The organism is Pseudomonas sp. TR47 (genome assembly GCF_044143025.1).
In the GTDB taxonomy this organism is placed as follows: Bacteria; Pseudomonadota; Gammaproteobacteria; order Pseudomonadales; family Pseudomonadaceae; genus Aquipseudomonas; species Aquipseudomonas putida_E.
The window spans coordinates 112,302-166,001 of record NZ_JBHFCS010000012.1; the positions used below are offsets into that span (position 1 = coordinate 112,302).

54 protein-coding genes (1 of these 54 cut by a window edge) are annotated in these 53,700 nt (G+C 61.3%); 23 read left to right on the forward strand and 31 right to left on the reverse strand.

The features are described 5' to 3' along the window. The 7 genes from rsmG to rpmH all read right to left on the reverse strand — a co-directional run. A protein-coding gene (rsmG, locus tag ACEWE8_RS14705) for a 16S rRNA (guanine(527)-N(7))-methyltransferase RsmG (RefSeq protein WP_046786785.1) crosses the window boundary here: on the reverse strand, positions 1-115 show its 5' end (the start). 536 nt of this gene lie to the left of the window's left edge; 115 of the gene's 651 nt are visible here — the first part of the coding sequence; the start codon lies at positions 113-115; its stop codon lies off the left edge, out of view. Continuing rightward, a complete protein-coding gene (mnmG, locus tag ACEWE8_RS14710; protein ID WP_012316954.1) occupies positions 112-2,004 on the reverse strand; it encodes a tRNA uridine-5-carboxymethylaminomethyl(34) synthesis enzyme MnmG in 1,893 nt (630 codons plus the stop codon). Before mnmG ends, rsmG begins: the two co-directional genes overlap by 4 nt. 515 nt (positions 2,005-2,519) lie before the next feature. After that, positions 2,520-3,890 (reverse strand): tRNA uridine-5-carboxymethylaminomethyl(34) synthesis GTPase MnmE, encoded by a 1,371-nt coding sequence (mnmE, locus tag ACEWE8_RS14715; RefSeq protein WP_046786786.1) that lies wholly within the window; start codon positions 3,888-3,890, stop codon positions 2,520-2,522. A gap of 86 nt (positions 3,891-3,976) precedes the next feature. Beyond that, positions 3,977-5,659 carry a membrane protein insertase YidC gene (gene yidC, locus ACEWE8_RS14720; RefSeq protein ID WP_012316956.1) on the reverse strand — a complete coding sequence of 561 codons (1,683 nt, stop codon included), beginning with the start codon at positions 5,657-5,659 and terminating at the stop codon, positions 3,977-3,979. 2 nt (positions 5,660-5,661) lie between these two features. Continuing rightward, positions 5,662-5,907 carry a membrane protein insertion efficiency factor YidD gene (gene yidD / locus ACEWE8_RS14725; RefSeq protein ID WP_080516506.1) on the reverse strand — a complete coding sequence of 82 codons (246 nt, stop codon included), beginning with the start codon at positions 5,905-5,907 and terminating at the stop codon, positions 5,662-5,664. After that, complete coding sequence (gene rnpA / locus ACEWE8_RS14730; RefSeq protein ID WP_080516507.1) at positions 5,900-6,304, reverse strand: ribonuclease P protein component; 405 nt, start codon at positions 6,302-6,304, stop codon at positions 5,900-5,902. The genes yidD and rnpA overlap by 8 nt, the downstream gene beginning before the upstream one ends. Positions 6,305-6,317: 13 nt before the next feature. Then, positions 6,318-6,452, reverse strand: a complete 135-nt coding sequence (gene rpmH, locus ACEWE8_RS14735; protein WP_003253163.1) for a 50S ribosomal protein L34 — start codon at positions 6,450-6,452, stop codon at positions 6,318-6,320. A gap of 583 nt (positions 6,453-7,035) precedes the next feature. On the opposite strand from rpmH, the gene dnaA reads away from it, so the two are divergent. From dnaA to gyrB, 4 genes are read left to right on the forward strand one after another with little or no spacing between them, the layout of a single operon-like run. After that, the gene (gene dnaA, locus ACEWE8_RS14740) at positions 7,036-8,571 is read left to right on the forward strand and encodes a chromosomal replication initiator protein DnaA (protein ID WP_046786788.1); all 1,536 of its coding nucleotides are present in this window, start codon (positions 7,036-7,038) and stop codon (positions 8,569-8,571) included. A gap of 40 nt (positions 8,572-8,611) precedes the next feature. After that, a complete protein-coding gene (dnaN, locus tag ACEWE8_RS14745; RefSeq protein WP_012312006.1) occupies positions 8,612-9,715 on the forward strand; it encodes a DNA polymerase III subunit beta in 1,104 nt (367 codons plus the stop codon). A gap of 15 nt (positions 9,716-9,730) precedes the next feature. Then, positions 9,731-10,834: a DNA replication/repair protein RecF gene (recF, locus tag ACEWE8_RS14750; RefSeq protein ID WP_046786789.1), complete on the forward strand. Its 1,104-nt coding sequence runs from the start codon at positions 9,731-9,733 to the stop codon at positions 10,832-10,834. A 4-nt stretch (positions 10,835-10,838) separates the two neighbouring features. Further along, entirely contained in the window at positions 10,839-13,259 is a 2,421-nt protein-coding gene (gyrB, locus tag ACEWE8_RS14755; protein WP_046786790.1) for a DNA topoisomerase (ATP-hydrolyzing) subunit B, read from the forward strand. A 53-nt stretch (positions 13,260-13,312) separates the two neighbouring features. On the opposite strand, the gene ACEWE8_RS14760 is transcribed toward gyrB, so the two are convergent. From ACEWE8_RS14760 to ACEWE8_RS14770, 3 genes are all read right to left on the reverse strand, one after another. Continuing rightward, positions 13,313-14,590: a DUF2254 domain-containing protein gene (locus ACEWE8_RS14760; protein WP_046786791.1), complete on the reverse strand. Its 1,278-nt coding sequence runs from the start codon at positions 14,588-14,590 to the stop codon at positions 13,313-13,315. Positions 14,591-14,705: 115 nt separating this feature from the next. After that, a complete protein-coding gene (locus ACEWE8_RS14765; RefSeq protein WP_046786792.1) occupies positions 14,706-15,131 on the reverse strand; it encodes an RcnB family protein in 426 nt (141 codons plus the stop codon). 134 nt (positions 15,132-15,265) lie between these two features. Continuing rightward, positions 15,266-16,570 carry a sigma-54-dependent Fis family transcriptional regulator gene (locus ACEWE8_RS14770; protein WP_115273210.1) on the reverse strand — a complete coding sequence of 435 codons (1,305 nt, stop codon included), beginning with the start codon at positions 16,568-16,570 and terminating at the stop codon, positions 15,266-15,268. Positions 16,571-16,793: 223 nt separating this feature from the next. Here ACEWE8_RS14770 and ACEWE8_RS14775 point away from each other — a divergent pair, with 223 nt between their 5' ends. The 3 genes from ACEWE8_RS14775 to ACEWE8_RS14785 are packed head-to-tail and all read left to right on the forward strand — an operon-like array spanning position 16,794 to position 19,804. Next, positions 16,794-17,678, forward strand: coding sequence for an MBL fold metallo-hydrolase (locus tag ACEWE8_RS14775; RefSeq protein WP_046786793.1), 885 nt, complete (start codon positions 16,794-16,796; stop codon positions 17,676-17,678). Between the two features lie 39 nt (positions 17,679-17,717). Beyond that, entirely contained in the window at positions 17,718-18,989 is a 1,272-nt protein-coding gene (locus tag ACEWE8_RS14780) for an FAD/NAD(P)-binding oxidoreductase (protein WP_046786794.1), read from the forward strand. Then, on the forward strand, positions 18,986-19,804 hold the full coding sequence (locus ACEWE8_RS14785; RefSeq protein WP_046786795.1) for a sulfite exporter TauE/SafE family protein: 819 nt from the start codon (positions 18,986-18,988) through the stop codon (positions 19,802-19,804). Before ACEWE8_RS14780 ends, ACEWE8_RS14785 begins: the two co-directional genes overlap by 4 nt. Here the strand turns inward: ACEWE8_RS14785 and ACEWE8_RS14790 are convergent. Continuing rightward, complete coding sequence (locus ACEWE8_RS14790) at positions 19,793-20,680, reverse strand: LysR family transcriptional regulator (protein WP_046786796.1); 888 nt, start codon at positions 20,678-20,680, stop codon at positions 19,793-19,795. The genes ACEWE8_RS14785 and ACEWE8_RS14790 overlap by 12 nt on opposite strands. Positions 20,681-20,806: 126 nt before the next feature. Here ACEWE8_RS14790 and ACEWE8_RS14795 point away from each other — a divergent pair, with 126 nt between their 5' ends. Together ACEWE8_RS14795 and ACEWE8_RS14800 are read left to right on the forward strand one after the other, a co-directional pair. After that, entirely contained in the window at positions 20,807-22,453 is a 1,647-nt protein-coding gene (locus ACEWE8_RS14795) for a GMC family oxidoreductase (RefSeq protein WP_046786797.1), read from the forward strand. 97 nt (positions 22,454-22,550) lie between these two features. Continuing rightward, positions 22,551-24,170 carry an MFS transporter gene (locus ACEWE8_RS14800; protein WP_046786798.1) on the forward strand — a complete coding sequence of 540 codons (1,620 nt, stop codon included), beginning with the start codon at positions 22,551-22,553 and terminating at the stop codon, positions 24,168-24,170. 178 nt (positions 24,171-24,348) lie between these two features. Here the strand turns inward: ACEWE8_RS14800 and ACEWE8_RS14805 are convergent, their stop codons facing one another. From ACEWE8_RS14805 to glyQ, 4 genes are read right to left on the reverse strand one after another with little or no spacing between them, the layout of a single operon-like run. Then, positions 24,349-25,119, reverse strand: coding sequence for a 1-acyl-sn-glycerol-3-phosphate acyltransferase (locus ACEWE8_RS14805; protein WP_046786799.1), 771 nt, complete (start codon positions 25,117-25,119; stop codon positions 24,349-24,351). Between the two features lie 60 nt (positions 25,120-25,179). After that, positions 25,180-25,707 carry a D-glycero-beta-D-manno-heptose 1,7-bisphosphate 7-phosphatase gene (gene gmhB / locus ACEWE8_RS14810; protein WP_046786800.1) on the reverse strand — a complete coding sequence of 176 codons (528 nt, stop codon included), beginning with the start codon at positions 25,705-25,707 and terminating at the stop codon, positions 25,180-25,182. Between the two features lie 3 nt (positions 25,708-25,710). Beyond that, on the reverse strand, positions 25,711-27,762 hold the full coding sequence (gene glyS / locus ACEWE8_RS14815) for a glycine--tRNA ligase subunit beta (RefSeq protein WP_046786801.1): 2,052 nt from the start codon (positions 27,760-27,762) through the stop codon (positions 25,711-25,713). Next, positions 27,759-28,706 carry a glycine--tRNA ligase subunit alpha gene (glyQ, locus tag ACEWE8_RS14820; RefSeq protein ID WP_012312032.1) on the reverse strand — a complete coding sequence of 316 codons (948 nt, stop codon included), beginning with the start codon at positions 28,704-28,706 and terminating at the stop codon, positions 27,759-27,761. The genes glyS and glyQ overlap by 4 nt, the downstream gene beginning before the upstream one ends. Before the next feature lie 83 nt (positions 28,707-28,789). Here glyQ and ACEWE8_RS14825 point away from each other — a divergent pair, with 83 nt between their 5' ends. Beyond that, positions 28,790-29,341, forward strand: a complete 552-nt coding sequence (locus tag ACEWE8_RS14825) for a DNA-3-methyladenine glycosylase I (RefSeq protein ID WP_012312033.1) — start codon at positions 28,790-28,792, stop codon at positions 29,339-29,341. 41 nt (positions 29,342-29,382) lie between these two features. Continuing rightward, a complete protein-coding gene (locus tag ACEWE8_RS14830) occupies positions 29,383-30,270 on the forward strand; it encodes a lysophospholipid acyltransferase (RefSeq protein ID WP_012312034.1) in 888 nt (295 codons plus the stop codon). A gap of 113 nt (positions 30,271-30,383) precedes the next feature. Here ACEWE8_RS14830 and ACEWE8_RS14835 read toward each other — a convergent pair whose 3' ends face one another. The 5 genes from ACEWE8_RS14835 to def are packed head-to-tail and all read right to left on the reverse strand — an operon-like array spanning position 30,384 to position 34,906. Beyond that, positions 30,384-30,692, reverse strand: a complete 309-nt coding sequence (locus tag ACEWE8_RS14835) for a tetratricopeptide repeat protein (protein WP_046786802.1) — start codon at positions 30,690-30,692, stop codon at positions 30,384-30,386. An 11-nt stretch (positions 30,693-30,703) separates the two neighbouring features. After that, positions 30,704-32,077 carry a Trk system potassium transporter TrkA gene (gene trkA, locus ACEWE8_RS14840; RefSeq protein WP_012312036.1) on the reverse strand — a complete coding sequence of 458 codons (1,374 nt, stop codon included), beginning with the start codon at positions 32,075-32,077 and terminating at the stop codon, positions 30,704-30,706. A 23-nt stretch (positions 32,078-32,100) separates the two neighbouring features. After that, complete coding sequence (gene rsmB / locus ACEWE8_RS14845; RefSeq protein WP_046786803.1) at positions 32,101-33,411, reverse strand: 16S rRNA (cytosine(967)-C(5))-methyltransferase RsmB; 1,311 nt, start codon at positions 33,409-33,411, stop codon at positions 32,101-32,103. Further along, a complete protein-coding gene (gene fmt, locus ACEWE8_RS14850; protein WP_039603240.1) occupies positions 33,408-34,340 on the reverse strand; it encodes a methionyl-tRNA formyltransferase in 933 nt (310 codons plus the stop codon). The genes rsmB and fmt overlap by 4 nt, the downstream gene beginning before the upstream one ends. A gap of 59 nt (positions 34,341-34,399) precedes the next feature. Next, entirely contained in the window at positions 34,400-34,906 is a 507-nt protein-coding gene (def, locus tag ACEWE8_RS14855) for a peptide deformylase (RefSeq protein WP_012312039.1), read from the reverse strand. A gap of 206 nt (positions 34,907-35,112) precedes the next feature. Here def and dprA point away from each other — a divergent pair, with 206 nt between their 5' ends. From dprA to ACEWE8_RS14870, 3 genes are all read left to right on the forward strand, one after another. Continuing rightward, positions 35,113-36,210, forward strand: coding sequence for a DNA-processing protein DprA (gene dprA, locus ACEWE8_RS14860; RefSeq protein WP_012312040.1), 1,098 nt, complete (start codon positions 35,113-35,115; stop codon positions 36,208-36,210). A gap of 38 nt (positions 36,211-36,248) precedes the next feature. Then, the gene (locus ACEWE8_RS14865; RefSeq protein WP_012312041.1) at positions 36,249-36,806 is read left to right on the forward strand and encodes an L-threonylcarbamoyladenylate synthase; all 558 of its coding nucleotides are present in this window, start codon (positions 36,249-36,251) and stop codon (positions 36,804-36,806) included. 346 nt (positions 36,807-37,152) lie between these two features. Beyond that, positions 37,153-37,455, forward strand: a complete 303-nt coding sequence (locus ACEWE8_RS14870) for a hypothetical protein (RefSeq protein ID WP_046786804.1) — start codon at positions 37,153-37,155, stop codon at positions 37,453-37,455. 107 nt (positions 37,456-37,562) lie between these two features. Here the strand turns inward: ACEWE8_RS14870 and ACEWE8_RS14875 are convergent, their stop codons facing one another. Further along, positions 37,563-38,540 carry an NADPH:quinone reductase gene (locus ACEWE8_RS14875; RefSeq protein ID WP_046786805.1) on the reverse strand — a complete coding sequence of 326 codons (978 nt, stop codon included), beginning with the start codon at positions 38,538-38,540 and terminating at the stop codon, positions 37,563-37,565. A 134-nt stretch (positions 38,541-38,674) separates the two neighbouring features. On the opposite strand from ACEWE8_RS14875, the gene hemF reads away from it, so the two are divergent. Further along, positions 38,675-39,586 (forward strand): oxygen-dependent coproporphyrinogen oxidase, encoded by a 912-nt coding sequence (gene hemF / locus ACEWE8_RS14880; RefSeq protein WP_046786806.1) that lies wholly within the window; start codon positions 38,675-38,677, stop codon positions 39,584-39,586. 25 nt (positions 39,587-39,611) lie between these two features. Further along, a complete protein-coding gene (gene aroE, locus ACEWE8_RS14885; RefSeq protein WP_046786807.1) occupies positions 39,612-40,436 on the forward strand; it encodes a shikimate dehydrogenase in 825 nt (274 codons plus the stop codon). 91 nt (positions 40,437-40,527) lie between these two features. Here the strand turns inward: aroE and ACEWE8_RS14890 are convergent, their stop codons facing one another. From ACEWE8_RS14890 to betC, 3 genes are all read right to left on the reverse strand, one after another. Then, positions 40,528-42,093 (reverse strand): SulP family inorganic anion transporter, encoded by a 1,566-nt coding sequence (locus tag ACEWE8_RS14890; RefSeq protein ID WP_046786808.1) that lies wholly within the window; start codon positions 42,091-42,093, stop codon positions 40,528-40,530. A 153-nt stretch (positions 42,094-42,246) separates the two neighbouring features. Next, entirely contained in the window at positions 42,247-43,170 is a 924-nt protein-coding gene (gene choX / locus ACEWE8_RS14895) for a choline ABC transporter substrate-binding protein (protein ID WP_046786809.1), read from the reverse strand. Between the two features lie 14 nt (positions 43,171-43,184). Further along, positions 43,185-44,702, reverse strand: coding sequence for a choline-sulfatase (betC, locus tag ACEWE8_RS14900; RefSeq protein WP_046786810.1), 1,518 nt, complete (start codon positions 44,700-44,702; stop codon positions 43,185-43,187). 109 nt (positions 44,703-44,811) lie between these two features. Here betC and ACEWE8_RS14905 point away from each other — a divergent pair, with 109 nt between their 5' ends. Beyond that, entirely contained in the window at positions 44,812-45,711 is a 900-nt protein-coding gene (locus ACEWE8_RS14905) for a choline sulfate utilization transcriptional regulator (protein WP_046786811.1), read from the forward strand. 92 nt (positions 45,712-45,803) lie between these two features. On the opposite strand, the gene ACEWE8_RS14910 is transcribed toward ACEWE8_RS14905, so the two are convergent. Next, on the reverse strand, positions 45,804-46,352 hold the full coding sequence (locus tag ACEWE8_RS14910) for an NAD(P)H-binding protein (RefSeq protein WP_046786812.1): 549 nt from the start codon (positions 46,350-46,352) through the stop codon (positions 45,804-45,806). Between the two features lie 53 nt (positions 46,353-46,405). On the opposite strand from ACEWE8_RS14910, the gene ACEWE8_RS14915 reads away from it, so the two are divergent. Continuing rightward, positions 46,406-46,738 carry a DOPA 4,5-dioxygenase family protein gene (locus ACEWE8_RS14915; RefSeq protein WP_012312051.1) on the forward strand — a complete coding sequence of 111 codons (333 nt, stop codon included), beginning with the start codon at positions 46,406-46,408 and terminating at the stop codon, positions 46,736-46,738. A gap of 48 nt (positions 46,739-46,786) precedes the next feature. Here ACEWE8_RS14915 and trpA read toward each other — a convergent pair whose 3' ends face one another. After that, positions 46,787-47,596, reverse strand: coding sequence for a tryptophan synthase subunit alpha (gene trpA, locus ACEWE8_RS14920; RefSeq protein WP_046786813.1), 810 nt, complete (start codon positions 47,594-47,596; stop codon positions 46,787-46,789). After that, positions 47,593-48,810: a tryptophan synthase subunit beta gene (gene trpB, locus ACEWE8_RS14925; protein ID WP_039603723.1), complete on the reverse strand. Its 1,218-nt coding sequence runs from the start codon at positions 48,808-48,810 to the stop codon at positions 47,593-47,595. Before trpB ends, trpA begins: the two co-directional genes overlap by 4 nt. A gap of 110 nt (positions 48,811-48,920) precedes the next feature. On the opposite strand from trpB, the gene ACEWE8_RS14930 reads away from it, so the two are divergent. Next, the gene (locus ACEWE8_RS14930) at positions 48,921-49,817 is read left to right on the forward strand and encodes a LysR family transcriptional regulator (RefSeq protein WP_046786814.1); all 897 of its coding nucleotides are present in this window, start codon (positions 48,921-48,923) and stop codon (positions 49,815-49,817) included. On the opposite strand, the gene ACEWE8_RS14935 is transcribed toward ACEWE8_RS14930, so the two are convergent. Next, on the reverse strand, positions 49,814-50,137 hold the full coding sequence (locus ACEWE8_RS14935) for a YqjD family protein (RefSeq protein WP_012312055.1): 324 nt from the start codon (positions 50,135-50,137) through the stop codon (positions 49,814-49,816). The genes ACEWE8_RS14930 and ACEWE8_RS14935 overlap by 4 nt on opposite strands. Before the next feature lie 150 nt (positions 50,138-50,287). Between ACEWE8_RS14935 and ACEWE8_RS14940 the strand changes: the two genes are divergently transcribed. Both ACEWE8_RS14940 and ACEWE8_RS14945 read left to right on the forward strand, forming a co-directional pair. Continuing rightward, positions 50,288-50,503: a dodecin gene (locus tag ACEWE8_RS14940; protein ID WP_012312056.1), complete on the forward strand. Its 216-nt coding sequence runs from the start codon at positions 50,288-50,290 to the stop codon at positions 50,501-50,503. A 102-nt stretch (positions 50,504-50,605) separates the two neighbouring features. Beyond that, the gene (locus tag ACEWE8_RS14945) at positions 50,606-50,827 is read left to right on the forward strand and encodes a DUF1161 domain-containing protein (protein WP_046786815.1); all 222 of its coding nucleotides are present in this window, start codon (positions 50,606-50,608) and stop codon (positions 50,825-50,827) included. Between the two features lie 94 nt (positions 50,828-50,921). Here ACEWE8_RS14945 and ACEWE8_RS14950 read toward each other — a convergent pair whose 3' ends face one another. Next, positions 50,922-51,926, reverse strand: a complete 1,005-nt coding sequence (locus ACEWE8_RS14950) for an LLM class flavin-dependent oxidoreductase (RefSeq protein WP_046786816.1) — start codon at positions 51,924-51,926, stop codon at positions 50,922-50,924. Positions 51,927-52,080: 154 nt separating this feature from the next. Between ACEWE8_RS14950 and ACEWE8_RS14955 the strand changes: the two genes are divergently transcribed. Further along, a complete protein-coding gene (locus tag ACEWE8_RS14955; RefSeq protein ID WP_012312059.1) occupies positions 52,081-52,506 on the forward strand; it encodes an OsmC family protein in 426 nt (141 codons plus the stop codon). Positions 52,507-52,579: 73 nt separating this feature from the next. Beyond that, positions 52,580-52,810 carry a DUF1161 domain-containing protein gene (locus ACEWE8_RS14960; protein WP_046786817.1) on the forward strand — a complete coding sequence of 77 codons (231 nt, stop codon included), beginning with the start codon at positions 52,580-52,582 and terminating at the stop codon, positions 52,808-52,810. A gap of 40 nt (positions 52,811-52,850) precedes the next feature. Here ACEWE8_RS14960 and ACEWE8_RS14965 read toward each other — a convergent pair whose 3' ends face one another. Then, positions 52,851-53,264: a lipoprotein gene (locus tag ACEWE8_RS14965; RefSeq protein WP_046786818.1), complete on the reverse strand. Its 414-nt coding sequence runs from the start codon at positions 53,262-53,264 to the stop codon at positions 52,851-52,853. Positions 53,265-53,319: 55 nt separating this feature from the next. Beyond that, a partial coding sequence (locus tag ACEWE8_RS14970; protein ID WP_395589319.1) for a hypothetical protein occupies positions 53,320-53,700 on the reverse strand: 381 nt, incomplete at its 5' end.

Here is a 53,700-nt window from a genome sequence, read left to right on the forward strand (position 1 = left end):
ACAGGGCCAGGTAGCCAAGCAGCCGTTCGTGCTGCTCGGCGCTCAGCTCGACACCGAGCTGGCGTGCACCTGTGGACAACTCTTCAGCGTGTTGCGGGGTGACCAGGGAACTCAAGCGCTTTGCTCCAATTCGCGGCCAGCGCCGCGTTTTTTCAGATGTATCAACAACAGGGAAATTGCCGCTGGTGTCACGCCAGGGATCCGCGAAGCCTGGCCCAGCGTCTGCGGGCGAGTCTGGCCGAGCTTGCCCTGGATTTCCTTGGACAGGCCGGAAATCGAGGTGTAGTCGATATCCACAGGCAGGCAGGTGTCTTCACTGGCACGCAGGCGAGCGATCTCGTCCTGCTGGCGATCGATGTAGCCAGCGTACTTGGTCTTGATTTCGACCTGTTCGGCAACCTGTGGATCGATCTGTTCGCCGCCGGTCGCTTCGATCAGCCCGGCGTAGTCCACTTCCGGTCGCGCCAGCAGGTTGAGCAGGCTGTATTCGTGGCTCAGCGGGGTACCGAACTTATCCACAACGGCCTGGCCCTGCGGTGTATTCGGGCGTACCCAGGTCGATTTCAAGCGCTGTTCCTCACGCTCGATGCCGTCACGCTTGGCGCAGAACGCGGCCCAGCGCTGGTCGTCGATCAGACCAAGCTCACGACCTTTCTCGGTCAGGCGCAAGTCGGCGTTGTCTTCGCGCAGGATCAACCGGTATTCGGCCCGCGAAGTGAACATGCGGTACGGCTCCTGGGTACCCAGGGTAATCAGGTCGTCGACCAACACTCCGATGTACGCCTCGTCACGGCGCGGGCACCAGCTTTCGCGGCCCTGCGCGCGCAGTGCGGCGTTGGTACCGGCCAGCAGGCCTTGGGCGCCGGCTTCTTCGTAACCGGTAGTGCCGTTGATCTGGCCAGCGAAGAACAAGCCACCGATAACCTTGGTCTCGAGGCTGTACTTGAGGTCACGCGGATCGAAGTAGTCGTATTCGATGGCATAGCCCGGGCGCACGATGTGCGCATTTTCCATACCGCGAATCGAGCGCACCAGCTCCAGCTGCACGTCAAACGGCAGCGAAGTGGAAATGCCGTTGGGGTACAGCTCATGGGTGGTCAGGCCTTCCGGCTCGATGAACACCTGATGGCTTTCCTTGTCGGCAAAGCGATGGATCTTGTCCTCGATCGACGGGCAGTAACGCGGGCCGACACCTTCGATGACGCCCGAGTACATCGGCGAACGGTCGAGGTTCGAAGCGATGATTTCGTGGGTACGCGCATTGGTGTGGGTAATCCAGCAGCTGACCTGACGCGGGTGCATCGCGGCGTTGCCCATGAACGACATGACCGGGATTGGTGTGTCGCCCGGCTGCTCGGTCATCACCGAAAAGTCCACCGAACGACCGTCGATACGCGGAGGTGTACCGGTTTTCAGACGACCGACGCGCAGCGGTAATTCACGCATGCGGTGGGCCAGGGCAATCGACGGTGGATCGCCAGCGCGGCCGCCGGAATGGTTCTGCAGGCCGATGTGGATAAGGCCACCCAGGAAAGTGCCGGTCGTGAGCACCACCGAATCGGCGAAGAACCGCAGCCCCATTTGCGTAACCACGCCTTTGACCTGGTCTTGCTCGACGATCAGGTCGTCACAGGACTGCTGGAATATCCACAGATTTGGCTGGTTTTCCAGGATTTCGCGAACCACGGCCTTGTAGATGGCGCGGTCGGCCTGTGCACGGGTGGCGCGAACAGCCGGGCCCTTGCGGTTGTTCAACACGCGAAACTGGATGCCGCTCTTGTCAGTGGCCAGTGCCATGGCACCGCCGAGCGCATCGATCTCTTTGACCAGATGGCTTTTACCGATGCCACCGATGGCCGGGTTGCAGCTCATGTGACCGAGGGTTTCCACGTTATGGGTCAGCAGCAGGGTTTTCACACCCATGCGTGCAGACGCAAGCGCAGCCTCGGTACCGGCATGGCCGCCGCCGATGACGATCACTTCAAAACGGGAAGGGAAATCCACCACGCACCTCGTGCCTGTTTTTGCGAATAGAGAAGGTAAGCGGACAAGTATAGGGACTTCACCCCCTCTAAAGAAACCTTTTGCGCAAATTTTGACCAGGCTGTGGATGAGTGGCTGATAACAGAAACTAGAGAGAAGAAATTTAAAAAAGCTTTGTTTTTATGTTTATTCTTATGCACGCACCAATCTGTGGATAACGTTCTACACCCCTCTGGATTCGCCATGTAGAAGAAAATTAAACCCTGTGGTTGGAGTGCCATGAGGGCTATGGATAACCGGATTTAGCCTGTGGATGAAATGCCTACTTACCCACAGGGCAGGTTTTCCTCAGAAAAAAAGCATGCTTATCAACGGAGCTGAAGCCGACTTTTCCACAGGGCTCATGAGCGCTTTTTCAGGCCGGTGATTAAAAAATCTGCAGCTACAAAACCCTGTCCGCGACGCACGAGCCCCAAATCTCAGGCAAAAAAAAGCCGCTCCAGGAAGAGCGGCGTGGTGAATGGTTTGGCTAAAAGCTACTTACCGATGCAGAAACTCGAGAAAATCCGCCCCAGCAGGTCATCCGAACTGAACGCGCCCGTGATTTCCCCCAGCGCGTGCTGGGCCTGGCGCAGGTCCTCAGCCAACAGCTCTCCGGCCCCCGCCAAGGTCAATTGCGCACGACCGTGCTCCAGATGAGCACTGGCCTGGCGCAGGGCATCGAGGTGCCGCCGGCGTGCGCTGAAGCCACTCTCTGCAGTCTGTTCATAACCCATGCAGGCTTTGAGGTGATCGCGTAACAGCAGCAAGCCCTGATCGTCACCTTTGGCGCTCAAGGTGATGGTTACATGACCGTCATCGCACTGTTCCAGCCCTACGGATTCGCCGCTGAGGTCGGCTTTGTTGCGAATCAGTGTGACCTTGCCCGGATCAGGCCTTTGATCAAGAAACTCCGGCCACAGGGCGAACGGATCACTGGCCTCAGGGGCGGTGGAGTCGACCACCAGCAACACTCTGTCGGCTTCGCCTATGGCCTTGAGTGCGCGCTCGACGCCTATCTTTTCCACATGGTCGTCGGTGTCGCGCAAACCGGCCGTATCGACGACGTGCAGCGGCATGCCATCGATGTGGATATGTTCACGCAGGATATCCCGCGTCGTACCTGCGATGTCGGTGACGATTGCCGCCTCACGACCGGCCAGTTGATTCAACAGGCTCGATTTGCCTGCATTCGGCCTGCCGGCGATCACCACCGTCATGCCGTCACGAAGCAGCGCACCCTGCCCGGCCTCACGCTGCACTGTGGACAACTCGGCACGCACTGAGTCGAGCATCGACAGGACGTGGCCATCGGCAAGAAAGTCGATTTCCTCCTCGGGGAAGTCGATCGCTGCCTCGACATAGATCCGCAGCGCGATCAGTGCTTCAGTCAGGCTGTGCACACGCTTGGAGAACTCCCCTTGCAACGAGCGCAGGGCGTTGCGTGCTGCCTGGCTGGAGCTGGCTTCGATCAGATCGGCAATCGCTTCGGCCTGGGCCAGGTCGAGCTTGTCGTTGAGAAACGCCCGCTCACTGAACTCACCCGGGCGGGCCAAGCGGCAACCCACCTGCACGCAGCGTTGCAACAGCATGTCCAGTACGACCGGGCCACCATGCCCCTGCAATTCGAGCACGTCCTCACCGGTGAACGAGTTGGGTCCGGGGAAGAACAGTGCAATACCTTCATCCAGCACCAGCCCTTCCTGGTCGCGGAATGGGCCGTAATGGGCATGGCGCGGTGTCAGTGTGCGGCCGGTTATGAGCTGGCCAGCCTTGGCCGCCAATGGTCCGGACAGCCTGACAATACCCACCCCTCCACGTCCTTGTGCGGTTGCGATGGCAGCGATGGTTTCACGCACAGTGTTCATGCTCGAAAGCCTCTACGACAAAAACGACAGATAGCAAAAACGCCCCCGAGGGGGCGTTTTTATTCACAGGCTAGCGCAGTAGCCCGTCAAGCAGCAGCTTTTTTGGTCGCTGCTTCAATACGGCGGGTGATGTACCACTGCTGCGAAATCGACAGGCAGTTGTTCACAACCCAGTACAGCACCAGGCCAGCCGGGAACCACAGGAAGAAGAAGGTGAAGATGATCGGCATCATTTTCATCACCTTGGCCTGCATCGGATCCGGCGGCGTCGGGTTCAGGCGCTGCTGGATGAACATGGTAGCGCCCATGATGATCGGCAGGATGAAGAACGGATCCTTGATCGACAGGTCGGTGATCCACAGCATCCATGGGGCCTGGCGCATCTCGACGCTTTCCAGCAGCACCCAGTACAGGGCCAGGAACACCGGCATCTGTACCAGGATCGGCAAGCATCCACCCAGTGGGTTGATCTTCTCTTTCTTGTACAGCTCCATCATCGCCTGGGACATCTTCTGGCGATCGTCACCAAAGCGTTCCTTCAGTGCGGCGAGCTTCGGCGCCACGGCACGCATGCGCGCCATCGAGCGGTAGCTGGCGGCCGACAGCGGGAAGAACAGGCCCTTGATGAGCATGGTCAGGACAATGATCGACCAGCCCCAGTTACCCAGCAGGCTGTGGATATGTTGCAGCAACCAGAAGATCGGCTGGGCAATGAACCACAGGAAGCCGTAATCGACGGTCAGTTCCAGGCCTGGGGACAATTCCTTGAGCTTGGACTGGATCTTCGGGCCGGCATACAGCATGGCGCTGGTTTCGGCCTTGCCGCCAGCCGGTACGCTGATGGCCGGGCCGGTGTAGCCGATGATGTAGTTGCCCTGGCTGTCCTTGCGGGTCTGGACGACATTGTTGTCCGACTTGGCAGGGATCCAGGCAGTTACGAAGTAGTGCTGCAGCCAGGCAACCCAGCCGCCAGACACATTTTCTTTCAAACTACCTTTGTCGATGTCCTTCATCGACACTTTCTTGTACGGCTCGCCAGCTGTCCACAGGGCAGCACCCAGGTAGGTGGCGGTACCGGTGGCGGTGCTCGAGGACGGATCACCACTGGCGTCACGCTTGAGCTGGGCAAACATGTTGCCGCTCCAGGCCTGGCCGCTCTGGTTGTCGATCAGGTAGCTGACGGACAGGTCGTACTCACCGCGCTTGAAGCTGAAGCGCTTGATGTAGTTCACACCGTTGTCGCTGAACTTCAGGTCGACCACCAGTTGTTCCTGGCCATCAGCCAGCTGGAAGGACTTCTGCTCTGCGGCGTACAGCGGACGGCCGGTGGAGCGCGCATCCGGGCCGTTGGCACCGGTCAGGCCGCTCTGGGCCAGATATACGCGCTCGCCACCGTTGTCGAACAGCTGGAACGGAATGTCCGGATGATCCTGGCGACGCGGGTACTTCGGCAGGTTCAGCTGGACGATGTCACCGCCGACTGGATCGATAGCCAGTTCCAGGACATCGGTCTTGACCCGGATGAGATCCTTGCTGAGTGCAACAGGTGCCAGTTCGGCAGGGCTCGACTCGGCGTTGGCGCTCGGTACATCGGCGCTGGCGCCGTTGTTAGCGGCCGGTACGCCATCGGGCAGGCCCGGAGCAACAGTGCTGGCAGCAGTATTCTGAGTCGGCAAGGCAGCCTGGCCGTAGTCATCGTTCCACTTCAGGACCATGACGTAGGACACGATTGCCAGGGCGGCGATCAGGATCGTGCGTTTAATATCCATGATTACTCGGCTATCGAAGAAGTTCGGGAGGAAGGCGCGGGGGGAACGGGATCGAAACCGCCGTCGTTCCACGGATGACAACGCCCCAGGCGACGAACGGTTAGCCACCCGCCACGCAAGAGGCCATGGGTTTCTATGGCTTCCAACGCATAACAGGAGCAACTGGGGTAGAAACGACAGTGGCTGGCCATCAGAGGACTGATGGCATAACGGTAAAACTGGATCGGAACGAGTGCCAGTTTACGCATCTTGGCTGTCTACCCCTGCGGAATCGGCGTTAGCCGCTGGAGTGGGCCGGCTGCGCGCCAGGCGTTTCCAGAGCTTGCCAAAGTGTTGGTGCAATTCCGGGTTTTCTATCTCACCCAATCCCTTGCGCGCGACGATCACTATGTCCAGGCCAGCGAGCATTTGCTGGTGCAGACGGAAGGAATCGCGCATCAAGCGCTTGAGGCGATTGCGTTGAACGGCAAGCTTGACGCTCTTCTTGCCAATCACCAAGCCAAGGCGTGGATGATCGAGACCGTTCTCGCGAGCAAGGATCAGCAGGTTTTTCCCTGGAACCTTGCCGGTTGGGGAGTCGAAGACCGCTTTGAAATGCCGGGGTGTAAGCAGTCGCTTTTCCCGACTGAAGTCCTGACTCACCACCTTTGCCGAAAGATCAAATGGCCAGACGCTTACGGCCTTTGGCACGACGACGCGACAGAACAGCACGGCCGTTCTTGGTAGCCATACGGGCACGGAAGCCGTGGGTGCGAGCGCGCTTGATGGTGCTTGGTTGGAAAGTACGTTTCATGGCGTGTTACCTGGTTTGTCGACAACGGGCCGGAATGGCCCCCTTTTTAAGAGATCGGCGATTCTAGAGAAAGCAAGCCAATAGGTCAATTTCCAACCAGCCTTTCCTTATGGAAGGTGCTTTCAGCGATCGAGCGGGGCGGCGTCTGGTCGGGCAGGCAAACGGATGACAAAACTAAAAAAAAGAAGAGACATATAAAAAGCTTTTCTGAATAACTTATAAATCTTAGGTGGATAAGTTTCTGTGGATAACCTTCTGCAGGCCAAAGATTACGGGCTGTACAGCGATCAGAAACATTGTCCACAACCCGTGCTGCGCTTGTGCTGGGCCTGCGTACAGCCTGTGGATGAAAAGGCTCATTATCCACAGGTGAGTTATCAACAGATCTTGACCCGGGGTTGTGCATAGCCCTTATGGTGGGTTATCCACAGAGCTTATTCACAGTCCTTCAGGGCCGTTTTGGTCGCTAAATGGCTGTTTTGCCATGGCTCATAATGTTTCCACATGTGGATAACTGATCGCTTGACCGGTACAATGGCCGTTTGTTTTTGCCTCATCCGGCTTTCAAACTCAGGGGATATCCGTGTCAGTGGAACTTTGGCAGCAGTGCGTGGAGCTTCTGCGCGATGAACTGCCTGCCCAGCAATTCAACACCTGGATCCGTCCGCTACAGGTCGAAGCCGAAGGCGACGAGTTGCGCGTGTATGCGCCTAACCGTTTCGTTCTCGATTGGGTGAATGAAAAGTACCTCGGCCGTCTGCTCGAACTGTTGGGTGAGAACGGTAGCGGCATCGCGCCTGCCCTTTCCTTATTAATAGGTAGCCGTCGCAGCTCCGCACCGCGGGCCGCGCCCAATGCCCCGGTCAGCGCTGCAATGGCTGCGTCCCTTGCGCAGAGCCACGCGCAGCCAGCAGCCGCGCCAGTCATGGCTGTTGCTGACCCGGTCTCGGTGCCCACTGCTGAACCTGCGCAGGCCACCGACATGGCCGAGGCGTCGTCGCGTGGCAGCTATGATTCGATGGCGGACAGCGCTCCGGCACCTGTCGCGCCGGGGCGTACCGAACAGCGCAACGTTCAGGTGGAGGGTGCGCTCAAGCACACCAGTTATCTGAACCGTACGTTCACCTTCGAAACCTTTGTCGAAGGTAAATCGAACCAGTTGGCCCGGGCAGCCGCCTGGCAGGTTGCCGACAACCCGAAGCATGGCTACAACCCACTGTTCCTTTACGGTGGCGTGGGCCTGGGTAAAACGCACTTGATGCATGCTGTGGGTAACCACCTGCTGAAGAAGAACCCGAATGCCAAGGTGGTGTACCTGCATTCCGAGCGCTTCGTCGCGGACATGGTCAAGGCGTTGCAGCTCAACGCGATCAATGAGTTCAAGCGCTTCTACCGTTCGGTCGATGCGCTGCTGATCGACGATATCCAGTTCTTCGCCCGCAAGGAGCGTTCACAGGAGGAGTTTTTCCACACCTTCAACGCATTGCTCGAAGGTGGCCAGCAGGTGATTCTCACCAGTGACCGCTACCCGAAGGAAATCGAAGGTCTGGAAGAGCGACTGAAGTCGCGTTTCGGCTGGGGGCTGACGGTGGCTGTGGAGCCGCCGGAGCTGGAGACCCGCGTGGCGATCCTGATGAAGAAGGCCGACCAGGCCAAGGTCGAGTTGCCGCACGATGCCGCTTTCTTCATCGCTCAGCGTATTCGCTCCAACGTACGTGAGCTTGAAGGGGCATTGAAGCGCGTCATCGCCCACTCGCACTTCATGGGCCGCGACATCACCATCGAGCTGATTCGCGAGTCGCTGAAGGACCTGCTGGCGCTGCAAGACAAGCTGGTGAGTGTGGATAACATTCAGCGCACCGTGGCCGAGTACTACAAGATCAAGATCTCCGATCTGTTGTCCAAGCGCCGTTCGCGCTCTGTAGCGCGCCCGCGTCAGGTGGCCATGGCGTTGTCCAAGGAGCTGACCAACCACAGTCTGCCGGAGATCGGCGACATGTTTGGCGGCCGTGACCACACCACCGTGCTGCACGCTTGCCGCAAGATCAACGAACTGAAGGAATCCGACGCGGACATCCGCGAGGACTACAAGAACCTGCTGCGCACGCTCACCACCTGATGGCCGCCAGCGCAGCTAATTGAAGGCAAGGGACTAGACCATGCATTTCACCATTCAACGCGAAGCCCTGTTGAAACCCCTGCAACTGGTCGCCGGTGTCGTCGAGCGCCGTCAGACCTTGCCGGTCCTGTCCAACGTACTGCTGGTCGTGCAAGGCCAGCAGCTGTCGTTGACCGGTACCGACCTGGAAGTCGAACTGGTAGGCCGCGTCCAACTGGAAGAGCCGGCCGAGCCTGGCGAAATCACTGTCCCGGCGCGCAAGCTGATGGACATCTGCAAAAGCCTGCCGAACGACGTTCTGATCGATATCAAGGTCGACGAACAGAAGCTGTTGGTCAAGGCCGGCCGTAGCCGTTTCACCCTGTCGACCCTGCCAGCCAACGACTTCCCCACTGTGGAAGAAGGCCCAGGTTCGCTGACCTGCAACCTTGAGCAGAGCAAACTGCGTCGTTTGATCGAGCGCACCAGCTTCGCCATGGCTCAGCAGGATGTACGTTACTACCTCAACGGTATGCTGCTCGAAGTGTCGCGTAATACCTTGCGTGCCGTGTCTACCGATGGGCATCGTCTGGCGCTGTGCTCCATGAGCGCAGCCATCGAGCAGGATGAGCGTCATCAGGTCATCGTGCCACGTAAAGGTATCCTCGAGCTGGCGCGCCTGCTCACCGACCCGGAAGGCATGGTCAGCATCGTCCTGGGCCAGCACCACATCCGTGCGAACACAGGCGAGTTCACCTTCACGTCCAAGCTGGTCGATGGCAAGTTCCCTGACTATGAGCGTGTACTGCCCAAGGGTGGTGACAAGCTGGTCATCGGCGATCGCCAGGCCTTGCGTGAAGCGTTCAGCCGTACCGCAATCCTTTCCAACGAAAAGTACCGCGGTATCCGCCTTCAGTTGGCTGCCGGTCAGTTGAAAATCCAGGCAAACAACCCGGAACAGGAAGAGGCGGAAGAAGAGATCAGCGTGGACTATGACGGTGCATCGCTTGAGATTGGCTTCAACGTCAGTTACCTGCTGGACGTATTGGGTGTGATGACAACGGAACAGGTTCGCCTGATTCTCTCCGATTCCAATAGCAGTGCTCTGCTGCAGGAAGCCGGCAATGACGACTCGTCTTACGTTGTCATGCCGATGCGCCTGTAACTTGTAGCAGGCCAAATGTCCCTTCGACGTATCATGGTCACCGCGGTGCGCAACCTGCACCCGGTGACCCTCTCACCCTCCCCCCGCATCAATATCCTCTACGGCGCCAACGGCAGCGGCAAGACCAGTGTGCTGGAAGCTGTGCATTTGCTCGGGTTGGCCAGATCGTTTCGCAGTACCCGACTCAATCCCGTCATTCAGTACGAGCAGGCTGCGTGTACGGTTTTCGGCGAAGTACAGTTGGGCAAAGGCGGCACCAGCAACTTGGGTGTGTCGCGCGAGCGGGCGGGCGACTTCACTATCCGTATCGATGGGCAGAATGCCAAGAGCGCCGCGCAGCTTGCAGAACTACTGCCCCTGCAGCTCATCAACCCAGACAGTTTCAGGTTGCTTGAAGGCGCGCCGAAGATCCGTCGCCAGTTTCTGGATTGGGGAGTGTTCCACGTGGAACCTCGCTTCATGCCAGCTTGGCAGCGTCTGCAGAAGGCGTTGCGGCAGCGGAACTCATGGTTGCGGCATGGTACACTTGACCCAGCTTCGCAAGCCGCCTGGGACCGGGAATTGTGCCTGGCCAGCGCGGAAATAGATGAATACCGTCGCAACTACATCAAGGCCTTGAAGCCCGTCTTCGAGCAAACCCTGAGCGAACTGGTCGAGCTGGACGGGTTGACCCTTAGCTACTACCGAGGCTGGGACAAGGACCGGGAACTCAACGAAGTACTCGCCTCTTCTCTCCTTCGCGATCAGCAGATGGGCCATACCCAGGCCGGTCCGCAGCGTGCTGATCTGCGTCTTCGTCTGGCTGCCAACAACGCAGCCGACATCTTGTCGCGTGGTCAGCAAAAGCTGGTGGTTTGTGCATTGCGCATCGCCCAAGGCCACCTCGTTAGTCAGGCTCGCCGCGGCCACTGTATTTATCTGGTGGATGACTTGCCGTCCGAGTTGGACGACCAGCATCGCCGTGCACTGTGCCGCTTGCTAGAAGAATTACGCTGCCAGGTGTTTATCACCTGTGTAGATCACGAATTACTGAGGGAAGGCTGGCAGACGGAAACGCCAGTTGCTTTGTTCCACGTGGAACAAGGCCGTATCACCCAGACCCACGACCATCGGGAGTGAAGGCATGAGCGAAAATCAAACGTACGACTCTTCAAGCATCAAGGTGCTGAAAGGTTTGGATGCCGTGCGCAAGCGTCCCGGCATGTACATTGGCGACACCGATGACGGTAGCGGCCTGCACCACATGGTCTTCGAAGTGGTCGACAACTCGATCGACGAAGCCCTCGCCGGGCACTGCGATGACATCACCGTCATCATCCACACCGATGAATCCATCAGTGTGCGCGACAACGGTCGCGGCATTCCGGTCGACGTGCATAAAGAAGAAGGCGTTTCTGCAGCCGAGGTCATCATGACCGTGCTGCACGCCGGCGGTAAATTTGATGATAACTCCTACAAAGTTTCCGGCGGTCTGCACGGTGTAGGTGTTTCGGTAGTAAACGCCCTTTCGGAAAAGCTGGTGCTTACCGTTCGCCGTAGCGGCAAGATCTGGGAGCAGACCTACGTTCATGGTGTTCCACAGGCGCCGATGGCCGTTGTGGGCGAAAGCGAAACCACCGGCACCCATATTCATTTCAAGCCTTCGGCCGAGACCTTCAAGAATATTCACTTCAGCTGGGACATCCTGGCCAAGCGTATTCGTGAACTGTCCTTCCTGAACTCTGGCGTTGGCATCCTGCTTAAAGACGAGCGCTCGGGCAAAGAAGAGTTCTTCAAATACGAAGGCGGCCTGCGTGCATTCGTTGAATACCTGAACACCAACAAGACTCCGGTCAACTCCCAGGTGTTCCATTTCAACGTCCAGCGTGAAGATGGCGTGGGTGTTGAAGTTGCCCTGCAGTGGAACGACAGCTTCAACGAAAACCTGCTGTGCTTCACCAACAACATTCCGCAGCGCGATGGCGGTACCCACCTGGTTGGTTTCCGCTCTTCGCTGACCCGTAGCCTGAACAGCTACATCGAGCAGGAAGGCCTGGCCAAGAAGAACAAGGTTTCCACCACCGGTGACGATGCTCGTGAAGGCCTGACCGCGATTATTTCGGTCAAGGTGCCGGATCCGAAGTTCAGTTCGCAGACCAAGGACAAGCTGGTTTCCTCGGAGGTGAAAACCGCCGTGGAACAGGAAATGAACAAATACTTCGCCGACTTCCTGTTGGAAAACCCCAACGAAGCCAAAGCGGTAGTCGGCAAGATGATCGACGCTGCCCGTGCCCGTGAAGCGGCGCGCAAAGCGCGTGAAATGACTCGCCGTAAAGGCGCGCTGGATATCGCGGGCTTGCCGGGCAAACTGGCGGACTGCCAGGAGAAGGACCCTGCCCTTTCCGAACTGTACCTGGTGGAGGGTGACTCCGCAGGTGGCTCGGCCAAGCAAGGTCGTAACCGTCGTACCCAGGCGATCCTGCCGCTGAAGGGCAAGATTCTCAACGTCGAGAAAGCACGCTTCGACAAGATGATCTCCTCCCAGGAAGTGGGCACACTGATCACCGCACTGGGCTGTGGCATCGGCCGCGAAGAGTACAACATCGACAAACTGCGCTATCACAACATCATCATCATGACCGATGCTGACGTTGACGGTTCGCACATCCGTACCCTGCTGCTGACCTTCTTCTTCCGTCAGCTGCCAGAGCTGGTCGAGCGTGGCTACATCTACATTGCCCAGCCACCGCTGTACAAGGTGAAGAAAGGCAAGCAGGAGCAGTACATCAAGGACGACGAGGCCATGGAAGAATACATGACCCAGTCGGCCCTCGAAGATGCCAGCCTGCACCTGGATGAGTCTGCGCCGGCCGTTTCCGGCGTTCAGCTGGAGGTTTTGGTCAACGAGTTCCGTGGTGTGATGAAGACCCTCAAGCGTTTGTCTCGCTTGTACCCGGAAGAGTTGACCGAGCACTTCATCTACCTGCCGGAAGTTACCCTGGAGCAATTGGGCGACCATGCCGTCATGGAGAACTGGTTGGCCAAACTGCAGGAGCGCCTGAGCAACAGCCAGAAGTCTGGCCTGATGTACAAGGCCACCCTGCGCGAGGACAAGGAGCGCAATGTGTGGCTGCCTGAAGTGGAAATCACCTCGCACGGCCTGGCCAGCTACATCACCTTCAACCGCGATTTCTTCGGCAGCAACGACTATCGCACGGTGGTCAACATTGGCTCCAAGTTGTCGAGCCTGCTGGGTGAAGGTGCTTACGTACAGCGCGGTGAGCGTCGCAAGGCGATCGTCGAGTTCAAGGAAGGCCTGGATTGGCTGATGAACGAGACCACCAAGCGTCACACCATCCAGCGATACAAAGGGCTGGGTGAGATGAACCCGGACCAGTTGTGGGAAACCACCATGGACCCAACTGTACGTCGCATGCTCAAGGTCACCATCGAAGACGCGATTGCCGCCGATCAGATCTTCAACACCTTGATGGGTGACGCGGTTGAGCCTCGCCGCGACTTCATCGAAAGCAACGCGCTGTCGGTTTCTAACCTGGACTTCTGATCAGGTTGTTCTCACTAAAAAGCCCGCGCAAGCGGGCTTTTTGGTTTGGGCTGTCATTCAATCGTCCTGAGCTTCACGTGCACTGACCTCAGCTGATCTTTTTCATGCGCGAGTGTAAGTGACGCCTCTGCACGCATGACAAGTTGCTCCCCATGCCTGATGCAACTCTGCTTGAAAAGCGCGGGGTTTATCTGGGCCAGGCTGACAAGTGCCTTGAGCAACCGAAGGTCGACTTCTAGAAGAGCGGCGCCGTCTCTGCTGATAGGGGCAAAAAAATCGTCGAACAAATCGTCCACCGTCAACCCTCGCAGGTGGACCCACTCGCAGCTTTTTTCCTGGTCCGGTTCGCAAGCGTGTGCTTTGCCCCAGTACGTCAAAGTTCTAAGGCCTCTGCCAATCACATCAATAGCGGTGCCCGGATCATTGACCGCTGGTGACAACGCGCGGGATGCGATTTCCGATAGCACGCATAGCCCAAACCTCGGGTCATGTTCAAAGGTTCTTCGGGTGCCTATGGTCAACGTCGCCAGCGTGCCCTTGAGGCTTTGCTCATCAGGATGCTTGTCACTCAAAGGCACAATGCGAGCGACCGGCATACCGATGTGGACAAAACTACCTGGGAGAACTTCCACATAGATCCGGATCTGTAGCGCTTTGGAAATGGCGCCCAAGGCTTGCACATCGATATGTTGGACGTAGCCAGTCTGGTTGCTGGCAATGGTTTGCGCGGACAGCGGTAGTACAAGGTCTACCGGGTACGCTGAGCCTCCCAGATAGGGCCAGCGAATGCGATGAGCCATGGCCTCTATCGCCGCCTTTTCCACACGGTCAATGGTTTCTCCAACCCGTCCGAGTTTGGAAAGGTGGTCTATCCAGCGCAGCAGTGTGTAAATGATCAGCGTCACGACAGCTAGCGTCACCGCAAAAAGCACGACTCGGCCCTGGCTTCCATAGAGGCCGGTACTCAGGGCAATGATGCCAACCAGGCTGAAGAGAAACGAACCGATGAATGTGGCCAGCGCGTTCTGGGTCGTGGTGTCTTCCATGACCAGCGTTGTGGCACGCGGGGTCACCCCGCTACTTGCGGCCCCGTAGGCGGTGACCATCGTGCTCAATGAGAAGGTGGTCACAGCCAGCATGCTGGAGGCAATGATCCCGAGAATCTTGTCCACTGCATCTGCGCCGATGCGCGCTGGCAAGGTTTGCGGGATGAAGTCTCTGAACAGGATGGCAAGCAATGCAGTCGCCACACCCAGAATGGAGAACAGAGAGGCTCTGAACCAGAGTCGCTTGGTGAGTTGACCCGCTACCCAACGCCAACGCGCAATCATGTGCAGTACCTTCAAGAGACTGATCGAATAGTTAACAGACTAGAAGTTTCAATCCACAACCCAGCAAAAAACCCGCGCAAGCGGGCTTTTTGTTGGCGGCTGGTTTTATACGGCCTTAGTAACCGCTGAGGATGTTTACGATCACCCCGGAAGCAATGGCCACCAGCACGTAGTCGCCGTTGACGTACAACCAACGGTGGTCGCGGGGCGGCGGCGAGAGGTGCCGGGCGCGCCAGTCGGTCACCCAGTAACGGTCATTGCGATAGTGCGGGTCTACCACATGGCCGCGCTTCCATTGCTGGTGAGGTACCGGCATCCCCGGTTGTGGACGGAAGTTCGGATTACGGTAGGACTGAGCCTGGCCGTTGCCGGGTTTGCCATGTTGTTGCGGATGGCCTTGCTGCTTGCTCTGCTGCGGATGACCTTGGCCCTGATGCGAGCGGTCGCCATCGTGCCCTTGAGGCGGGCCGGGCTGGGCGAAGCTGGCCAGTGGTACGCTGAGCATCAAGGTAGCGCAGAGCACAGAGAGGGTTTTTTTCATCGTATGTCGATCCTTTGCATGTTCACGTCCGGCGGGTTTCAACGAGACGCCGATTACGGTTAATGCTTCAGACCGTGATTCGCGATGAGTAATCCCTGGCAAGAGGTAAAGGTCCGGTAAAGAATCGCCAAGCACTAAGCCGGATTCAGCCCCAGCGCTTTCAAGCGCCGATACAGCGTACGTTCACTCATCCCTAAGTGGCGCGCCAGTTCGCTACGCGGGCCCTGAAACTGTTCCAGCGCTTGTGCCAGATCACTCAGGTCGCTGCGAGCGCGCCCCTTGTTCGCACCGGTTGCGATTTGCGGGCCTACATCTTCCGGCAGATGCTCAGGCCGTATCAGCCCATCATCGGCAAACAGCCGCGCCCGTTCCAGGATGTTGCGCAGCTCGCGGATATTGCCTGGGAACGTATGCAGGGCCAATTGTTGAAGCGCAGCGTCAGTAAGGCTCGCGGCAGGTTTGCCTGCCATGCGTTGCAGCAGGCTCTGCGCAAGCAGCGGCAGATCCTCTACGCGTTCGCGCAAGGCAGGCAGGCGGATGGGAAAGCCACTGATGCGGTAATACAGGTCTTCCCGGAACGTACCCTCGGCAACCATCTGCTTGAGCGGTTTGTGTGTTGCAGACACCAGGCGGAAATCCGCATGCACGGTGCGCAGGCTGCCAACCGGGCGCAAGGTGCCGGATTCGATCAGGCGCAGCAATTTGACCTGCATCGCCAGTGGCACCTCACCAATCTCGTCGAGGAACAGCGTGCCGCCGTGGGCCGCTTCTGCCAGGCCGATCTTGCGCTGGTTGGCACCGGTAAAGGCTCCCTTCTCATAGCCGAACAGCTCGCTCTCGAACAGTGACTCGGTCAAGCCGGTGCAGTCGACCACCACCAAAGGGCCATTCGCCCGTGGGCTACCCATATGGATCGCCCGGGCGAAAAGCTCCTTGCCTGTACCGGATTCACCCTGGAGCAATACCGGGATCTGTGCGGGGGCCGCACGTTGCAGGCTGGCCAGTGCCGTTTTGAACGCTGGCGCCCGGCCGACCAGGCCCTGTTGTTGAGGTTGCGCCGAGGCCAGTGTGACCGTGGTCAGGCGTTCTACGAACGCCACCACCCTGCCCTGCTCATCGAGGATCGGCCGAAGTTCCACATCCACATGCTCAGGCCCGCGCGGGGTGTGATGAATGTGCAGTACCCGTTCCGGCAGCTTGCTGTCCCAGGCCTTGCGCATGGGGCAATGCTCACCGGCCTGGTCGCAAGGCACGGCGTAGTGATGGGAAACCCGGTGGCACTTCTCACCCAGTGGCGCACGGTCGTCACGGCCGAACTGCCGACGATAGGCGGCATTGGCTGCGAGGATGTTGTAGTCGGTGTCCAGCACGATGGTAGGCAACGCATCGTGTTCGAGGTAGGAAACCAGAGCTAGGATGAGGGGATGGGATTCAGGCATGACGGCACCGATTGGATAAGCCGTTGAGGGTAACAAGGACTGCCAAACACTGCCATTGGCTGACAGTCGACTGCCAGCGCAACTGCCACACCGGGCTGTCATGCGCCATCAGGGGCCGATTTCACTGGCCTTGGCACGGGTTAAACCCCTGGCATGCATCTTGATAAACCACCCGTCACTGCCTACGCCTCTAAAAGGCGGGGTGGATTATTTGGAGAACGTGATGATCATCGGCAACAACCTTCAGGTGGAAGCCTTTTTCGACGACGCCACCTCGACCATCAGCTACCTGGTACTGGACCGCGAGACCAACCAGTGTGCGTTGATCGACAGCGTACTGGACTATGACCCCAAGTCAGGCCGCACCTGCACCGAGTCTGCAGACCGTCTGATTGATCGGGTACAGAGCCTGGGCGCCAAGGTGCAGTGGATTCTGGAAACCCATGTACACGCCGACCACCTTTCAGCTGCGGCGTATCTCAAGGAAAAGCTCGGCGGCCACACCGCCATTGGCGCCGAGATCACCAAGGTACAGAAAGTCTTCGGCGACTTGTTCAACGCCGAGCCGGGCTTCGCCCGTGATGGCAGCCAGTTCGATGTGTTGCTCATGGACGAAGAAGGCTTTCGCATAGGTAACCTGCACGCCCGCTCGTTGCACACTCCTGGGCATACCCCCGCTTGCATGAGTTACTTGATAGAGGATGCGGGAGAAAAAGCACTGTTCGTGGGCGACACCCTGTTCATGCCCGACTACGGTACCGCACGCTGTGACTTCCCAGGCGCTGATGCTCGCACCTTGTACCAATCGATCCGCCGCCTGCTGGCCTTCCCTGACCAGACTCTGCTGTTCATGTGCCATGACTACCTGCCGGGCGGGCGTGACATGCGTTATGTCACCACCGTTGCCGAGCAGCGCGCCAGCAACATTCATGTTCACCAGGGCATCGATGAGGACAGCTTTGTCGCCATGCGTGAAGCGCGTGACAAGACCCTCGAGATGCCCGTCCTGATCCTGCCTTCGGTGCAGGTCAACATGCGCAGTGGCCATTTTCCGCAGCCGGAATCCAACGGCGTGAGCTACCTGAAGATCCCGTTGAACAAGCTCTGAGCGCCCTGCCCCATCATTAGAATTCCCAGGATTTACGCCATGCCTGCCTTGTTGTCCCCTGCTAATTCCGACCACCACAAGGTGGTCATCGTCGGTGCCGGCGCTGCCGGCATCGCCACTGCTTCCAGCCTCATCAGCCGCGACCCGTCACTGGATATCGCGGTGATCGACCCTGCCGACGTTCATTACTACCAGCCCGGCTGGACCATGGTCGGTGCGGGTGTGTTCAAGGCACCGAGCACCGCGCGCACCATGGCCTCGACCATCCCCCGTGGCGTGCGTTGGATCAAGGCGCGCGTGCAAGGGTTCGACCCGCTGGGCCAGCTGGTCATGCTCGAAGATGGTCGCACCATCAGCTATGAACAGCTGGTGGTCTGCCCCGGCCTCAAGCTCGATTGGGCTGCCATTGACGGGCTCAGTGATACCCTGGGGCGCAACGGCGTCACCTCGAACTACCGCTACGACCTGGCACCCTACACCTGGGAGCTTGTGCAGAACCTCAAGCAAGGCCGCGCCCTGTTCACTCAGCCGCCCATGCCGATCAAGTGCGCCGGTGCGCCGCAGAAGGCGCTGTACCTGTCCTGCGACCACTGGATGCGCCAGGGGCTGCTGGGCGATATCAAAGCCTGCTTCTTCAATGCCGGCGCAGTGCTGTTCGGTGTGCCCGATTACGTGCCGGCCCTGATGGCCTACATCGACAGGTACGGTGTGGACCTCAATTACAGCCACCGTTTGGCTGCAGTAGATGGCCCGAACAAGCGCGCCACCTTTGTCCGCACCTTTGCCGATGGCAGCACTGAAACCCGCACTGAAGCTTTCGACATGCTGCACGTGGTGCCGCCACAGGTTGCCCCGGACTTCATTCGTCAAAGCCCATTGGCCGATGCCGCTGGCTGGGTCGATGTCGACCCGCATACGCTGCGTCATCGCCAGTTTGCCAATGTCCATGCCCTTGGCGATGTGGCCAGCACCAGCAACGCCAAGACTGCGGCCGCTGCGCGCAAGCAGGCTCCGGTGGTTGCCAACAACGTGCTGGTGGCGCTGGGCAGGCTGGCTAACCTTGCCCAGTACGATGGCTACGGCTCCTGCCCGTTGACGGTCGAGCGCGGCAAGATCGTGCTTGCCGAGTTCACCTATGGCGGCAAGGTCGCGCCGAGCTTCCCGCGCTGGTTGCTGGATGGCCGCCAGCCGACGCGCCTGGCCTGGCTGCTCAAGGCGCGAGTGCTGCCGCCGCTGTACTGGCAAGGCATGCTGAAGGGACGAGAGTGGCTGGCACGCCCGCAACCGCTGGCGGCCGAGGCATCACGGTGATCGAACATCAACTGCTCGGTGCCGGGCTGGGCGCGATCATTGGCGCAGTGCTGGCGCTGACTGGCGCGGGGGGCGGCATCCTGGCGGTGCCGCTGCTGGTGTTTGGCCTTGGTCTGTCGATGGTCGAAGCTGCGCCTATTGGCCTTCTTGCCGTAGGTCTTGCCGCTGCCGTGGGGGCGATCCTCGGCTTGCGCCAAGGGCTGGTGCGTTATCGCGCCGCGCTGTTCATCGCCCTGATCGGCATCGCTGCTGCACCGCTCGGGCTGATGCTCGCCCATCGTCTGCCCGACACACCCTTGGCCCTGGTGTTCGCCGGCGTGCTGGTTTACGCATGCCTGCGTATCTGGCGCAAGGCTGCCAGCGAGTTGCGTGGCGAGGCCAACGAAGCCCACCGTTTCATCGAGCCGTGCGTGCTCAACCCGCTGCAGGGCCGTTTGCGCTGGACACTGCCCTGCGCGCGGGCGCTGGCCATGACCGGAGCGCTTTCGGGATTGTTGTCCGGCTTGTTGGGGGTGGGGGGTGGCTTCGTGATCATCCCTGCCTTGAACCGCTACACCAACCTGCGTATGAAGAGCATCGTCTCGACCTCGTTGGCGGTGATCGCCCTGGTGTCTACAGGTAGCGTGGTCAGTGCCAGCCTGGCCGGGGTTATGCACTGGCAGGTGGGCGCACCTTTTGCCGCGGGCGCGGTGCTTGGCCTGCTGCTGGCGCGGCCACTGGCGACGCGGCTGGCCGGGCCTCGCCTGCAGCAGCTGTTCTCGGTGGCCGGCTTTGCGGCTGCCCTGCTGCTGGCCAGCAAGGCGCTACTCGGCTAGCAGCTCGGCCTGTTCCTGCGCGCACAGCGCCAGCAGGTAATCCCAGACCACCCGCAGGCGTACCGACTTGTGCAATTCACGACGGGTGCATATCCAGTAGCTGCGCTGGATGGTTTCGCTGGGCAGTACGCGCACCAGTGTCGGGTCGTGGCGAGCCATGTAGTTGGGCAGCACGGCGATACCCAGGCCGGCGCGCGCAGCAGTTTGCTGGGCTATTACGCTGGTGCTGCGAAAAGCCACATTGGGCGCCCGGCAGAAGCTGTTGAGAAACAGCAGCTCCTGGCTGAACAGCAGGTCGTCGACGTAGCCGATCCAGCTGTGCCGGGCCAGATCTTCACGGTTGCGTAAAGGTGGCGCGCGGTCCAGGTAAGCCTGGCTGGCATAGAGGGCCAGGCGGTAGTCGGTGAGTTTGCGGGTAATCAGCAGGTCGGCACTGGGACGTTCCAGGTGAATGCTGATTTCCGCCTCGCGGTTGAGGATGCTGACAAAGCGAGGCACGGCCACCAGCTCCACTTCCAGGCCCGGATACCGATCGAACAGCGCATTCATGCGTGGGGTGAAGAACATGATGCCGATGCCTTCGGTGACCCCAAGGCGAATCTTGCCCAGCGGTGTGATGGCCTGGGTGATTTCTTCCTGCGCCAGCAACGCGACATTCTCCATGGCTTCGGCGTGCTTGAGCAGCGCCTGGCCGGAGGGCGTCAATTCGTAGCCCTGCGCGTGTTGCACGAACAGTGGGGTGCCCAGGCTTTTCTCGATGCTCTCGATATGCCGGGCAACCGTGCTATGGGTCGTGTTGAGACGCTTGGCAGCGCTGAGCAGGCGGCCACTGCGCTGCAACTCGAGGAAAAACCGCAGATCATTCCAGTCGAACATGCATCCTTTCCCTGTTTTTCGCTGTGCTAAAACGCACAACGGCTGCGCGAAATCTCGTGTTTCCTCAGCGAAATTAATCAATAAGATGTACGACGACAAGAATAAAAATCAGGCGCGAGGTTGCACATGCCATCAGCCGATTCTGTCTTCGACTACGTTATCGTGGGTGCCGGTCCTGCCGGTTGCCTGCTGGCCAATCGATTGTCCGCCGACCCGTCCCGCCGCGTGTTGCTGCTGGAAGCCGGGGGCCGCGACAATTACCCCTGGATTCACATCCCCGTCGGTTACCTTTACTGCATCGGCAACCCCCGCACTGACTGGTGCTTCAAGACCGAAGCGCAAAGCGGCCTGGGTGGTCGTAGCCTGGGTTATCCCCGGGGCAAGGTGCTGGGGGGCTGCTCATCGATCAACGGCATGATCTACATGCGTGGCCAGGCTGCGGACTATGACCATTGGGCCGAACAGGGCAATGACGGTTGGGCCTGGAAGGACGTGCTGCCGCTGTTCAAGGCCAGCGAAAATCACTTTGCAGGCAACAGTGATCACCATGGCGCCACTGGCGAATGGCGGGTGGAACGCCAGCGCTACAGTTGGCCGATCCTCGATGCCTTCCGTGACGCCGCCGAACAGAGCGGCATCGCCAAGGTCGATGACTTCAATACCGGCGACAACCAAGGCTGTGGATATTTTCAGGTCAACCAGCGCAGCGGTGTGCGCTGGAACGCATCCAAGGCTTTTTTACGACCTGTGCATAACCGTTCCAACCTCACCGTGCTGACCGGCGTGCAGGTTGACCAAGTGCTGCTGAACAACACCCGCGCCCGCGCAGTGAGAGCATTTTGGCAAGGCGCCTGGCACGAGTTCGCTGTGCGCCGCGAGATCATCCTGTGTGCAGGGGCGGTGGGTTCGCCCGGCATCCTGCAGCGCTCCGGCATTGGCCCGCGCACGTTGCTGGAAACGCTCGGCATCGGCGTACGGCACGATATGCCCGGTGTCGGTGGCAATCTGCAAGACCACCTGCAATTGCGCCTGATCTACCAGATCCGCAACACCAGAACGCTCAACCAGATGGCCAACAGCCTGTGGGGCAAGATGGGTATGGGCCTGCGTTATCTCTACGACCGCAGCGGCCCGCTGGCCATGGCGCCAAGCCAACTTGGGGCGTTCGTGCGGTCCAGCCCGGAGCAGGCCACCGCCAACTTGCAATACCACGTACAACCCCTGTCGCTGGAACGCTTCGGCGAGCCGCTGCACCGCTTCCCCGCCTTCACCGCTTCGGTGTGCAACCTGCGCCCGGCTAGCCGTGGGCGCATCGACATCCGTAGCTCGGACATGAACAGCGCGCCACTGATAGACCCCAACTACCTCAGTGACCCTCAAGACCTGCGCGTTGCCGCCGACGCCATCCGTATCACACGCCGCATCGTCCAGGCCCCTGCCCTCGCTGCTTTCGATCCGCAGGAATACCTGCCAGGCCCTGCCCTGCAGACCGAGGAAGACCTGTTCGAAGCGGCAGGCAAGATCGGCACCACCATCTTCCATCCGGTCGGGACCTGCCGTATGGGCAGCGGCCCGCTGGACGTTGTGGATAACCAGCTGCGTGTACGCGGCATCCCCGGCCTGCGCGTGGCGGATGCTTCAATCATGCCGCAGATCACCTCCGGCAATACCTGTTCACCCACCCTGATGATCGCCGAGAAGGCGGCCCAACTCATTCTCAAGGGAGCTGCTACCCAGACCTACCTGAACGAAGACGCGTTACCGACGCCCTGACCCGGGTGCGTGCAGTACCGGCGGCTTGCGGTCAGAAGCTGCCGACAGTGGAACAACAAGAATAATCACTGTGGCCTGCGGGCCGAGGACAGCAACGATGTCGGATTACATCCAAGAGCAGGGGGCGACGGCGAGCAGCCCAAGCCGTCGTGAAGAACGCAAGATCATTTTCGCGTCATCCCTCGGGACGGTTTTCGAGTGGTATGACTTTTTTCTCTACGGTGCGCTGGCGGCAGTGATCAGCAAGCAGTTCTTTGCTGGCGTCAACGACACCACCGCTTTCATCTTCGCCCTGATGGCATTCGCCGCCGGCTTCCTGGTACGGCCCTTCGGCGCGCTGGTGTTCGGCCGGCTGGGTGACATGATCGGGCGAAAATACACCTTCCTGATCACCATCGTGCTGATGGGCTTGTCCACCTTCGCCGTTGGTTTGCTGCCCACCTATGCAAGCATCGGCATTGCCGCGCCGATCATCCTGGTGGTACTGCGCATGCTGCAGGGGCTGGCACTGGGGGGCGAGTATGGTGGCGCGGCGACGTATGTGGCCGAACACGCACCGCCCGGCAAGCGCGGCTTCCACACGGGCTTCATCCAGTCCACTGCTACCCTCGGGCTGCTGCTGTCGTTGCTGGTGGTGCTGGGCAGCCGCTACATCACCGGCGATGAGTTCGAAACCTGGGGCTGGCGCTTGCCGTTCCTGCTGTCGATCGTGCTGCTGGGCATTTCCACCTGGATCCGCATGAGCATGCATGAGTCGCCGGCCTTCGTGAAAATGAAGGCCCAGGGCAAGATCAGCAAATCGCCAATCCGCGAGTCGTTCACCTCCTGGCCAAACCTCAAGGTGGTGCTTACCGCACTGTTCAGTATCAACGCCGGCCAGGCCGTGACGTTCTACACGGCGCAGTTCTACGTGCTGTTCTTCATGACCCAGATGCTCAAGATGGATCCGGCCCAGGCCAATACCTTGCTGATCATCAGCGTGGTGATCGGTGCGCCGTTCTTCGTGTTCTTCGGCTGGCTGTCCGACCGCATCGGCCGCAAGCCTATCCTGATGCTCGGCCTGCTGCTGGCCACGGTGTTGTACTTCCCGCTGTTCAAGGCCCTCAGCCACTACGCCAACCCGCAGATCGACGCAGCGAGCCGTCAGGCGCCGATCGTGGTCACCGCTGACCCGCAAGGTTGTACCTTCCAGTTCGACCCGGTCGGCAAGGCGCGTTTCGACAGCCCGTGCGACAAGGTCAAGACCTTCCTGGTCAAACAGGGCCTGCCGTACAGCTCGGTGAATGTGGCGGGCAGCCAAGTGGTGGTGAACATTGGCGACAAGACCATAAACGGGTTTGACGAAACAGCCATGCGCACAGCCATCGAGCAGGCGGGCTACCCGGCCAAGGCGGACCCGTCGCAGGTCAACCAGGTGATGGTGGTGGTGCTGATCGTTGCAATGATCCTGATCGCAACCATGACTTATGGCCCGCTGGCGGCGGTGATGGTGGAGCTGTTTCCGACGCGTATCCGCTACACCTCGATGTCGCTGCCCTACCACATTGGCAATGGCTGGTTTGGCGGTTTCCTGCCCACGGTTTCGTTCGCGCTGGTGGTGTACACCGGGGATATCTTCTACGGCTTGTGGTACCCGGTGCTGGTAACCGGGATCAGCCTGGTGGTGGGAATCTTCTGCCTGAAAGAAACCAAGGATGTGGATATCGACAAGGTCTGATGATGTCGTGAAGCCATAAAAAAAACCGGCTGTAAAAGCCGGTTTTCTTATGCCTCAAAAAAACTTATGCACGCTTTTCAGAAAAATGTCATACACAAAAATAAATAGGCAATTCATAGACTTAGCTATCAAACGAGGCATTTCATCCAAAAATTGCTAACACGTTATCCACAGATCGTCAGGCAATCTGCTCGTGTGGTTTTTCATCTACCGGTGGCAACGAGCCCAAGCGGCGCTGAGTCGCTTCGTTCCACGCCGCGGCACGGTCATTCAACTCTGCAATGGCACGCGGGCCGGTACCATTGGCATACATCGGCTCCCCGATGACCACCTCGATGGTGCCAGAGCGCTTGCCCCACCCTGACTTGGGCCAGTACTTGCCGGCGTTATGCGCGATCGGCAGCACGGGCAGCCCGGCATTTACCGCCAGCGCGGTACCGCCACGGGAAAACTTGCCCACGGTGCCAAAGGGTACCCGAGTACCTTCCGGGAAGATCAGCACCCAGACCTTCTGCTTGAGCAATTCGTCACCCTTGCTCGCCACCTGGCGCAAGGCTTCCTTGGGGTTGTCGCGGTTGATCGCGATCGGCCGCAGCATGGCCATGGCCCAGCCAAAGAACGGCACGTACAGCAGTTCACGCTTGAGCACCTGGCTCAATGGCGAGAAATAGGCTGACAGGAAGAACGTCTCCCAGGTGCTCTGGTGGTTGGACAGAATCACACAGGGCTCTTTGGGCACGTTCTCGGCACCGGTGACCTTGTAGTGGATACCCAGAATCACCCGCGCCAGCAGCACGGCAAAACGGCACCAGTAGACGTTGATGAAGCGGTAGCGCTTGTGGAACGGCAAAAATGGCGCGATAAAAAAGCTCAGCGAGCACCACAGCAGGGAACTGGTGCCCAGCAGCAGGTAAAAAAGAAAGATTCTGATCGCCCGCAGGATCGACATAGTGGCATGTACCGTTGCGGGCTTGCCCGCCTGATAAAAATGCGCCCTTGGGCGCATTGTTTAGATTAGTTCTCTGGCGATAGCTGCCAGATCGTCGAAAATCAGTGTGGTTTGCGCGACACCCTTTTCAAGCGTCCGCTCGCCTTTGCCGGTTTTCACCAGCACCGGTTGTGCACCGACGGCCAGGGCGGCCTCCAGGTCACCTTTACTGTCGCCGACAAACCATACGCCGCGCAGGTCGGCCTGATAATGGTCGGCGATTGCCCGCAGCATGCCAGGCTTGGGCTTGCGGCAGTCACAACCCTCGTCCGGCCCATGCGGGCAATACACGATGTGGCCGACTTCGCCGCCGTGCCCTGCCACCAGCGTGCGCAGACGCGCATGCATGGCTTCGAGGGTTGCCAGTGAATAGTAGCCACGGGCAATGCCGGACTGGTTGGTGGCCACGGCCACCGTCCAGCCCGCTTTGCTCAACTGCGCGATGGCCTCGATCGAGCCGGGGATCGGGATCCACTCCTCCAGCGACTTGATGTAGGCGTCGGAGTCCTGGTTGATCACCCCGTCACGATCGAGAATCAGCAGTTTCAAGGCTTACCCCAGCAGCGAAATGTCAGCAACGCCCAGGAACAGGCCGCGCAGGCGGCTGAGCAAGGCATAACGGTTGGCGCGAACCTTGGCGTCCTCGGCGTTGACCATCACCGCCTCGAAGAAGGCGTCGACCGGGTCACGCAGGGCCGCCAGGCGGGCCAGCGATTCGCTGTACTGACGTGCGGCAGCCATCGGTTGCACGGCCTGGTCGGCCTGCTGGATGGCCGAATACAGCGAGAACTCGTTGGCGTTGTCGAAGTACTTCGGCTCGACCTGTTCGGCAATGGCGCCTTCGGCTTTGCCCAGCAGGTTCGACACACGCTTGTTCACCGCGGCCAGCGCCTCGGCTTCCGGCAGCTTGCGGAAGGCCTGCACGGCCTGCACGCGCTGGTCGAAGTCCAGGGCCGAACCCGGCTTCAGGGCACGTACCGACAGGTAGGTGGCAACGTCGATGCCTTCGTCTTCATAACGTGCACGCAGGCGGTCGAAGATGAACTCCAGCACCTGCTCGGCCAGGCCTGCGGCCTTGACCTTGGCGCCGAACTGCTTGACCGCGAACTCCACCGCAGGGGTCAGGTCCAGGTCCAGTTGCTTCTCGATCAGGATACGCAGCACGCCCAGGGCGGCGCGGCGCAAGGCATATGGGTCTTTGCTGCCGGTGGGCAGCATGCCGATGCCGAAGATACCGACCAGGGTGTCGAGCTTGTCGGCGATGGCTACCGCAGCACCGGTCAGGGTCTGTGGCAGCTCGGCGCCAGCACCGCGCGGCATGTACTGCTCGTTCAGCGCCAGGGCCACGTCTTGCGGTTCGCCGTCGTTGAGCGCGTAGTAGTAACCGGCAACGCCCTGCATCTCTGGGAATTCGCCGACCATTTCGGTGGCCAGGTCGCACTTGGACAGCAGCCCGGAACGGCCGGCGCGCTGGGCGTCGCCGCCGATCAGCGGGGCAATGTACGCGGCAAGCCGGGAGACGCGCTCGGCCTTGTCGTAGACGGTGCCCAACTGCGCCTGGAAGACTACGTTCTTCAGGCGTTCGTTGAAGGTTTCGAGCGGCTGCTTCTTGTCCTGCTTGAAGAAGAACTCGGCGTCGGTCAGGCGCGGGCGCACGACCTTCTCGTTACCCGAGACGATCTGCTTGGGGTCACGGCTTTCGACGTTGGCCACGGTGATGAAGCGCGGCAGCAGCTTGCCTTCGCTGTCCAGCAGGCAGAAGTACTTCTGGTTGTCCTGCATGGTGGTGATCAAGGCTTCCTGCGGCACCTCGAGGAAACGCTCCTCGAACGAGCACACCAGCGGTACCGGCCACTCGACCAGCGCAGTCACCTCATCCAGCAGCGCTGGCGGTACGATGGCAGTGCCTTCCTGCTGCATGGCCAGTTCGGTGGTGCGCTTGGCAATCAGCTCGCGGCGTTCGGCGAAGTCGGCCAGCACGTAGGCTTTGCGCAGGTCTTCGACGTAGTTGGCCGGGGTGGTGATGACCACGTTCTGCGGATGGTGGAAGCGGTGCCCACGGGATTCACGGCCGGCCTGCTGCGACAGGATGGTGCAGTCGACGACCTGATCGCCCAGCAGCATCACCAGCCACTGGGTCGGGCGCACGAACTCTTCACGGCTGGCGGCCCAGCGCATGCGCTTGGGGATCGGCAGGTCGTTGAGCGAATCTTCGACGATGGTCGGCAGCAGGCTGGCGGTGGCCTTGCCCGGGATATGCTGGGAGAAGCGCAGCTTGGCGCCGCTCTGGTCGATTTCCGACAGCTCTACCCCGCACTTTTTGGCAAAGCCCAAGGCAGCCTGGGTCGGCTCGCCGTCCTTGAAGGCAGCCTGCAGGGGCGGGCCGTCGATATTGATGCTGCGGTCAGGCTGCTGTACATCCAGCTGGCGAATCAGCACGGCCAGACGACGCGGCGCGGCGTACACCTGTTTGCCGGTGTAGTTCAGGCCGGCGGCCTGCAGGCCTTTTTCGATGCCGGCCAGGAAGGCGTCACCAAGGGTGGCCAGGGCTTTGGGTGGCAGCTCTTCGGTGCCCAGTTCTACCAGGAAATCTTGAGCACTCATTGTGCAGCCTCCAGCTTCGCCAACACTTCGTCACGCAGTTCAGGGGTAGCCATCGGGAAGCCCAGGCGTGCACGGGCTTGCAGATAGCTTTGCGCCACGTCCCGGGCCAGGGTACGCACACGCAGGATGTAACGCTGGCGCTCGGTCACCGAGATGGCGCGACGGGCGTCGAGCAGGTTGAAGGTGTGCGAGGCCTTGAGCACCATTTCATAGGTCGGCAGCGGCAGGTCCAGCTTGATCAGGCGGTTGGCTTCGCTTTCGTAGAAGTCGAACAGCTCGAACAGTTTCTCGACGTTGGCGTGCTCGAAGTTGTAGGTCGACTGTTCCACTTCGTTCTGGTGGAACACATCGCCGTAGGTGACCTTGCCGAACGGGCCGTCGGCCCAGACCAGGTCGTACACCGAGTCGACACCCTGGATGTACATGGCCAGGCGCTCCAGGCCGTAGGTGATTTCACCGGTGACCGGGTAGCACTCGATGCCGCCTACTTGCTGGAAGTAGGTGAACTGGGTCACTTCCATGCCGTTGAGCCAGATTTCCCAACCCAGGCCCCAAGCGCCCAGGGTCGGCGATTCCCAGTTGTCTTCGACGAAGCGGATATCGTGGACCAGCGGATCCAGGCCGATGGCTTTCAGCGAGCCGAGGTACAGCTCCTGGAAGTTGGCCGGGTTGGGCTTGAGCACCACCTGGAACTGGTAGTAGTGCTGCAGGCGGTTGGGGTTTTCGCCATACCGCCCGTCGGCAGGGCGACGGCTGGGCTGCACGTAGGCGGCGTTCCAGGTTTCCGGGCCGACGGCGCGCAGGAATGTAGCGGTATGGAAAGTGCCGGCGCCTACTTCCATATCGTAGGGCTGAAGCACCACACAACCTTGAGCTGCCCAGTAGTTCTGCAGGGCGAGGATCAGGTCTTGGAAGGTACGCACGGCTGGCGTAGGCTGGCTCACGAAATTCACCTGTATCTGGGGATGCGGATGTAAAGAGCGGGAGTATAACCTGATTCGCCTCGCCCTCTACTCATTGGAGCCTTATGCCACGCTGCTTTTGGTGTACCGACGATCCGTTGTACCAGGCCTATCACGACCAGGAATGGGGAACACCGCAGCGTGATCCGGCGTTGCTGTTCGAGATGCTTTTGCTCGAAGGGTTCCAGGCCGGCCTGTCATGGATCACCGTCTTGCGTAAACGCGAGCGCTATCGCGAGGTGCTGCATGGCTTCGACCCGGTGAAGCTTTCGCAGATGAGCGATGAGCGCATCGAAGAGCTGATGCTCGATGCCGGCATCATCCGCAACCGCCTCAAGCTCAAGGCTGTCCGGCGCAATGCCCAGGCCTGGCTGGCTGTGGATAACCCGGCCGAGTGGCTCTGGTCGTTCGTCGGCGGCGAGCCGAAGATCAACCATTTCAGTGCCCGAAGCGAAGTGCCGGCGGTCACCGACGAGGCCAAGGCGATGAGCAAGGCGTTGCAGAAAGCCGGCTTTACATTCGTTGGCCCGACCATCTGCTACGCCTTCATGCAGGCTACCGGCATGGTCATGGACCACACCACCGATTGTGATCGTTACGCCGCCTTGCTGCGCTGAGGGGTTACAATGCGCGCCTTGCTGAAATAAGGAATTGGCCTGTGGAAAAGTTCAAGGGCGCCCTGATGGTCGGGGTGCTGCGTCTGTTTGCCAAGCTGCCCTGGGGCGCGGTACAGCGCGTCGGCGCCGGGATCGGCTGGCTGATGTGGAAAGTCCCCAACGGTTCGCGCAATGTCGTGCGCATCAACCTTGCCAAGTGCTTCCCTGAGATGGACCCGGTCGAGCGCGAGCAGCTGGTCGGCCGTGCGCTGAGAGACATTGGCAAATCCTTTGTCGAAAGTGCCTGTGCCTGGATCTGGCCGCCACAGCGTTCGCTTGAGCTGGTCAAGGAAGTGCACGGCCTGGAAGTGCTGGAACAGGCCCTGGCCTCAGGCAAGGGTGTGGTCGGCATCACCAGCCACCTGGGTAATTGGGAAGTGCTCAACCACTTCTACTGCAACCAGTGCAAACCGATCATCTTCTACCGCCCGCCGAAGCTCAAGGCTGTGGATGACCTGCTGCGTGAGCAGCGGGTGCAGATGGGCAACCGTGTGGCGCCTTCGACCAAGGAAGGCATCCTCAGCGTGATCAAGGAAGTGCGCCGCGGTGGGCAGGTGGGGATTCCCGCCGACCCGGAGCCGGCGGAATCGGCCGGTGTATTCGTGCCGTTCTTGGGCACCCAGGCGCTGACCAGCAAGTTCGTGCCGAACATGCTGGCCGGTGGCAAGGCGGTGGGGGTGTTCCTGCATGCCCTGCGCTTGCCGGATGGCTCGGGCTTCAAGGTGTTTCTCGAAGCTGCGCCAGAAGAAATGTACAGCACGGATGTGAACGTGTCGGCGGCGGCCATGAGCAAGGTGGTCGAGCGTTATGTGCGCGAATACCCGAGCCAGTACATGTGGAGCATGAAGCGCTTCAAGAAGCGCCCGCCTGGCGAGGCGCGCTGGTACTGAGATTTTGGGGCGCCTTGCGCCCCTTTCCCCGCAGCCCCCGCTGCTCTCAAGCTCAGCGCAAACCCAGTGGGAGCCGGCTTGCCGGCGATGGGCTGCAAAGCAGCCCCGGCATTTCAGGCTTTATTCAGCTTCTTGAGAAACACCGCCATCTCTTTCTCGGCCTGCTTGTCCCCATGGGCCTGCGCCGCCACGATCCCGTCTTCCCAGGCCTTGCGCGCCGCCGTCAGGTCGCCCTGCAGTTGATACGCCTTGCCGAGCAGCTTCCACGCTGCCGAATACTTGGGGTCCTGTGCCACGCAACTGGCCAGGTGCACTGCCGCTTCGGCGCCGTTGCCCTCGTCCAGCCAGGCCTTGCCCAGGCCGAACCGCAGCAGCGGGTTATCCACACCCTTGGCCAGCATTTTCTCCAGCGATTCGCGCATGCCCGCCTCCCCTAGAAGAAACTCAAGCCGACGTGGAACAGCTTCTCCACGTCGCGAATGTGCTTTTTATCCACAACGAACAGGATCACGTGGTCACCCGACTCGATCACTGTGTCGTCGTGGGCGATCAGCACCTGCTCGTCGCGGATGATCGCGCCAATGGTGGTGCCCGGCGGCAGGGCGATATCTTCGATGGCCTTGCCGATCACCTTGCTCGACTTCGAGTCGCCATGGGCCACCGCCTCGATGGCCTCTGCCGCACCGCGGCGCAGGGAGTGCACGCTGACGATATCGCCACGGCGCACATGCGCCAGCAAGGTACCGATGGTAGCCAGCTGGGGGCTGATGGCGATATCGATTTCGCCGCCTTGCACGAGGTCTACGTAGGCCGGGTTGTTGATGATCGTCATTACCTTGCCCGCGCCCAGGCGCTTGGCCAGCAGTGACGACATGATGTTCGCCTCGTCATCATTGGTCAGGGCCAGGAAGATGTCGGCATCGGCAATGTTCTCTTCGAGCATCAGGTCCTTGTCCGAGGCGCTGCCCTGCAGCACCACGGTGCTTTCCAGGGTGTCGGAGAGGTGCCGGCAACGGGCCGCGCTCATCTCGATGATCTTCACCTGGTAGCGGCTTTCGATGGCCTCGGCCAGGCGTTCGCCGATCTGCCCGCCCCCGGCGATGACCACACGCTTGTTGGTCTCGTCGATGCGGCGTAGCTCGCCCATCACGGCGCGGATGTCTTTCTTCGCGGCGATGAAGAACACCTCGTCATCGGCCTCGATCACGGTGTCGCCCCGTGGGGTGATCGGCCGGTCACGGCGGAAGATCGCGGCCACGCGGGTATCGACGTTGGGCATGTGCGCGCGGATCTGGCGCAGCTGCTGGCCCACCAATGGGCCGCCGTAATAGGCCTTGACCGCCACCAGTTGCGCCTTGCCCTCGGCAAAGTCGATCACCTGCAGCGAACCTGGGTGTTCTATGAGCCGCTTGATGTAGTTGGTCACCACCTGTTCGGGGCTGATCAGCACGTCCACCGGGATGTGGTCGTTGTCGAACAGCTCCTCGCGGGTGAGGTAGGCCGATTCACGCACCCGGGCAATCTTGGTGGGCGTGTGGAACAGCGAATAGGCGACCTGGCAGGCGACCATGTTGGTTTCGTCGCTGTTGGTTACCGCCACCAGCATGTCAGCGTCATCGGCACCGGCCTGGCGCAGGACCGTCGGCAGCGAGCCGCGGCCTTGCACGGTGCGGATATCCAGGCGGTCGCCCAGGTCACGCAGGCGGTCGCCGTCGGTATCGACCACAGTGATGTCGTTGGCTTCGCTGGCCAGATGCTCTGCCAGCGTACCGCCTACCTGGCCTGCGCCAAGGATGATGATCTTCATCCGCTACTCCCTAACCTTTTTTCTTAACCGCGCGAGGCGGCGATCTTGATCAGCTTGGCATAGTAGAAACCGTCATGGCCGCCTTTCTGGGCCAGCAGCTGGCGGCCATGGGGCTGGCGGATACCAGCTTCTGTGGCCAGGTCCAGCTCACGGGCGCCGGGCGTGCGGGCAAGGAAGGCCTCGATCACTTCGGTATTCTCGGTCGGCAGGCTGGAGCAAGTGGCGTACAGCAGCATGCCGCCGACTTCCAGGGTCGGCCACAGGGCATCGAGCAACTCGCCCTGCAGCGCGGCCAGCGCCGGAATGTCGTCAGCCTGGCGGGTCAGCTTGATGTCCGGGTGGCGGCGAATGACGCCGGTAGCCGAGCACGGCGCGTCGAGCAGGATGCGCTGGAACGGCTTGCCGTCCCACCAACTGGCGGTGTCACGGGCGTCGCAGGCGACCAGTTCGGCGTCCAGTTGCAGGCGGTCGAGGTTCTCGCGCACCCGGGTCAGGCGCTTGGCTTCCAGGTCGATGGCCACCAGGTGCGCAAGGCCCGCTTCTGCCTCGAGCAGGTGGCACGTCTTGCCGCCTGGGGCGCAGCAGGCATCGAGCACGCGCTGGCCGGGGGCCAGTTCAAGCAGGTCGGCCGACAGCTGCGCGGCTTCGTCCTGAACGCTCACCCAGCCCTCGGCAAAGCCCGGCAGGCTGCGCACGTCGCAGGCCTCAGTCAGCACAATGCCGTCGCGGCTGAACTGGCAGGCGCTGGCGTCAACGCCGGTTTCGGTCAGCAGGGCAAGGTAGGCATCGCGGCTGTGGTGGCGGCGGTTGACCCGCAGGATCATTGGCGGGTGAGCGTTGTTGGCCGCGCAAATGGCTTCCCACTGCTCGGGCCAGAACGCCTTGAGCGCTTTCTGCAGCCAGCGTGGGTGGGCGGTGCGTACAACAGGGTCGCGTTCCATGCCGGCGAGCAGTGCCTCGCCTTCACGTTGGGCGCGGCGCAGCACGGCGTTGAGCAGGCCCTTGGCCCACGGTTTTTTCAGTTTGTCGGCGCAACCGACCGTCTCGCCGATGGCGGCGTGGGCCGGGATGCGCGTGTAGAACAACTGGTACAGGCCTACCAGCAGCAGTGCCTGCACATCGGCATCAGCGGCCTTGAACGGCTTCTGCAGCAACTGGGCTGCGAGCAGGTCCAGGCGTGGCTGCCAGCGGGCGGTACCGAACGCCAGGTCCTGGGTCAGGCCGCGGTCGCGGTCCTCGACCTTGTCCAGTTGCGCTGGCAGCGAACTGTTCAGCGAGGCCTTGCCACTGAGCACAGCGGCCAAGGCACGGGCGGCGGCGAGGCGTGGGTTCATTGGCCAAGCACCTTGCCGGTGGCGAACTTCTCGCGGCGGCTATTGAACAGGTCGCTGAAGGCCAGGGCCTTGCCGCCAGGCAATTGCAGGCGGGTAAGGCTCAAGGCCTGGTCACCGCAGGCGACCACGAGGCCGTCTTTGCTGGCTGACAGGATCTCGCCAGGGGCGCCTTCACCTGTGGACAATCTGGCGGCCAGCACCTTCACGCTTTCGCCATCCAGAGTGCTGTGGCACACCGGCCAAGGGTTGAAGGCGCGGATCAAGCGCTCAAGCTCCACGGCCGGGCGGCTCCAGTCGATGCGTGCCTCGTCTTTGTTCAGCTTGTGCGCATACGTGGCCAGGGCGTCGTCCTGCACCTCGCCTTGCAGGCTGCCGTCGGCCAGGCCGGCGATGGCTTGCACCACGGCTGGCGGGCCCATTGCGGCGAGGCGATCGTGCAGGCTGCCGCCGGTGTCTTCGGCACTGATTGGTGTGACGACCTTGAGCAGCATCGGGCCAGTGTCCAGGCCTGCTTCCATGCGCATCACGGTCACGCCGCTCTCGGCGTCGCCGGCTTCCACGGCGCGCTGGATCGGCGCCGCGCCGCGCCAGCGTGGCAGCAGGGAGGCGTGGCTGTTGATGCAGCCCAGGCGTGGGATGTCCAGCACCACCTGGGGCAAGATCAGGCCATAGGCGACCACTACCATCAGGTCCGGCTTGAGCGCAGCGAGTTCCGCCTGGGCATCTTCATTGCGCAGGGTTGGCGGCTGGAACACCGGGATGTCATGGGCCACCGCCAGCGCTTTGACCGCGCTTGGCATCAGCTTCTGGCCACGGCCGGCCGGGCGGTCGGGCTGGGTGTAGACGGCCACGATCTCGTAGGGGCTGTCGAGCAGGGCCTTGAGGTGTTCGGCGGCAAACTCTGGAGTGCCTGCAAAGACGATGCGCATGGAGGTCTCGCTTCAAAAAAGAAAAAGGCTTGCCGGAGCAAGCCTTCTGGAAGGTGGGATCAGGCTTGCTGGCGGTGCTGCTTTTCCAGCTTCTTCTTGATCCGGTCGCGCTTGAGCTGCGACAGGTAGTCGACGAACAGCTTGCCGTTGAGGTGATCGAACTCGTGCTGCACGCATACCGCCAGCAGGCCTTCGGCTTCGAGCTCGAAAGGCTTGCCGTCACGGTCCTGCGCCTTGACGCGCACACGCAGTGGACGGTCGACGTTCTCGTAGAAGCCCGGCACCGACAGGCAGCCTTCCTGGTACTGGCCCATGTCGTGGGTCAGCTCTTCGACCGACGGGTTGATGAAGACCCGCGGCTCGCTGCGGTCTTCGCTCAGGTCCATGACCACAATCTGTTTGTGGACGTTGACCTGGGTGGCAGCCAGGCCGATGCCAGGCGCTTCGTACATGGTTTCAAACATGTCGTCGATCAGCTGGCGCAGGGCGTCGTCGAACTCCGTCACCGGTTTGGCGATGGTGCGCAGGCGCGGGTCTGGGAATTCGAGAATGTTCAAAATGGCCATAGGGTCAGGCAATCACTGTGCGTTCGGTTGAAAACTGAGCATACATAATAAAGGGAATCGACGATTTCGGCACCTGGCAAGCTCGTCTAGGGTGTTTATGGGCTTGATAGCGTCCATTTAATGGACAGCTTTTCAAAGTGTTACCCACAAACTTATCCACAGGTTGTGCCACGTAAATGGCCCTGTTTCGATCAAGGATGATCTCTATGCCGTTCCACCATTCGTCGCTTTGCCCGCCTGCCGAACTGGAAGCGCGGTTACGTCTACACCGCCTGCCCGAGACGGGATTGCGTCGTTTTCACACCTTGCTGCAAGCCTTTGGCAGTGCGTCTTCAGCGCTCAGTGCACCGGCGGGTGCCTGGCGTGCGCTGGGCATTGCGCAGGCCACCATCGACGCCCGGCGCAGTGCCGAAGTACGCGACGGGGCGCTGGCTGCAATGGCCTGGATAGAGCATCCGGGCCAGCATTTGCTGATGTGGGACAGCCCTGGCTACCCCGCGCTGCTGGGCGAAATCGATGATGCCCCGCCGCTGCTTTTCGTCGCAGGCGACCCGGCTTTGCTCGAACGGCCACAGCTGGCAATAGTGGGCAGCAGGCGTGCTTCACCCCCGGCGCTCGACACCGCCAAGGCATTTTCCCGTTACCTCTCGCAGGCTGGCTTCACCATCACCAGTGGGCTTGCTTTGGGAATCGACGGTGCCGCTCATCGGGCCGCATTGCAGGCCGGGGGAGGCACGATCGGTGTGTTAGGCACTGGGCTGCAAAAACTTTATCCACAGCGCCACCGTGACCTGGCCAAAGCGATGATCGACAGCGGTAGCGCGCTGGTTTCCGAGTACCCGCTCGATGCCGGGCCGCTGCCGGGTAACTTTCCGCGACGCAATCGCATCATCAGTGGCCTGTCACTTGGCGTGCTGGTGGTTGAGGCGAGCCTGGCCAGCGGTTCTTTGATCACTGCCCGCCTGGCCGCCGAGCAAGGCCGTGAGGTTTACGCCGTTCCCGGCTCGATCCACCACCCCGGTGCCAAAGGCTGCCACCAGTTGATTCGCGACGGCGCACTGCTGGTTGAAAGCGTGGGGCAGATACTGGAAAGCTTGCAGGGTTGGCAGAACCTGCCGCCGGCAGTTGTGGATAAACCGTCTCATCCATTGCTTGCCTTGCTGCATGCTGCACCGCAGACCAGCGAGGCACTGGCTGCTTGTAGTGAGCTGCCCTTGGCGCAAGTACTGGCGCAATTGACCGAGCTGGAGCTCGAGGGCCGGGTGACCAATGAAGCCGGGCGTTGGTTTGCCCGCGCTGGCTAAGTAAACTGCGCGCATGGCTTAAATGCGGAGAGACACAAATGGTGAGCAGTTGGCGTGTGCAACAAGCCGCGCGTGAGATTCGGGCCGGTGCGGTGATCGCCTACCCGACTGAAGCGGTCTGGGGCCTGGGCTGCGACCCATGGAACGAGGACGCGGTGTATCGCTTGCTGGCGCTCAAGTCGCGGCCTGTGGATAAAGGGCTGATCCTGGTCGCCGACAACATCCGCCAGTTCGACTTCCTGTTCGAGGATTTTCCAGAGGACTGGATCGACCGCATGGGCAGCACCTGGCCTGGGCCCAATACCTGGCTGGTGCCGCACCAGGACCTGTTGCCGGAGTGGGTGACGGGGCAGCATGACACCGTGGCGCTGCGGGTCAGTGATCACCCGCAGGTGCGCGAGTTGTGCGCGCTGGTCGGGCCGTTGATTTCCACTTCTTGCAACCCGGGCGGGCGCCCGGCGGCGAAGAGCCGGTTGCGAGTGGAGCAGTATTTCCATGGTGACCTGGACATGGTGCTGGGTGGGGCGCTGGGTGGGCGGAAGAATCCGAGTGTGATTCGTAACCTGGCCACGGGCGAGATCGTCCGCCCGGGTTGACTGGCGAGGGCTGCGCCCTCGAATCGCCGGCTTGCCGGCGAATGGGCCGCAAAGCGGCCCTGAATGCTGCCAGCACATCAGTTTGGGAAAACTCCTACAACCCACATCGAATACCATCACCTTCTCAGTGGGAAGTCCTGTCTCTAGGCTTCAGACCGTCGCCGAACAACTTGGCGATCGGGTGTGGTAGCCCGGATGCATCATTTCCATGACAGTCTATGGCGGCTGTACGCGGGAGGCTTTCGAGCCTGCCTGGATTGGAAAATGCCCGGGTCTACCACCTCGCGGACAGTCGCCACCCAATTCACGTGGTAGTGATTGGTAGCGGCATTGAGGAGCATTTTCCATGGTCAAGAAACTCGTCCCAGATCCACCACTTCCCTGCACTTCCACCCGCCCCTTCGGCCGCTGCGACGCCGGCCATTCAGCGCTGTTCAGCGTAAACCCCAACATTTCCGCCGCCGACGCCTTGGTCCACGTAGCCCTCTACCTGCGGTGTGCCTACGAGACTGGCTACAAGACGCTCGATTACCTGCGCGAAGAAGGCCGCGGCATGTACTGGTCGAACCTGCATGCGATCGAGATGGCGGAGGGGTTGGTAGAGGCGATGCTTGAAGGTATCGAGTCAGCGCCTGCGCAGCAGAGGTAGCTGTGAGGCTTGCAGGTGCTCGCCTTGGTTTTTGCATTGTTGCGTAGAACGAGCGCCGTCCACACGGCGCTCTATCTCAAAGGCTCTAAAAGCGCCAAGCCAGGCACTCAAGGCAACAAAACAGTCGACCCCACCGTCCGCCGCGCCGACAGTTCGCTCTGCGCCTTGGCCGCCTCGCTCAACGGATACCGCTGCTGGATATCCACAACCACCTTGCCACTTGCGATCACCGCAAACAGGTCATCCGCCATGGCCTGGGTGTTCTCGGCATTGTTGGCATAACTGGCCAAGGTCGGCCGTGTGACATACAACGACCCTTTCTGCGCCAGGATGCCCAGGTTCACCCCGCTCACGGCGCCCGACGCGTTGCCAAAGCTCACCATCAAGCCGCGCGGTTGCAGGCAGTCCAGCGAGGTCAGCCAGGTGTCGGCACCCACGCCGTCATACACCACCGGGCACTTTTTGCCATCGGTCAGCTCCAGCACCCGCTTGGCCACATCCTCGCGGCTGTAGTCGATGGTCTCCCAGGCGCCCAGTGCCTTGGCCCGCTCTGCTTTCTCGGCCGAACTGACGGTACCGATCAGCTTGGCCCCCAGCGCCTTGGCCCATTGGCACGCGAGCGAGCCGACGCCCCCGGCGGCGGCGTGGAACAGGATCACATCGCCCGGCTGCACGGCGTAGGTCTGCTTGAGCAGGTACTGCACGGTCAGGCCCTTGAGCATCACCGCCGCCGCCTGCTCGAAGCTGATGTTGGCGGGCAGCTTGACCAGGTTGGCCTCCGGCAAGGTGTGCACCTCGCTGTAGGCGCCCAGCGGGCCGCCGCCATAGGCCACGCGGTCGCCCACTTTCAGGCGGGTGACGCCCTCACCTACCGCCTCGACTACCCCGGCACCCTCGGTGCCCAGGCCTGAAGGCAGCGCAGGCGGGGCATACAGCCCGCTGCGGAAATAGGTGTCGATGAAGTTCAAGCCGATCGCATGGTTACGCACTCGAACCTGCTGCGCCCCGGGCGGTGCCGGGTCGAACTCCACCAGCTGCAATACTTCCGGGCCGCCATGCTGGCTGAACTGGATACGCTTGGCCATCTCGCACTCCTGTTGTCGGGATCGGGAAAGGCCTTCTATCGGACGCCTTTGCTTGATCGCCGTCAACTGCGGCGCGCCAGCTGCCGGTGGTATGCTACGCGGCGAATTCTTCCCTGCCCGTTCCTGGTGACCCGATGACTAGCCGCACCGAGGCCGTGAAAGCCTACCTGCTCGACCTGCAAGACCGCATCTGCTCCGCCCTCGAAACCGAGGACGGGGGCGCCCGCTTCGTCGAGGATGCCTGGGTGCGCGAAGCCGGTGGCGGGGGCCGCACGCGGGTGATCGGCGACGGCAAGCTGATCGAGAAAGGCGGCGTCAACTTCTCCCACGTGTTCGGTAGCGGCCTGCCTCCGTCGGCCAGCGCCCACCGCCCCGAGCTGGCAGGCCGTGGCTTCGAGGCCTTGGGCGTGTCGCTGGTGATCCACCCGCATAACCCGCACGTGCCGACTTCCCACGCCAACGTGCGTTTCTTCATCGCCGAAAAAGAAGGTGAAGAGGCTGTGTGGTGGTTTGGCGGCGGCTTCGACCTGACCCCCTACTACGGCAACGAGGAAGACTGCATCCACTGGCACCGTGTGGCCGAGCAGGCCTGCGCGCCGTTCGGCGCCGACGTGTACCCGCGCTACAAGGCCTGGTGCGATCGTTACTTCCACATCAAGCACCGTGGCGAGCCGCGCGGTATCGGCGGGCTGTTCTTCGATGACTTGAACGAGTGGGGCTTCGATACCTGCTTCGCCTTCATCCGCGCCATCGGCGATGCCTACGTCGACGCCTACCTGCCGATCGTCCAGCGCCGCAAGGACACGCCCTATACCGCTGAGCAGCGCGAGTTCCAGGAGTACCGCCGCGGGCGCTATGTGGAGTTCAACCTGGTGTATGACCGTGGCACCCTCTTCGGCCTGCAGTCCGGTGGCCGTACCGAGTCGATCCTCATGTCGCTGCCGCCGCAAGTGCGCTGGGGCTACGACTGGAAGGCCGTACCTGGCAGCGAAGAAGCGCGCCTGACCGAGTACTTCCTGCAAGACCGCGATTGGCTTGCACAGTAAGCTTGTGGATAACCGAGGAGCCCTCATGGACCAGTACGTCGTATTTGGTAACCCAATCGGCCACAGCAAGTCGCCGTTGATTCACCGCCTGTTCGCCGAACAGACCGGCCAGGACCTGGAGTACGCCACCCTGCTGGCGCCGCTTGACGAGTTCAGCGACTGCGCCCGGGGCTTTTTCAAGCAAGGCAGTGGCGCCAACGTGACCGTGCCATTCAAGGAAGAGGCCTACCGCCTGTGTGACAGCCTCACCCCGCGCGCCCAACGGGCCGGGGCGGTGAACACCTTGAGCAAGTTGGCCGATGGCTCGCTGCGGGGTGACAACACCGATGGCGCGGGCCTTGTGCGCGACCTTACAGTGAATGCCGGGGTTGAACTGACTGGCAAACGTATTCTGATCCTTGGCGCCGGGGGCGCAGTGCGCGGCGTGCTGGAGCCGATCCTGGCGCATGACCCTCAGTCCTTGGTAATTGCCAACCGCACACTGGAAAAGGCCGAGCAGCTGGCACGCGAGTTCGATGAGATGGGGCCGGTGATGGCCAGCGGTTTCGCCTGGCTGCACGAGCCGGTGGACGTGATCATCAACGCCACGTCGGCGAGCCTGTCCGGCGAGCTGCCGCCGATTGCCGACAGCCTGGTCGAGGCCGGGCGCACCGTGTGCTACGACATGATGTATGGCAAGGAGCCGACGCCATTCTGCCAGTGGGCCAGCAAGCTGGGGGCGGCCAAGGTGCTGGATGGGCTGGGCATGTTGGCAGAGCAGGCGGCGGAGGCGTTCTTCATCTGGCGTGGGGTACGTCCGGAAACGGCGCCGGTGCTGGCTGAGTTACGCCGGCAGCTCGCTCGGGGCTGAGATTTATGGGGCCGCTTTGCGGCCCATCGCCGGCAAGCCAGCCCCTACAGGTACAGCGCCGGCCTCAGGCCTTGGCAAGCAGCCCTGAAGATCACTCCGCAAATTGAATGGGGCAAAGCTCCACCCCTTCCAGCTTCTGCAATTCCTCGACCACCTGCGGCCTTGCCCGAAGCAAGGTCAGGCTCCCTCCGGCCCGGCGCAACCGCCGTGCCTCGCGGTGCAACATGTCCACACCCGAGTAATCGATGAAATTCACCTGGCGTGCATCGATCACCACATGCGGGCCCTGGCAACGCTGCAGGCGCACCTGCAGGTAGTGCGCCGCACCGAAGAAGATCGACCCGCCCACCCGCAGCACGTCGGCCTGCCCTTCGCGGCTCTGCTGCACGCGTGGCCGTGAAGTGCGCTTGAGGTAGAAGAACAGCGAAGCCAGCACACCGGCATAAATCGCTGTCTGCAGCTCCAGCAGCAAGGTTGCTGCAGCGGTCAGGGCCATAACCAGGAACTCCGACCGGCTGACCCTGAACAGCGCACGGATGCCCCGGTGGTCCACGAGGCCCCAGCAGATCAACAGGATACTGCCGGCCATGGCCGGTATCGGCAGGTGTGCGATCAACCCTGCACCGGTGACGGCGAACAGCGCCACCCAAAGCGCCGAGAACACCCCGGCCATGGGCGAACGGGCGCCAGCGTCGTAGCTGAGCCCAGAGCGGGTGAAGGAGCCAGAAGACAGGTAGCCTGAAAAGAATGAACCGACGATGTTCGACATACCTTGGGCGCGGATTTCCTGGTCGGCGTCGATCAGCTGTTCGGAGCGTGCCGACAGCGAACGGGCAATCGACAGGCTGGTTACCAGGCCCAGCATACCCACCGCTATGGCACTGGGCAGCAGGCGCAGCATCAGCTCCACATCCAGTAACGGCAGTGGGCTGAGTGGGGGTAGCTGGCCGGTGAACGCTGGCACCCGCGGTACATGGCCAAAGAAACCAGGCAGCGACCAGGCCACCAGGCTGATTACGATGAGGCTTATCAACAGGCTCGGCCAGCGTGGCCGCCAAAGTTTGAAGGCCACACCGACAAGGACGGTGCCCAAGCCCAGTATCAGGGACGGCAAGTCGACCTCACCAGCATGGCTTGCCAGGTCTTGTACTGTTTTAAACGCCGTGGCCTGGCTCGGCAAATCCATACCCAGCAGGTTGGGTAACTGGCCGAGGGCAATGACGATGGCGGCGCCCAGGGTGAAGCCAAGCACCACCGAATGGGAAACGAAGTTGACCAGTGCGCCGAAGCGCAGCAGCCCGAGCAGCAACTGGAAGATGCCAGCGAGGAAGGTCAGCAGCAGCACGAGGGTCACGTAATCGGCACTACCGGCCACCGCCAAGGGGCTGATGCTGGCGTAAAGGACGATGGAGATGGCGGCGGTCGGCCCGCAAATCAGGTACCAGGACGAGCCCCACAGGCAGGCGACCAGTACCGGCACGATGGCCGCATAAAGACCGTATTCGGCAGGCAGGCCGGCGATCAGGGCGTAGGCGATCGATTGCGGCAGGGCAAGGATGGCACCGCTCAGGCCGACCAGCAGGTCCTCGCGCAGGCTGCGGCCCGATTGACGGGGCAGCCAGGTCAAGAAGGGCAGCAGGTGGTTTAAGCGGGGCATGGGCAGTTCCTGATTCAAAAGCGCAGGCGAGGGCTTTGCCCTCGTTTCGCGACACAAGGCCGCTCCTACGCCAAATCGTACCCTGCGTGTAGGAGCGGCCTTGCGTCGCGAATGGGCCGCAACGCGGCCCCAGCAACCTAACAGATAAACCAATCAGAGTTTGGCGTTGACAGCCTCTTTGGCATCGCCGCCAGAAGTGGTGGTCACTCCATCAAGCCATTTTTGAAGCAGATCTGGATGCGCCTTGACCCACGCCTTGGCCGCTTCATCAAAACTGATCTTCTTATCCACAACCTCCGCCATGATGCTGTTTTCCATGTCCAGGGTGAATGTCAGGTTACCCAACAATTTTGCGGGGTTAGGGCAGGCTTGTGGATAACCTTTGCGCGTCAGGGTATAGACCTCACCCTTGCTGCCAAACCACTTCTCCCCGCCCGTCAGGTAATGCATGTTCAGTTTCACGTTCATCGGGTGCGGGGTCCAGCCCAGGAAGGTGATGAACTGCTTCTTCTTCACGGCGCGGTCGACCTGCGCCAGCATTGCCTGTTCGCTCGACTCGACCAGCTTCCATTGGCCGAGGTCGAATTCATTCTTGTCGATGATTTCCTTCAGCGACAGGTTGGCGGGCGCGCCTGAGCCGATTCCGTACAGCTTCTTGTCGAACTGATCGGCATGCTGTTGCAGGTCGGCGAAGCTTTTCACGCCGGCATCCCACACGTAATCGGGCACCGCCAGGGTGAACTCGGTGCCTTCAAGGTTGCGCGACAGCTGCTGCACATCGCCATTGGCAACGAACTTGTCATGAAAACCCTGATGCGCCGGCATCCAGTTACCCAGGAAGGCATCGACCTTACCGTCCTTGAGGCCGCCGTAGATGATCGGCACCGCCAGGCTGTCGATCTTCACCTGGTAGCCCAGGCTCTCCAGAAGCAAGCGGGCGATGGCGTTGGTGGTGGCGATGTCGCTCCAGCCGGGGTCGGCCATCCTCACGGTGCTGCATTGCGCGTCTTCGGCGTGGGCCGTGGCGGTGCCCAGGCTCAGGGCCAGGGCGAACACGATGGTGGAGAACTTCTGCATGGCGGCTTCTCTTCTCAATCCAGGGGTGCGGGCTGTGGATAACGTGCCTTGCGCTCGAGGTCGTCGAGATCGATGTGGTTGCGCATGTACTGTTGGCTGGCGTCCACCAGCGGTTGGTGGTCCCAGCTTTTCAGTTTGCCGATGGCCAGCGCTTCGGCCACCAGGCGGCGGCGCCGCTGGCTGGCCAGTACCTGCTGGCGCAGGCTGGGGATATCCCAGCGCTGGCGTGCTTCGTCGACAAATGCCTGCAGCAGCACCTGATGGTCCGGGCTGCCGGTGAGGTTCTCCCGCTCGTGCGGGTCGCGGCTCAGGTCATAGAGTAAACACGGGTCGTCTTCGCTGTACACGAACTTGTATGGGCCGCGGCGGATCATCATCAGTGGCCCGACGGTACCCTCGGCCATGTACTCGCCGATCACTTGGTCGTGGCCACCCTGCCCTTGCAGGTGGCCGAGCAGCGATTGGCCGTCCAGATGCAAACTTTTATCCACAGTACCGCCGGCAAGCTCGACCAGCGTCGGCAGCAGGTCGCAGGTCGATACCGAGGCACTGACCCGGGCCGGGGCGAAGCGCTTGGGCGCGTGGACCAGCAGCGGCACCCGCGCCGACATCTCGAACCAGTGCATCTTGTACCAGAGCCCGCGCTCGCCAAGCATGTCGCCGTGATCGCCAGAGAAAACCACCAAGGTGTCGTCGGCCAGGTCGCACTCCTCCAGGGTCTGCAACAGCTGGCCGATGTTGTCGTCGATGTAGCTGCAGGCACCGAAGTAGGCACGGCGTGCATCGCGGATCTTGTCCACAGGCAGGGGCTTGTTCCACAGGTCGTACACCTTGAGAAGGCGCTGTGAGTGCGGGTCGAGTTCGTGCTGGCCGAACTCGGCGCGGGGCATGGGGATATCCACACCCTCGTAGCGATCCCAGTAGCGCTTGGGGATGGTGTACGGGTCGTGGGGGTGGGTCATGGACACGGTGAGGCAGAACGGCCGACCATCGTTCTCGCGGACATGGTCGTAAAGGTACTGACGGGCCTTGAATACCACTTCTTCGTCGAAATCCAGCTGGTTGGTACGCACGCAAGGGCCGGCCTGCAATACCGATGACATGTTGTGATACCAGCTTGCGCGCTCGTCGGGGGCATCCCAGTTAACTGCCCAGCCGTAGTCGGCGGGGTAGATGTCGCTGGTCAAGCGTTCTTCGTAGCCGTGCAATTGGTCCGGGCCGCAGAAATGCATCTTGCCCGACAGCGCGGTGCGGTAGCCGAGCCGGCGCAGGTAGTGGGCGTAGGTCGGGATATCGGCCGGGAAGTCGGCAGCGTTGTCGTAGGCGCCAATACGGCTGGGCAACTGGCCGCTTACCAGGGTAAAGCGCGAGGGTGCGCACAGCGGGCTGTTGCAGTAGGCCGAATCGAACACCACCGCCTGATCGGCCAGGCGGCTCAGGTGGGGCATCTGGATTGGTGAAGGGCCATATATCGGCAAGAGCGGCGCGGCCATCTGGTCGGCCATGATGAACAGGATATTCGGGCGCGTCATGGTTGGCTTCCATCGTTGAAGGTTATGCGAATAGCTTGCCTATCAAGATGCGACTGCAAGTAACATGGGTAAAGCCCATGGCGGGCAATGTCTGGGATTAGTTAAGATTATGTTTGATCACCTGACCGACTTGTCGCTCGACGCACTGCGCGTTTTCGAGGCCGCTGCCCGCTTGCGTGGTTTCACGGCTGCGGCCCTGGAGTTGGGCACTACCCAGCCGGCGGTAAGCCAGCAGATCAAACGGCTGGAGGCTCGGTTGAACACGCGCCTGTTTGACCGTATCTACCGCGGCATCGCGCTGACCGATGCCGGGCAGGTATTGTTCGAGCAGGTTCATCAAGGCCTGCAGGCCATGGATGACGGCATTGCCCTGGCCAGCGGGCGCAGCCAGCGCGAGGTGCTGCAGGTGGCCACCGACTTTGCCTTCGCAGCGTTCTGGCTGATGCCGCGGTTGCAGCGGTTTCACGAGGCTTATCCACAGGTGGACGTTAGCCTGGTGACCGGTGAGCGCAGCCAGGGGATGCTGCGGCCGGATATCGATGTGGCGGTGTTGTTTGGGGATGGGCGGTTCCACCAGGGCGAGAGCCGTTGGCTGTTCGATGAGGAAGTATTCCCGGTCTGCAGCCCTCGGCTGACTCGTGGCAAACCCTTGTCAGCCGTAGCTTTGCAACGTTTGCCACTGCTTCATCTGCGCGGCGAACAGGCCAGCCGCTGGTTCGACTGGGCGGGGCTGTTTCGTGGCTTTGGCGTGGAAAGCCCGCCGCCGCCCGGGCAGCTACGGTTCGATAACTACACGCTGTTGGTTCAGGCGGCAATTGCCGGGCAAGGGGTGGCGATCGGCTGGCGGCATCTGGTCGATGGGCTAGTCGAGCAAGGGTTGTTGTGCCGGCCGCTGGAGGGGAGCTTGCGCTCGACGCGGGGGTATTACGTGGTGTTGCCGCCGCGCAAGCGGCGTGGGGCGCTGATCGAGCGGTTTGTGGGTTGGCTTGAAGATGAGCGGAATCAGTGATTGGGCCTGCTGCGCAGCCCATCGCCGGCAAGCCAGCTCCTACAGGTCCATGCAGGACTTGAGCTTGCGCAGTACCTGTAGGCCCCGGCGCTCTACGTCACGAAGTTCAGATGCTCGCCCCGATGCAGATCCAGCTCGAGCATATCGGCCATCCCCGCCGCCATTCGCTCCAGGTCCATGAGTGCCTGTGGCGCATTGATCAACGTCCAGTGCAACGGGCTGCGTTGCAGCGCATCCACAACCTGGTCCACGCACTCACGTTCTGCTTCGGTGTACTTGCCCGGCGCATCCAGCACATCGAAATCGCCCACCAGCAGCACCCGGCGTATAGTCGTGCGAGAAAGCCCGGCCACCAACGCTTCGCTCATCTGCCCTTGCGCTGCAAGGTCACCCGGCGCCAGCGCCGACAACAGGGCAATCACCGCCGAGCCCCCTGCTGCGCCCTGCTCCGCCTGGTCGGCATCACCCAGCCCGCCTAGCTTGAAATGCAGGCCCGGGCGCGGCGCATGGCGGTTGAGGTCATCGACCACGGCAGTGACCTCGTGCTGACGTGACAGCAACTCGACCATCAGGGCACTGCCCAGGCTGCTTTGAGCCCCGAACAGCACCAGCTTGAACACTGGGGTTTCGGCATTTTTCACTGCATCACTCCCTTTGCGGGTGGGTGATGGTTTGACCGCAATCAGGAGACATCGTGCAGAGGATCAAGGGCTATCACGCCCACGTTTATTACGACGCATCGACTATCGAGCAAGCGCGTGAGCTGTGCGAGGAGGCGGCGCGGCTGTTCCCCGTGACCATGGGGCGCATGCATGAGAAGCCGGTAGGGCCGCACCCGGACTGGAGCTGCCAGCTGGCGTTCGGGCCGGAGGTGTTGGGGGTGGTATTGCCGTGGTTGGCGTTGTATCGCAAGGGGTTGGTGGTGTTTCTGCACCCGCTGACTGGGGATGAGCTGGCGGATCACCGCGATCATGCGATCTGGATGGGGGCTTTGCGGCCTTTGAAATTATCGGTTTTTGGCGGTTAGCGATGTGTTGGCTTCTTCGCGGACAAACCCGCGAAGAAGCCACACGGCTCAGCGCCGAGCGCCGCGCACACCTTCAGCCAGCGCAGAGCACAGGCTCAATACATCGGCAACAGCCTGATTGGCGTCTTTGGCCTGGGCGATCTTGTCGACCAACGCCGAACCTACCACCACGCCATCAGCCAGGCGCGCAATCGCTGCGGCCTGCTCTGGCGTACGAATGCCGAAGCCAACGCTGATCGGCAGGTCGGTATGCCGACGCAGGCGGGCAATGGCTTCGGTGACGTGCTCGGTGGTTGCCGAGCCGGCGCCGGTCACGCCTGCCACCGACACGTAATAGACGAACCCCGAGCTGCGCTCCAGCACCCGTGGCAGGCGCACATCGTCGGTGGTCGGGGTGGTCAGGCGAATGAAGTCGATGCCAGCGGCCTGGGCCGGGGTAGCGAGCTCAGCATCGTGCTCCGGCGGCAGGTCGACGATGATCAGGCCATCGACACCCGCTTCTTTGGCTTCTGCGACGAATTTCTCTACGCCAAAGCGGTGGATCGGGTTGTAGTAACCCATCAGCACGATCGGTGTGGCCTGGTTGTCGACGCGGAATTCACGCACCATCTGCAGGGTCTTGGCCAGGTTCTGGCCTGCTTCCAGCGCACGCAGCGTGGCCAGCTGGATAGCTACGCCATCGGCCATCGGGTCGGTGAACGGCATGCCCAGTTCGATCACATCGGCACCGGCCGCCGGCAGGCCCTTGAGGATCTGCAGCGAGGCATCGTAGCCAGGGTCGCCGGCAGTGACGAAGGTGACCAGTGCGGAGCGGCCTTCGGCTTTCAGCTCGGCAAAGCGTTGTTCAAGACGGCTCATGCCTGTTTCTCCTGGGCGGCCATGTGGTTCATCACGGTTTGCATGTCTTTGTCGCCACGGCCTGACAGGCAGATGACCATCAGGTGGTCCTTGGGCAGGTTTGGCGCGCGCTTGATCGCTTCAGCCAGGGCGTGCGAGGTTTCCAGGGCCGGGATGATGCCTTCCAGGCGGCAGGTGGCGTGGAACGCGTCGAGGGCCTCATCGTCGGTGATGCTGACGTACTCCACACGCTTCACTTCATGCAGGTAGGCATGCTCGGGGCCGATGCCCGGGTAGTCGAGGCCGGCCGAAATCGAGTGGGCGTCAGTGATCTGGCCGTCACCGTCCTGCAGCAGGTAGGTGCGGTTGCCGTGCAGCACGCCGGGTACGCCACCGTTGAGGCTGGCCGCATGCTTGTCGGTGTGCACGCCATGGCCACCGGCTTCCACACCAATGATCTTGACGCTCTCGTCTTCGAGGAATTCGTGGAACAGGCCCATGGCATTGGAGCCACCGCCAACACAGGCAATCAGGCTGTCGGGCAGGCGGCCTTCCTTCTCTTGCAACTGGGCGCGGGTCTCTTTGCCGATGATCGACTGGAAATCGCGAACCATTGCAGGATACGGGTGCGGGCCGGCCACGGTACCGATCAGGTAGAAGGTGTCGTCGACGTTGGTGACCCAGTCGCGCAGGGCTTCGTTCATGGCGTCTTTCAATGTGCCGGTGCCGGCTGTAACCGGGACGATCTCGGCGCCCAGCAGCTTCATGCGGAACACGTTGGCCTGCTGGCGCTCGATGTCGGTAGCACCCATGTAGATCACGCAGGGCAGCCCGAAGCGTGCGGCGACGGTGGCAGTGGCCACGCCGTGCATGCCGGCGCCGGTTTCGGCGATCAGGCGTTTTTTGCCCATGCGCTTGGCCAGCAGCACTTGGCCGATGCAGTTGTTCACCTTGTGCGCGCCGGTGTGGTTGAGCTCTTCACGTTTGAAGAAAATCTTGGCGCCGCCGCAATGCTCGGTCAGGCGCTCGGCGAAATACAGCGGGTTGGGGCGGCCGATGTAGTCGCGCTGGAAGTAGGCCAGTTCTTCGAGGAACTTGGGGTCGGCCTTGGCGGCTTCATATTCGCGGGCCAGATCCAGCACCAGCGGCATCAGGGTTTCGGCCACATAGCGGCCACCGAACGAGCCGAACAGGCCGTTGGCGTCGGGGCCGGGGCGGTATTGGGACTGGGTCATGGGGCGCTCCAGGGCGTAATGAATGAGTGATAGGCTTTACTCTAACCACGGCAAGCCCGGCTGAAAACCGATAAGATTGCGCAAACCTGTCAGGAAAACTCACACGTCAAATGGCCCACGACCTCCCTCCCCTGAACGCCCTGCGGGCCTTCGAAACCACCGCCAGGCTCAATAGCGTCAGCCAGGCTGCCGAAGCGCTGCATGTGACTCATGGCGCCGTGAGCCGGCAGATCAAGGTGCTGGAGGAACACCTGGGCGTGGCCTTGTTCGTCAAGGACGGGCGCGGCATCAAACTCACAGATGCCGGCGTCAGGCTGCGTGATGCCAGTGGTGAAGCGTTCGACAGGCTGCGCAGTGTCTGCGCCGAACTCAGCCGGGATGTCAGCGAGGCGCCATTCGTGCTGGGGTGCTCGGGTAGCCTGCTGGCGCGATGGTTCATTCCCCGGCTTGGGCGCCTGAAGGCGGATTTGCCAGAGCTGCGCCTGCATCTGTCAGCAGGGGAAGGCGACCTTGATCCGCGTCGGCCGGGGCTCGATGCGCTGCTGGTGTATGCCGAACCCCCTTGGCCTGCGGACATGCAGGTACATGTACTGGCCGAAGAGCGTATCGGGCCTGTGTTGAGCCCACACTTTACCGGTTTCGAGCGGTTGCGCAGTGCGCCCGCCGTGGCGCTGCTGGACGAAGCCTTGCTGCATACCACTTCACGCCCGCAGGCGTGGCCGACCTGGGCCGGACAACAGGGGTTGGACCCGGCTGCACTGCAGTATGGGCAGGCCTTCGAGCATTTGTATTACCTGCTGGAGGCGGCCGTGGCAGGGCTGGGGGTGGCTATCGCACCGCAGCCGCTGGTGGCGGATGACTTGCGTGCCGGGCGACTCAGCGCACCGTGGGGCTTTTCCCCTACTGCAGCGGCGCTGGCGCTGTGGGTGCCACGGCGCGCCGCAGACGGGCGCGCCGAGCAGCTGGCGCAATGGCTGCGCCGCGAACTGGAGCGGCAGGCAGGTTAGTTGCGGCGGTACAACAGGTAGGCCGCGAGCAGGCCGAGCGCGCCGATGGCTACGCCAGCAGTGGTCACCGGGTGCTCCTGAGCATAATCACGGGTTGCGATACCGGTCTGGCGGGTGCGGGTCTTCACTTCCTCATAAGCATCGCTAAGCAGGCTGCGCGAGTGTTTCAACGCGCTTTCGGCGTTGCTGCGGATTGCCTTCACGGACTTCTGCGACTCCTCCGACGCATCATGCTTGAGGCTCTCCAGGCTCTTAAGGAGGCTTTCGATCTCCGCTTCCATGCTTTCCAGGGATGTTTTACGCAGCGAATTGCGGTGCATGGTGACTCTCCTTTGCAGTATGGACTGTATGGAGTGCGACTGCGGCCCGGGGCGAAAGTGCGATCGAACTTTCGCCCAGCCTGACGGCTCGCAGGTAAACCAGGCCGGCACTGCTAGGCTCAATTTCACTGTCACCCAAGGAGAGCGCTCATGACCGATCATCACACCTACAAGAAGATCGAGCTGGTAGGTTCCTCGACCACCAGCATCGAAGACGCCATCAACAATGCGTTGGCCGAAGCGGCCAAGAGCATCAAGCATCTGGAATGGTTCGAAGTGGTCGACACCCGTGGCCACATCGAAGGCAACAAGGTGGCGCACTTTCAGGTCACGCTCAAAGTGGGCTTTCGCATCGCCAATAGCTGAAACAGGGTCTGGCTGGCAACGGCCGGCGTGATGGCGTTATACAGACAGGGGCGCCTTTGCCGGCGCCCTTTCCCATTTTCATCTGCACAAGGAAAGCGAGTGATGAAGAAACTGATTCTGGCGGTGGGCCTGATGATGCTGGCGGGTGGCGCGCTGGCGGCGGGCAAGCCTTGCGAGGAGCTCAAGGCCGAGATTGCCGCGAAGCTGGATGCCAAAGGTGTGAAGGGCTACACACTGGAGATCGTCAGTAAGGGCGACCCAGCTGGCAAGGTTGTGGGGAGCTGTGAAGGTGGAAGCAAGGAAATTGTCTACCGGCGGGGTTGAGCGCTGGCCCAATCGCCAGCAAGTACGCCCACAGCGCTTCCAACCTATCGCGGCCTTGGAGTTCCCTGTGGGCCGGCTTGCCGGCGATTGGCGCCTACTTGGATTTCAAGGCTTGCGCCAACAATTCATAAGACCTGATCCGGTCTTCATGCTCATACAGGTCGCAGGTAAAGATCAGTTCGTCCGCCCCGGTCTGCTCCAGTAGCACCTCGACCTTGGCCCTCACCTTCTGCGGGTTGCCGATCATCGCCAGGCCCAGGAAGCTACCCACCGCATCGCGCTCATGTGGCAGCCACAGCCCATCCATGCTCGGTACCGGCTTGCGCTGCATCAGGCTCTGCCCGCGTATCAGGGCAAGAATACGCTGGTACACCGAGGTGGCCAGGAACTCGGCCTTGTCGTCGGTTTCGGCCACCACCATCGGAATGCCCAGCATCACGTAAGGCTTGTCGAGCGTGGTAGAGGGCTTGAAATGGTCGCGATAGATGCGGATCGCCTCATGCATGTAGCGCGGCGCGAAGTGCGAGGCGAAGGCGTAGGGCATGCCGCGCATGCCGGCCAGCTGTGCGCTGAACAGGCTGGAGCCCAGCAGCCACATCGGCACCTCGGTGTCGTGGCCAGGTACGGCGATCACTTTTTGATCATCTGTGCGCGGGCCCAGGTAGCGCGACAATTCTTCGACATCGTCCGGGAAATCGTCGGCGCTGCCCGAACGCTCTCGGCGCAGGGCGCGTGCGGTCATCTGGTCGGAGCCCGGCGCACGGCCCAGGCCCAGATCGATACGCCCTGGATAAAGGCTGGCCAGCGTGCCGAACTGCTCGGCGATCACCAAGGGGGCATGGTTGGGCAGCATGACGCCACCCGAGCCGACACGGATGGTTGAAGTACCCCCCGCCAGGTAACCGATCAGCACGGAGGTCGCGGAGCTGGCGATGCCGTCCATGTTGTGGTGTTCGGCAACCCAGAAGCGGTTGTAGCCAAAGCGCTCGACATGCTGGGCCAGGTCCAGCGAATTGCGCAACGCTTGCGCCGGGCCGGAGTCGGCCCGCACTGGCACCAGGTCGAGGGTAGAAATTTTCAGGTCACGCAGCTGCGTCATTGGAGCCTCCGCAAAAGTGATTGGCCGAAGGCCTTTTAAACTCTGTATGGGCACATTCGGAAGATTCAATGCTTGCGGTGCGATTGATCTGAACTTGCCGAAGGTGAGTAGCCTCTGAACCCATAGATACGTAACCGAGTGACCAGGAGGCATCATGAAAAAGACTGCATCGGCGATCTGGCAAGGTGGCTTGAAGGACGGCAAAGGCGTTATTTCGACTGAAAGCGGTGCGCTAAAGCAGAACCCCTATGGTTTCAACACCCGCTTCGAAGGCTCGCCCGGCACCAACCCAGAGGAGTTGATCGGCGCGGCCCATGCCGGCTGCTTCTCGATGGCGCTGTCGATGATGCTCGGCGAGGCGGGCCTGACGCCCGACCGTATCGATACGATCGCTGAAGTGACCCTGGAAAAACAGCCTGATGGCTTTGCCATCACTGCTGTGCACCTGGTGCTGAAGGCCAAGGTTCCTGGCGCGAGTGAAGCCCAGTTCCTGGACATTGCCAACAAGGCCAAAGCAGGCTGCCCGGTGTCCAAGGTGTTGAACGCGAAGATCAGCCTGGACGCCACCCTGGTGGGCTAAGCGGCGCAACAGCTTCGGTTTGCTGTAGTCTAAACAGCATCGGCAGCGCAGCTGCCCATCCAGGAGCCGTGCCATGATACGCGTCGCAATCGCCGTGTTGGCGTCTCTGTTGGCCACATCTGCCGTGGCGGCGGTCAAGCCGTGTGAGGAACTGAAGGCCGAGATCGAAGCCAAGATCCAGGCTCAGGGTGTGCCGTCGTACACGCTGGAGATCGTGCCCAACAGTGAGGTCAAGGATCAGAACATGATCGTTGGCAGCTGTGATGGCGGGACCAAAAAGATCATTTATCAGAAGAACGAATGATCGCCAATTGAAACCGGGGCTGGTAAGCAGCCCCCCGGTTTCAGGGAATGCAGAACACATTGCTGGGCTCGTTGACTACCACTGTGCGGTTGGCGTCGTACAGCAGCACCTGTGGTTCCATTACTGGTGCACGCGCCTCCAGGCGATAGCGTTCGCCTGCCTTGAAATCGTCAAAGCGCACGGTCAGGTAACAGGTCCGATCCCTGGGCTGGCTCATCATGCCGCCCCCGTAGATTTCATAATCGAAGCGCACCACCAGTTCGTGCTTGCCAGGTGTGACCTGGAAGTAACGGCCGTCCTCCAGGCGCTTGCCATCGAGCTTGTCCGCCATGATGACTCGGCCGGGCGTGATGGTGTAGAGGTCGACCCAGGCCTGCTTGGGGTCTACGGGGGGCAAGGGGCTGGCGCATGCCCCCAATGCACTGAGGGCCATCAGCATCATGGGCTGGCGCATGGCGAAACTCCCACTTGCGATTCACAAGTTACAAGCATAGCGCCGTTTGCGGGCTTCAGGTGCGTTGGCAGCCCGCCGGCAGGCCTTGGCTGAGCAGTTTCTGCTGGTGGTCATAGAGCTTGATCCAGGGCCGGAAGCCGATGCTGCCTGCTTGCAGTTGATAACGCTGGCCGGCGTTGAAGCCCTTGAAGGTCAGATTGAGCTGGCAGTCGCGCCACAACGGTTCCCCGACCGGGCCGATATTGCTGGGTGTGACCGGGAACTGGTAGCGGACGGTCAGCTCGTGGCTGCCGGGCTGGACCTCGAAATAGCGGGTGTCTGCCCAATCGCGCTCGTCCACCTGCACCGCGTGCAGCGAGGTTTCGTCGTGCGGGGTGAGGTCGATCCATGCCTGGTTCGGGTCCGGGTCGGGCAGGGTCGAACAGGCAGACATCAG

Excerpts from the sequence above, each read along its gene's own strand:
- trpB (WP_039603723.1), bottom strand. The coding sequence starts at position 48,810 with ATGACCCAGTCCCAATACCGCCCCGGCCCCGACGCCAACGGCCTGTTC.
- ACEWE8_RS14795 (WP_046786797.1), top strand. The coding sequence starts at position 20,807 with ATGCCATCAGCCGATTCTGTCTTCGACTACGTTATCGTGGGTGCCGGT.
- ACEWE8_RS14930 (WP_046786814.1), top strand. The coding sequence starts at position 48,921 with ATGGCCCACGACCTCCCTCCCCTGAACGCCCTGCGGGCCTTCGAAACC.
- choX (WP_046786809.1), bottom strand. The coding sequence starts at position 43,170 with ATGCAGAAGTTCTCCACCATCGTGTTCGCCCTGGCCCTGAGCCTGGGC.
- ACEWE8_RS14765 (WP_046786792.1), bottom strand. The coding sequence starts at position 15,131 with ATGAAAAAAACCCTCTCTGTGCTCTGCGCTACCTTGATGCTCAGCGTA.
- rpmH (WP_003253163.1), bottom strand. The coding sequence starts at position 6,452 with ATGAAACGTACTTTCCAACCAAGCACCATCAAGCGCGCTCGCACCCAC.
- ACEWE8_RS14780 (WP_046786794.1), top strand. The coding sequence starts at position 17,718 with ATGCCTGCCTTGTTGTCCCCTGCTAATTCCGACCACCACAAGGTGGTC.
- ACEWE8_RS14960 (WP_046786817.1), top strand. The coding sequence starts at position 52,580 with ATGATACGCGTCGCAATCGCCGTGTTGGCGTCTCTGTTGGCCACATCT.
- ACEWE8_RS14760 (WP_046786791.1), bottom strand. The coding sequence starts at position 14,590 with ATGATTGCGCGTTGGCGTTGGGTAGCGGGTCAACTCACCAAGCGACTC.
- hemF (WP_046786806.1), top strand. The coding sequence starts at position 38,675 with ATGACTAGCCGCACCGAGGCCGTGAAAGCCTACCTGCTCGACCTGCAA.
- betC (WP_046786810.1), bottom strand. The coding sequence starts at position 44,702 with ATGACGCGCCCGAATATCCTGTTCATCATGGCCGACCAGATGGCCGCG.
- ACEWE8_RS14935 (WP_012312055.1), bottom strand. The coding sequence starts at position 50,137 with ATGCACCGCAATTCGCTGCGTAAAACATCCCTGGAAAGCATGGAAGCG.
- ACEWE8_RS14770 (WP_115273210.1), bottom strand. The coding sequence starts at position 16,570 with ATGCCTGAATCCCATCCCCTCATCCTAGCTCTGGTTTCCTACCTCGAA.
- ACEWE8_RS14875 (WP_046786805.1), bottom strand. The coding sequence starts at position 38,540 with ATGGCCAAGCGTATCCAGTTCAGCCAGCATGGCGGCCCGGAAGTATTG.
- aroE (WP_046786807.1), top strand. The coding sequence starts at position 39,612 with ATGGACCAGTACGTCGTATTTGGTAACCCAATCGGCCACAGCAAGTCG.
- ACEWE8_RS14955 (WP_012312059.1), top strand. The coding sequence starts at position 52,081 with ATGAAAAAGACTGCATCGGCGATCTGGCAAGGTGGCTTGAAGGACGGC.
- ACEWE8_RS14865 (WP_012312041.1), top strand. The coding sequence starts at position 36,249 with ATGGTGAGCAGTTGGCGTGTGCAACAAGCCGCGCGTGAGATTCGGGCC.
- ACEWE8_RS14950 (WP_046786816.1), bottom strand. The coding sequence starts at position 51,926 with ATGACGCAGCTGCGTGACCTGAAAATTTCTACCCTCGACCTGGTGCCA.
- recF (WP_046786789.1), top strand. The coding sequence starts at position 9,731 with ATGTCCCTTCGACGTATCATGGTCACCGCGGTGCGCAACCTGCACCCG.
- ACEWE8_RS14835 (WP_046786802.1), bottom strand. The coding sequence starts at position 30,692 with ATGCGCGAATCGCTGGAGAAAATGCTGGCCAAGGGTGTGGATAACCCG.
- ACEWE8_RS14775 (WP_046786793.1), top strand. The coding sequence starts at position 16,794 with ATGATCATCGGCAACAACCTTCAGGTGGAAGCCTTTTTCGACGACGCC.
- ACEWE8_RS14890 (WP_046786808.1), bottom strand. The coding sequence starts at position 42,093 with ATGCCCCGCTTAAACCACCTGCTGCCCTTCTTGACCTGGCTGCCCCGT.
- ACEWE8_RS14805 (WP_046786799.1), bottom strand. The coding sequence starts at position 25,119 with ATGTCGATCCTGCGGGCGATCAGAATCTTTCTTTTTTACCTGCTGCTG.
- mnmE (WP_046786786.1), bottom strand. The coding sequence starts at position 3,890 with ATGAACACTGTGCGTGAAACCATCGCTGCCATCGCAACCGCACAAGGA.
- ACEWE8_RS14790 (WP_046786796.1), bottom strand. The coding sequence starts at position 20,680 with ATGTTCGACTGGAATGATCTGCGGTTTTTCCTCGAGTTGCAGCGCAGT.
- yidC (WP_012316956.1), bottom strand. The coding sequence starts at position 5,659 with ATGGATATTAAACGCACGATCCTGATCGCCGCCCTGGCAATCGTGTCC.
- ACEWE8_RS14945 (WP_046786815.1), top strand. The coding sequence starts at position 50,606 with ATGAAGAAACTGATTCTGGCGGTGGGCCTGATGATGCTGGCGGGTGGC.
- trpA (WP_046786813.1), bottom strand. The coding sequence starts at position 47,596 with ATGAGCCGTCTTGAACAACGCTTTGCCGAGCTGAAAGCCGAAGGCCGC.
- ACEWE8_RS14905 (WP_046786811.1), top strand. The coding sequence starts at position 44,812 with ATGTTTGATCACCTGACCGACTTGTCGCTCGACGCACTGCGCGTTTTC.
- ACEWE8_RS14940 (WP_012312056.1), top strand. The coding sequence starts at position 50,288 with ATGACCGATCATCACACCTACAAGAAGATCGAGCTGGTAGGTTCCTCG.
- dprA (WP_012312040.1), top strand. The coding sequence starts at position 35,113 with ATGCCGTTCCACCATTCGTCGCTTTGCCCGCCTGCCGAACTGGAAGCG.
- rsmB (WP_046786803.1), bottom strand. The coding sequence starts at position 33,411 with ATGAACCCACGCCTCGCCGCCGCCCGTGCCTTGGCCGCTGTGCTCAGT.
- trkA (WP_012312036.1), bottom strand. The coding sequence starts at position 32,077 with ATGAAGATCATCATCCTTGGCGCAGGCCAGGTAGGCGGTACGCTGGCA.
- ACEWE8_RS14800 (WP_046786798.1), top strand. The coding sequence starts at position 22,551 with ATGTCGGATTACATCCAAGAGCAGGGGGCGACGGCGAGCAGCCCAAGC.
- ACEWE8_RS14825 (WP_012312033.1), top strand. The coding sequence starts at position 28,790 with ATGCCACGCTGCTTTTGGTGTACCGACGATCCGTTGTACCAGGCCTAT.
- gyrB (WP_046786790.1), top strand. The coding sequence starts at position 10,839 with ATGAGCGAAAATCAAACGTACGACTCTTCAAGCATCAAGGTGCTGAAA.
- dnaN (WP_012312006.1), top strand. The coding sequence starts at position 8,612 with ATGCATTTCACCATTCAACGCGAAGCCCTGTTGAAACCCCTGCAACTG.
- ACEWE8_RS14870 (WP_046786804.1), top strand. The coding sequence starts at position 37,153 with ATGGTCAAGAAACTCGTCCCAGATCCACCACTTCCCTGCACTTCCACC.
- yidD (WP_080516506.1), bottom strand. The coding sequence starts at position 5,907 with ATGCGTAAACTGGCACTCGTTCCGATCCAGTTTTACCGTTATGCCATC.
- def (WP_012312039.1), bottom strand. The coding sequence starts at position 34,906 with ATGGCCATTTTGAACATTCTCGAATTCCCAGACCCGCGCCTGCGCACC.
- ACEWE8_RS14965 (WP_046786818.1), bottom strand. The coding sequence starts at position 53,264 with ATGCGCCAGCCCATGATGCTGATGGCCCTCAGTGCATTGGGGGCATGC.
- fmt (WP_039603240.1), bottom strand. The coding sequence starts at position 34,340 with ATGCGCATCGTCTTTGCAGGCACTCCAGAGTTTGCCGCCGAACACCTC.
- glyS (WP_046786801.1), bottom strand. The coding sequence starts at position 27,762 with ATGAGTGCTCAAGATTTCCTGGTAGAACTGGGCACCGAAGAGCTGCCA.